General features: G+C 72.2%; 51 protein-coding genes (2 of these 51 running past the window's edge). 25 read left to right on the top strand and 26 right to left on the bottom strand.

The window, feature by feature from the left end:
* Positions 1-1,422: the 5' portion of a Na+/H+ antiporter gene (locus LDL48_RS10205; protein ID WP_225254781.1), read on the bottom strand. It extends 228 nt beyond the left edge of the window; the window shows 1,422 of its 1,650 coding nt (coding positions 1-1,422); its start codon is at positions 1,420-1,422; its stop codon lies off the left edge, out of view.
* A gap of 34 nt (positions 1,423-1,456) precedes the next feature.
* Positions 1,457-2,752: a neutral zinc metallopeptidase gene (locus LDL48_RS10200; RefSeq protein ID WP_225254780.1), complete on the bottom strand. Its 1,296-nt coding sequence runs from the start codon at positions 2,750-2,752 to the stop codon at positions 1,457-1,459.
* A gap of 61 nt (positions 2,753-2,813) precedes the next feature.
* Between LDL48_RS10200 and LDL48_RS44440 the strand changes: the two genes are divergently transcribed.
* Entirely contained in the window at positions 2,814-4,037 is a 1,224-nt protein-coding gene (locus LDL48_RS44440; RefSeq protein WP_225254779.1) for a PP2C family protein-serine/threonine phosphatase, read from the top strand.
* The gene (locus LDL48_RS10190; protein WP_225254778.1) at positions 4,034-4,381 is read left to right on the top strand and encodes an STAS domain-containing protein; all 348 of its coding nucleotides are present in this window, start codon (positions 4,034-4,036) and stop codon (positions 4,379-4,381) included. Before LDL48_RS44440 ends, LDL48_RS10190 begins: the two co-directional genes overlap by 4 nt.
* Here LDL48_RS10190 and LDL48_RS10185 read toward each other — a convergent pair.
* On the bottom strand, positions 4,370-4,675 hold the full coding sequence (locus LDL48_RS10185) for an STAS domain-containing protein (protein ID WP_225254777.1): 306 nt from the start codon (positions 4,673-4,675) through the stop codon (positions 4,370-4,372). The genes LDL48_RS10190 and LDL48_RS10185 overlap by 12 nt on opposite strands.
* Before the next feature lie 121 nt (positions 4,676-4,796).
* Positions 4,797-6,278: an adenosylhomocysteinase gene (ahcY, locus tag LDL48_RS10180; protein WP_372472084.1), complete on the bottom strand. Its 1,482-nt coding sequence runs from the start codon at positions 6,276-6,278 to the stop codon at positions 4,797-4,799.
* 172 nt (positions 6,279-6,450) lie between these two features.
* Here ahcY and LDL48_RS10175 point away from each other — a divergent pair, with 172 nt between their 5' ends.
* The 3 genes from LDL48_RS10175 to LDL48_RS44435 all read left to right on the top strand — a co-directional run bounded on the left by LDL48_RS10175 (position 6,451) and on the right by LDL48_RS44435 (position 9,704).
* Positions 6,451-6,798, top strand: a complete 348-nt coding sequence (locus tag LDL48_RS10175) for a YciI family protein (RefSeq protein ID WP_225254775.1) — start codon at positions 6,451-6,453, stop codon at positions 6,796-6,798.
* Positions 6,791-8,017 carry an RNA polymerase sigma factor gene (locus LDL48_RS10170; RefSeq protein ID WP_225254774.1) on the top strand — a complete coding sequence of 409 codons (1,227 nt, stop codon included), beginning with the start codon at positions 6,791-6,793 and terminating at the stop codon, positions 8,015-8,017. The genes LDL48_RS10175 and LDL48_RS10170 overlap by 8 nt, the downstream gene beginning before the upstream one ends.
* Before the next feature lie 88 nt (positions 8,018-8,105).
* Complete coding sequence (locus LDL48_RS44435; RefSeq protein WP_225254773.1) at positions 8,106-9,704, top strand: serine/threonine-protein kinase; 1,599 nt, start codon at positions 8,106-8,108, stop codon at positions 9,702-9,704.
* Positions 9,705-9,708: 4 nt separating this feature from the next.
* Here the strand turns inward: LDL48_RS44435 and LDL48_RS10160 are convergent, their stop codons facing one another.
* The 4 genes from LDL48_RS10160 to LDL48_RS10140 form a co-directional block, all read right to left on the bottom strand.
* Entirely contained in the window at positions 9,709-10,953 is a 1,245-nt protein-coding gene (locus LDL48_RS10160) for an EAL and HDOD domain-containing protein (RefSeq protein WP_225254772.1), read from the bottom strand.
* Positions 10,954-10,983: 30 nt separating this feature from the next.
* Positions 10,984-12,219: a CehA/McbA family metallohydrolase gene (locus LDL48_RS10155; protein ID WP_225254771.1), complete on the bottom strand. Its 1,236-nt coding sequence runs from the start codon at positions 12,217-12,219 to the stop codon at positions 10,984-10,986.
* A gap of 25 nt (positions 12,220-12,244) precedes the next feature.
* On the bottom strand, positions 12,245-12,448 hold the full coding sequence (locus LDL48_RS10150; protein WP_225254770.1) for a hypothetical protein: 204 nt from the start codon (positions 12,446-12,448) through the stop codon (positions 12,245-12,247).
* A gap of 235 nt (positions 12,449-12,683) precedes the next feature.
* The gene (locus tag LDL48_RS10140; RefSeq protein WP_272493024.1) at positions 12,684-13,340 is read right to left on the bottom strand and encodes a sensor histidine kinase; all 657 of its coding nucleotides are present in this window, start codon (positions 13,338-13,340) and stop codon (positions 12,684-12,686) included.
* A 42-nt stretch (positions 13,341-13,382) separates the two neighbouring features.
* Between LDL48_RS10140 and LDL48_RS10135 the strand changes: the two genes are divergently transcribed.
* Positions 13,383-14,009 (top strand): response regulator, encoded by a 627-nt coding sequence (locus tag LDL48_RS10135; RefSeq protein ID WP_225254769.1) that lies wholly within the window; start codon positions 13,383-13,385, stop codon positions 14,007-14,009.
* Positions 14,010-14,048: 39 nt separating this feature from the next.
* Here the strand turns inward: LDL48_RS10135 and LDL48_RS10130 are convergent, their stop codons facing one another.
* The 3 genes from LDL48_RS10130 to LDL48_RS10120 all read right to left on the bottom strand — a co-directional run bounded on the left by LDL48_RS10130 (position 14,049) and on the right by LDL48_RS10120 (position 16,854).
* On the bottom strand, positions 14,049-15,299 hold the full coding sequence (locus LDL48_RS10130) for an Nramp family divalent metal transporter (RefSeq protein ID WP_225254768.1): 1,251 nt from the start codon (positions 15,297-15,299) through the stop codon (positions 14,049-14,051).
* Positions 15,300-15,460: 161 nt separating this feature from the next.
* Positions 15,461-16,240: a cytochrome c oxidase assembly protein gene (locus LDL48_RS10125; RefSeq protein ID WP_225254767.1), complete on the bottom strand. Its 780-nt coding sequence runs from the start codon at positions 16,238-16,240 to the stop codon at positions 15,461-15,463.
* Positions 16,237-16,854: a DUF2243 domain-containing protein gene (locus tag LDL48_RS10120; RefSeq protein ID WP_225254766.1), complete on the bottom strand. Its 618-nt coding sequence runs from the start codon at positions 16,852-16,854 to the stop codon at positions 16,237-16,239. Before LDL48_RS10120 ends, LDL48_RS10125 begins: the two co-directional genes overlap by 4 nt.
* On the opposite strand from LDL48_RS10120, the gene LDL48_RS10115 reads away from it, so the two are divergent.
* Entirely contained in the window at positions 16,847-17,761 is a 915-nt protein-coding gene (locus LDL48_RS10115) for a manganese catalase (protein WP_225254765.1), read from the top strand. The genes LDL48_RS10120 and LDL48_RS10115 overlap by 8 nt on opposite strands.
* Positions 17,762-18,210: 449 nt before the next feature.
* Here LDL48_RS10115 and LDL48_RS10110 read toward each other — a convergent pair whose 3' ends face one another.
* Together LDL48_RS10110 and LDL48_RS10105 are read right to left on the bottom strand one after the other, a co-directional pair.
* A complete protein-coding gene (locus tag LDL48_RS10110; protein ID WP_225254764.1) occupies positions 18,211-18,660 on the bottom strand; it encodes a DUF4383 domain-containing protein in 450 nt (149 codons plus the stop codon).
* A gap of 49 nt (positions 18,661-18,709) precedes the next feature.
* A complete protein-coding gene (locus LDL48_RS10105) occupies positions 18,710-19,897 on the bottom strand; it encodes an MFS transporter (RefSeq protein WP_225254763.1) in 1,188 nt (395 codons plus the stop codon).
* Positions 19,898-20,032: 135 nt separating this feature from the next.
* On the opposite strand from LDL48_RS10105, the gene LDL48_RS10100 reads away from it, so the two are divergent.
* The 4 genes from LDL48_RS10100 (at position 20,033) to LDL48_RS10085 (ending at position 26,747) form a co-directional block, all read left to right on the top strand.
* Positions 20,033-22,681 carry a hypothetical protein gene (locus LDL48_RS10100; protein ID WP_225254762.1) on the top strand — a complete coding sequence of 883 codons (2,649 nt, stop codon included), beginning with the start codon at positions 20,033-20,035 and terminating at the stop codon, positions 22,679-22,681.
* Between the two features lie 186 nt (positions 22,682-22,867).
* The gene (locus tag LDL48_RS10095; protein WP_225254828.1) at positions 22,868-23,581 is read left to right on the top strand and encodes a SigB/SigF/SigG family RNA polymerase sigma factor; all 714 of its coding nucleotides are present in this window, start codon (positions 22,868-22,870) and stop codon (positions 23,579-23,581) included.
* Positions 23,582-23,613: 32 nt separating this feature from the next.
* Positions 23,614-24,786: a Gfo/Idh/MocA family protein gene (locus LDL48_RS10090; RefSeq protein WP_225254761.1), complete on the top strand. Its 1,173-nt coding sequence runs from the start codon at positions 23,614-23,616 to the stop codon at positions 24,784-24,786.
* Positions 24,787-24,824: 38 nt separating this feature from the next.
* Positions 24,825-26,747 carry a zinc metalloprotease gene (locus LDL48_RS10085; protein ID WP_225254760.1) on the top strand — a complete coding sequence of 641 codons (1,923 nt, stop codon included), beginning with the start codon at positions 24,825-24,827 and terminating at the stop codon, positions 26,745-26,747.
* Here the strand turns inward: LDL48_RS10085 and LDL48_RS10080 are convergent.
* Positions 26,704-27,087, bottom strand: coding sequence for a winged helix-turn-helix transcriptional regulator (locus LDL48_RS10080; protein WP_225254759.1), 384 nt, complete (start codon positions 27,085-27,087; stop codon positions 26,704-26,706). The genes LDL48_RS10085 and LDL48_RS10080 overlap by 44 nt on opposite strands.
* Before the next feature lie 64 nt (positions 27,088-27,151).
* Between LDL48_RS10080 and LDL48_RS10075 the strand changes: the two genes are divergently transcribed.
* Positions 27,152-28,003, top strand: a complete 852-nt coding sequence (locus LDL48_RS10075) for an NAD(P)-dependent oxidoreductase (RefSeq protein WP_225254758.1) — start codon at positions 27,152-27,154, stop codon at positions 28,001-28,003.
* On the opposite strand, the gene LDL48_RS10070 is transcribed toward LDL48_RS10075, so the two are convergent.
* Positions 28,004-29,872 (bottom strand): ABC transporter ATP-binding protein, encoded by a 1,869-nt coding sequence (locus LDL48_RS10070; RefSeq protein ID WP_225254757.1) that lies wholly within the window; start codon positions 29,870-29,872, stop codon positions 28,004-28,006.
* Positions 29,873-30,064: 192 nt separating this feature from the next.
* On the opposite strand from LDL48_RS10070, the gene LDL48_RS10065 reads away from it, so the two are divergent.
* The 7 genes from LDL48_RS10065 (at position 30,065) to LDL48_RS10035 (ending at position 38,450) form a co-directional block, all read left to right on the top strand.
* Complete coding sequence (locus tag LDL48_RS10065; RefSeq protein ID WP_225254756.1) at positions 30,065-31,183, top strand: uroporphyrinogen-III synthase; 1,119 nt, start codon at positions 30,065-30,067, stop codon at positions 31,181-31,183.
* A complete protein-coding gene (locus LDL48_RS10060; RefSeq protein WP_225254827.1) occupies positions 31,183-31,818 on the top strand; it encodes a sirohydrochlorin chelatase in 636 nt (211 codons plus the stop codon). Before LDL48_RS10065 ends, LDL48_RS10060 begins: the two co-directional genes overlap by 1 nt.
* Positions 31,819-31,885: 67 nt before the next feature.
* On the top strand, positions 31,886-33,973 hold the full coding sequence (locus tag LDL48_RS10055) for a molybdopterin oxidoreductase family protein (RefSeq protein WP_225254755.1): 2,088 nt from the start codon (positions 31,886-31,888) through the stop codon (positions 33,971-33,973).
* Positions 33,973-34,320 (top strand): molybdopterin oxidoreductase, encoded by a 348-nt coding sequence (locus LDL48_RS10050; protein ID WP_225254754.1) that lies wholly within the window; start codon positions 33,973-33,975, stop codon positions 34,318-34,320. The genes LDL48_RS10055 and LDL48_RS10050 overlap by 1 nt, the downstream gene beginning before the upstream one ends.
* Entirely contained in the window at positions 34,320-36,797 is a 2,478-nt protein-coding gene (gene nirB, locus LDL48_RS10045) for a nitrite reductase large subunit NirB (RefSeq protein WP_225254753.1), read from the top strand. Before LDL48_RS10050 ends, nirB begins: the two co-directional genes overlap by 1 nt.
* Positions 36,794-37,108, top strand: coding sequence for a Rieske (2Fe-2S) protein (locus LDL48_RS10040; RefSeq protein WP_225254752.1), 315 nt, complete (start codon positions 36,794-36,796; stop codon positions 37,106-37,108). Before nirB ends, LDL48_RS10040 begins: the two co-directional genes overlap by 4 nt.
* 1 nt (position 37,109) lies before the next feature.
* Positions 37,110-38,450: a nitrate/nitrite transporter gene (locus LDL48_RS10035; protein WP_225254751.1), complete on the top strand. Its 1,341-nt coding sequence runs from the start codon at positions 37,110-37,112 to the stop codon at positions 38,448-38,450.
* Between the two features lie 108 nt (positions 38,451-38,558).
* On the opposite strand, the gene LDL48_RS10030 is transcribed toward LDL48_RS10035, so the two are convergent.
* The 4 genes from LDL48_RS10030 to LDL48_RS10015 all read right to left on the bottom strand — a co-directional run bounded on the left by LDL48_RS10030 (position 38,559) and on the right by LDL48_RS10015 (position 42,834).
* Positions 38,559-39,017, bottom strand: a complete 459-nt coding sequence (locus LDL48_RS10030) for an alpha/beta hydrolase family protein (protein WP_255627779.1) — start codon at positions 39,015-39,017, stop codon at positions 38,559-38,561.
* Complete coding sequence (locus tag LDL48_RS10025) at positions 39,017-39,295, bottom strand: hypothetical protein (RefSeq protein WP_225254829.1); 279 nt, start codon at positions 39,293-39,295, stop codon at positions 39,017-39,019. The genes LDL48_RS10030 and LDL48_RS10025 overlap by 1 nt, the downstream gene beginning before the upstream one ends.
* 74 nt (positions 39,296-39,369) lie before the next feature.
* Positions 39,370-41,493: a M1 family metallopeptidase gene (locus LDL48_RS10020; RefSeq protein ID WP_225254750.1), complete on the bottom strand. Its 2,124-nt coding sequence runs from the start codon at positions 41,491-41,493 to the stop codon at positions 39,370-39,372.
* 72 nt (positions 41,494-41,565) lie between these two features.
* Complete coding sequence (locus LDL48_RS10015; RefSeq protein WP_225254749.1) at positions 41,566-42,834, bottom strand: S8 family peptidase; 1,269 nt, start codon at positions 42,832-42,834, stop codon at positions 41,566-41,568.
* 46 nt (positions 42,835-42,880) lie between these two features.
* Between LDL48_RS10015 and LDL48_RS44430 the strand changes: the two genes are divergently transcribed.
* Positions 42,881-45,463 carry a CHAT domain-containing protein gene (locus tag LDL48_RS44430; RefSeq protein WP_225254748.1) on the top strand — a complete coding sequence of 861 codons (2,583 nt, stop codon included), beginning with the start codon at positions 42,881-42,883 and terminating at the stop codon, positions 45,461-45,463.
* 4 nt (positions 45,464-45,467) lie between these two features.
* Here LDL48_RS44430 and LDL48_RS10005 read toward each other — a convergent pair whose 3' ends face one another.
* The 7 genes from LDL48_RS10005 to LDL48_RS09975 all read right to left on the bottom strand — a co-directional run bounded on the left by LDL48_RS10005 (position 45,468) and on the right by LDL48_RS09975 (position 51,742).
* Positions 45,468-45,968: a hypothetical protein gene (locus LDL48_RS10005; protein WP_225254747.1), complete on the bottom strand. Its 501-nt coding sequence runs from the start codon at positions 45,966-45,968 to the stop codon at positions 45,468-45,470.
* The gene (locus LDL48_RS10000) at positions 45,955-46,593 is read right to left on the bottom strand and encodes an RNA polymerase sigma factor (protein WP_225254746.1); all 639 of its coding nucleotides are present in this window, start codon (positions 46,591-46,593) and stop codon (positions 45,955-45,957) included. The genes LDL48_RS10005 and LDL48_RS10000 overlap by 14 nt, the downstream gene beginning before the upstream one ends.
* 109 nt (positions 46,594-46,702) lie before the next feature.
* Entirely contained in the window at positions 46,703-47,716 is a 1,014-nt protein-coding gene (locus LDL48_RS09995) for a TerC/Alx family metal homeostasis membrane protein (protein ID WP_225254745.1), read from the bottom strand.
* A gap of 286 nt (positions 47,717-48,002) precedes the next feature.
* Positions 48,003-48,800: a hypothetical protein gene (locus LDL48_RS09990; protein WP_225254744.1), complete on the bottom strand. Its 798-nt coding sequence runs from the start codon at positions 48,798-48,800 to the stop codon at positions 48,003-48,005.
* Between the two features lie 76 nt (positions 48,801-48,876).
* Positions 48,877-49,176: a hypothetical protein gene (locus LDL48_RS09985; protein WP_225254743.1), complete on the bottom strand. Its 300-nt coding sequence runs from the start codon at positions 49,174-49,176 to the stop codon at positions 48,877-48,879.
* A 95-nt stretch (positions 49,177-49,271) separates the two neighbouring features.
* Positions 49,272-51,005 (bottom strand): alkaline phosphatase family protein, encoded by a 1,734-nt coding sequence (locus LDL48_RS09980; RefSeq protein WP_225254742.1) that lies wholly within the window; start codon positions 51,003-51,005, stop codon positions 49,272-49,274.
* Positions 51,006-51,076: 71 nt separating this feature from the next.
* On the bottom strand, positions 51,077-51,742 hold the full coding sequence (locus LDL48_RS09975; RefSeq protein WP_225254741.1) for a DUF305 domain-containing protein: 666 nt from the start codon (positions 51,740-51,742) through the stop codon (positions 51,077-51,079).
* A gap of 132 nt (positions 51,743-51,874) precedes the next feature.
* On the opposite strand from LDL48_RS09975, the gene LDL48_RS09970 reads away from it, so the two are divergent.
* From LDL48_RS09970 to LDL48_RS09950, 5 genes are all read left to right on the top strand, one after another.
* Positions 51,875-53,314, top strand: a complete 1,440-nt coding sequence (locus LDL48_RS09970) for an LVIVD repeat-containing protein (RefSeq protein WP_225254740.1) — start codon at positions 51,875-51,877, stop codon at positions 53,312-53,314.
* A 100-nt stretch (positions 53,315-53,414) separates the two neighbouring features.
* Complete coding sequence (locus tag LDL48_RS09965) at positions 53,415-54,125, top strand: class I SAM-dependent methyltransferase (protein ID WP_225254739.1); 711 nt, start codon at positions 53,415-53,417, stop codon at positions 54,123-54,125.
* A 93-nt stretch (positions 54,126-54,218) separates the two neighbouring features.
* Positions 54,219-54,425 (top strand): heavy-metal-associated domain-containing protein, encoded by a 207-nt coding sequence (locus tag LDL48_RS09960; protein ID WP_225254738.1) that lies wholly within the window; start codon positions 54,219-54,221, stop codon positions 54,423-54,425.
* A 2-nt stretch (positions 54,426-54,427) separates the two neighbouring features.
* Entirely contained in the window at positions 54,428-55,369 is a 942-nt protein-coding gene (locus LDL48_RS09955; RefSeq protein ID WP_225254737.1) for a DUF8832 domain-containing protein, read from the top strand.
* Positions 55,362-56,997: the 5' portion of a heavy metal translocating P-type ATPase gene (locus tag LDL48_RS09950; protein ID WP_372472079.1), read on the top strand. The gene runs 605 nt beyond the window's last position; only the first 1,636 of its 2,241 coding nucleotides appear in the window; the start codon lies at positions 55,362-55,364; its stop codon lies off the right edge, out of view. The genes LDL48_RS09955 and LDL48_RS09950 overlap by 8 nt, the downstream gene beginning before the upstream one ends.

Raw genomic sequence — 56,997 nt, 5'->3', positions numbered from 1 at the left:
CTCCATCCGCTGGCCGAGCAGCCGGCGCATGTTCTCGATCGCCTCGTCCTCGACGTGGTCGTGCTGCTCCTGCTGGATCTCGTCGAGCCGGTCCAGGGCGGCCCGCACCGACGCGGACCGGGCCTCGTTCCGGGCCCGGACCTTATCCGCCGCGTTGGCCCGCAGCCCCAGCCGGCGCACCAGCGGTCCGAACGTCAGACCCTGCCCGATCAGGGTCACCAGCACCACCACGAACGCGCAGAAGTGCAGCAGCTCGCGGTCCGGGAACCCGGCCGGCAGCGTGAAGATCGCCGCGAGGCTGATCACGCCGCGGGTCCCGGCCCAGCTCAGCACGATCACCTCCCGGCCGCTCAGCGGTTCCTCCCGTTGCCGGCCGCGGTCCATGCTGCCGGTGGGGCCGTCGGCGGCCTCGCCGCCCAGCCGGGCGTGCAGCGACCGGGGCAGCAACTGGGTCAGCAGCAGCCACAGCGGGCGCACCACCAGCACCACGCCGACCGAGATGGCCACCCCGATGACGATGGTGGAGGTCTCGTAGGCGGCCAGTTCGTCCACCACGGCCGGGAGTTGCTGGCCGATCAGCAGGAAGACGAAGCCCTCCAGCAGGAACTCCACGAACCGCCAGACCGCGGTGGTCTGCAGCCGGCTCGCACCGGTCGCGCTGCGCGGGGCGTCGTGCCCGATGATCAGACCGGCGACCACCACGGCGAGCACCCCGGAGACGTGGATGTGCTCGGCGGCCAGGTAGGCCACGAACGGGATGGCCAGCGAGACCGCGTTCGCACTCAGCGGGTCGTTGCGCAGCGTGCGGAGCAGCCGGACCACCCGGGCGATGACGACGCCCACGATCACGCCGCCCGCCGCCGAGATGACGAACTGTCCCACCGCCTCGGGGAACGAGAAGACGTCGCCGGTGGCCGCGGCGACCGCGACGCTGAGGATGGTCAGCGCGGTGGCGTCGTTCAGCAGGCCCTCGCCCTGCACCAGGGTCACCAGGTTGTTCGGCAGGCCGGCCCGTCGCCCCACGGCCAGCGCGGCGACCGGATCGGGCGGCGCCACCGCGGCCCCCAGCGCGACCCCGGCGGCGAGGGTCGCACCGGCCACCCAGAGCGAGAACCCGAGCCCGATCAGCAGCGCGTTGATGAGCACCAGCAGCACCGAGAGGCTGATCACGGTGCGCAGGTTCCGGCGGATGTCGATCAGCGACGAGTCCAGCGCGGCCGAGTACAGCAGCGGCGGGATGACCAGGGTGAGCACGAGTTCGGGGTCGAGGGAGACGTTCGGGCCGGGCAGGACGGCGTAGACGATGCCGGCGACGGTCAACAGGGCGGCGGCGGGCAGACCGGTGCGGGCGGCGATCCACCGCACGGCGACCACCACGACGACCGCGGCCAGGGCGAAAAACACGATTTCCTCGACATGCACCCGGCTATTCTCCAGGTCGCAGATGCCGGTCGTGTCACGTGCAGGCGGACAGCCCCTCCAGGACGCCACCACGGTAGGCGGCGATCCGGTCGAACGCGCTCACCGACGGGTCCCGCGCGGCCCGGTCGAACGCCACCAGCGCGGTCACCGCCTCGTCCAGGTCGCCGGGCGAGAGCCGGATCGGTGCGTCCTGGCCGCGGGTCAGCAGGTCGTTCGCCCACGTGCCGGAGAGGCAGTCCACCGCCAGCTGGCCGGCCCGGCCGTCCGTGGTGGCGCCCCGGCGGTCCTGCACCGCGCGGGCGAACAGGTCGCCGATCAGCACGCCGACCGCGTTGTCGCCGATGCGTTCGTACAGGGCGGGAGCCAGCCGGCCGGCGTCGAACGCGGCGAAGTCCGCGGCCGGGCAGTAGAACGCGCCCTCGGTGGTGGGGTCCGGGTCGGTACAGTCCGGCGGCGCGGCGTCGAACGCCACCACCCGCAGCGGCTGCCACGACCGGTCGGCCAGCTGCGGGAAGGCTCGCTGCCAGTACGCCTGGGCGTCCTCGCCGAGCGTGTTGATCGCCTGCGGGTACGGCAGGTTGCCCCCGGTGGCGGCCTCCTCCTCGTCGCGGAACGGCACCTCGGTGACCGGCAGGTTCCCGGCCCGGTAGGTGGCGCACCGGTCCGCGCCCTGCTCGACCCCCTCCTGGTACGCCCGGATCCGGTCGAACGCATTGCCGTGCGCCTGCGGTGCCAGGGCCGGGGTGCCGGGCTCGTCGCGCAACAGCAGCAGGCCGCCGACCGTGTTGTCCAGCTGGGCGGTGGTGATGTTCCGGAACGCGGTGGACCGGCCGGCCAGCGCGTCGCCGACCCACGCCCCGGCGTAACAGTCCGCCTGCTGCTCCAGCACCACGGTGGGCTGGCCGGTGACGCGGAGCCGGGCCTGGACGGCGTGCCCGTACTCGTGTGCCATCACGACGCCGACCAGCAGCGGGCCGAACTCGTCGTGGAGCCGCGGGATCAGCGTCTCGGCGTCCCACGCGATGAAGTCGCCGGCCGGGCAGTAGAACGCGTTCGGCTGGTACTGGGTCGGCTCGTCGCCGCACGCGGGCGGCGGGTTCCGGCGGGTGTACGGGTGGTATCCGCCACGCACCGGCTGGAAACGCTCGCCGTCGCTGAGCGCCGGAAACGCCGTGGCCCAGAACCGCTCGACGTCCCGCAGCGCCTGCGGCACCAGGTCGGCGGAGACCGACGACGGCGGGGACTGGCCGGGGTCCGGGAACACCCGGGAGACGTCGCAGCCGGTCAGCAGGACGAGCAGCACCGCGGCGACGAGGGGGTGGGCGCGCATGCCGGGCGGGTACCCGGAAGACGCCGGTTTTAACGAGGGGCGCCCGGGCAACTCATCGACCGTGGAGCAGGAACCGGACCTGGCGGAGGAACTGCGCTGGGACGCCGCGGTGGTCGACCTGATCCGCCGTACCCAGCTGGCGCAGCCCGACGAACTCGTGGCCGAGCTGAACGCGGCCGTGCGGCCACTCGGCATCGCCGTCACGGTGTATCTCGTCGATCATGAGCAGGAACAGCTCTGGCCGTTGCCGGAGCGCGGCAAGCCGACCCCGCCGGCGCTGAGCATCGACGGCAGCCTGGCCGGCCGGTGCTTCACCGGCGTACGCACCTACGCCTCGCGCGACGACATCGAGCCGTACCGCCTCTGGGTGCCGATGGTCGACGGCAGCGAGCGGCTGGGCATCGCCGAGGTCGTCGCCCAGCGGCCGCCGGCCGACGCCGAGAGCTTCCGGCGCCGGTGCGAGACGCTGATGGGCCTGCTCGGGCACCTCGTCGCGGTGAAGTCCCCGTACGGGGACTCACTCCACCGGGTGCGGCGTACCCGGCCGATGTCGCCGGCCGCCGAACTGATGCTGCACCTGTTGCCGCCGCTGACCTTCAGCTGTCACCGCATGGTGATCAGCGCCGTGCTCGAGCCCTGTTACGACGTGGGCGGCGACGCCTACGACTACGCGGTGGACGACCAGATTGCCCGGTTCATGGTGTTCGACGCCATGGGCCGGGGCCTGAAGGCCGGACTGACCTGTACGGCGGCGCTGGCGGCGACCCGGGCGGCGCGGCGCGACGGAAGGGATCTGTCCGCGATGGCCCGCGCGGCCGACGCCGCTCTGCAGGAGCAGTTCGCGGATCTGCGCTTCGTCACCGGCGTGCTGGCCGAACTGGACCTCGACACCGGCGTCCTGCGCTACCTCAACGCCGGTCACCCGCCGCCCATCCTGCTGCGTCAGGGCAAGGCGGTGCGGGCGCTCCGTGGCGGGCGGCGGCTCCCGCTCGGCATCGAGGACGACGGCTTCGAGGTCGGTGCGGAGGTTCTGGAGCCGGGTGACCGGCTGCTGCTGTACACCGACGGCATCACCGAGGCGTACGACCGCAGCGGCGAGCGCTTCGGGCTGGACCGGCTCACCGATCTGGCCACGCAGGGCATGAACGCGCTGCTGCCGGCGCCGGAGACGCTGCGCCGGCTCGCCCACACGGTGCTGGAGCACCAGGGTGGCCGGCCCTCCGACGACGCCACCCTGATGATCGTCGAATGGTCGGCCGACGCGGCGGAACGGACGCAGCCATGAGTGAACTCGCCGTGGACGTCGCCGAACGCGACGACGTCGTGATCATCACGGCCTCCGGTGTGCTCGACCTGGGCAGCGCCGCCGGCCTGCGGGCGGCGCTGGACGCCGCGGTGGCACACGACCGGCCGCGCGTGGTGGTGGCACTGGACGCGGTCACCTTCGTCGACTCCACCGGCCTCGCGCTGCTGGTGACCGGCGACCGGTGCGCGCGGGACGGCGGCGGCTGGATGCGGATCGCCGGTCCCGGCGCTCAGCTGCGGCGAATGCTGGACATCACGAACCTGGACCGGCGGCTGGCGGTGTACGACGACGTGGCCGCGGCCGTGCAGGGCTCAGGACAGTAGGTTCCAGACGTTCGTGATGTCGAGCACCGTGCGGACCGCCGGCACCGGGTCCCGGACCTGGAACGTGGCACCGTTCGTGCCGGCCAGCCGGTACGCCGAGAGCAGCGCGCCGACCCCGGACGAGTCGATGAACCCGACGTGCCGCAGGTCGACCTCCACGCGGCCGCCGTCCGCACCTCGTACCGCCTGTTCCAGCGCGGCCTGCAACCGCGGGGCGGTGTCGCGGTCGACCTCGCCGTTCGGCGTCACCACGACGGCGTCGCCCACTCGCTCGCTTATGCAGTCGAAGTGCATCATTCCTCCTCGCGGGCCAGCCTGACACCACACCCGCCGACGTGCAACGAACCGCCCGCACGGCGAACGCCGAGTGACCTCCGGCATACCGGAGGTCACTCGGCGTCGTGGTGCGTGCCGGTCAGTACCGGTAGTGATCCGGCTTGTACGGCCCTTCGATGTCCACGCCCAGGTACTCGGCCTGCTTCTTGGTGAGCGTGGTGAGGCGCACGCCGAGCGCGTCCAGGTGCAGCCGCGCCACCTTCTCGTCCAGGTGCTTGGGCAGCACGTACACCTCCTTGGCGTACTCGCCGGGCTTGGTGAACAGCTCGATCTGGGCCATCACCTGGTTGGTGAACGAGTTCGACATGACGAAGCTGGGGTGGCCGGTGGCGTTGCCCAGGTTCATCAGCCGGCCCTCGGAGAGCACGATGACGGAGTGGCCGTCCGGGAAGCGCCACTCGTGCACCTGCGGCTTGATCTCGATCTTCTCGACGCCCGGCACCTTGGCGAGGCCGGCCATGTCGATCTCGTCGTCGAAGTGACCGACGTTGCCCACGATGGCGTTGTGCTTCATCGCGGCCAGGTGGTCGGCGGTGATGATGTCGGTGCCGCCGGTGGTGGTGATGAAGATGTCGGCCTCGGAGATCACGTCTTCGATCCGGACCACCTGCATGCCGTCCATCGCCGCCTGCAGAGCGCAGATCGGGTCGATCTCGGTGACCACCACGCGGGCGCCCTGGCCGCGCAGCGTCTCCGCCGAACCCTTGCCGACGTCGCCGTAGCCGCAGACCACGGCCAGCTTGCCGCCGAGCATCACGTCGGTCGCCCGGTTCAGGCCGTCGACCAGCGAGTGCCGGATGCCGTACTTGTTGTCGAACTTGCTCTTGGTGACCGCGTCGTTGACGTTGATCGCCGGGAAGAGCAGCTCACCGGTCTTGGCGAACTTGTAGAGCCGGGCCACGCCGGTCGTGGTCTCCTCGGTGACGCCCTTGATGTCGGCGGCGATCCGGGTGAACCGCTGCGGGTCCGACTCGATGCTGCGACGCAGGGTGTCGAGGATGATCGTGTATTCGTGGTTGTCCTCGGCGGTGGTCGCGGGGACCGCGCCGGCCAGTTCGAACTCCCGGCCCTTGTGCACCAGCAGGGTGGCGTCGCCGCCGTCGTCCAGGATCATGTTCGGACCCTGGCCGTCACCGAAGTCGAAGAGCTTCATGGTGCACCACCAGTACTCCTCGAGCGTCTCGCCCTTCCAGGCGAAGACCGGCGTGCCGGCCGGCTGCTCGGCGGTGCCGGAGCCCACCACGACGGCCGCGGCGGCCTCGTCCTGGGTCGAGAAGATGTTGCAGGAGACCCAGCGCACGTCGGCGCCGAGCGCGACCAGCGTCTCGATCAGCACGGCGGTCTGCACGGTCATGTGCAGCGACCCGGCGATCCGGGCCCCGCGCAGCGGCTGGGCGTCGGCGTACTCGGCGCGGATCGACATCAGGCCGGGCATCTCGTGCTCGGCGAGACGGATCTGGTGGCGACCGGCCTCAGCCAGGGACAGGTCGGCAACGGCGAAATCGACGCCGTTGAGTTGCTGGAACTTATCGGACATGGAGAAGGGCACCCCCTTCGACAGGAGGCGCCCTTGCGAGTATCAACGCGGGCCGAGCGTGGCGGATCGTGGATCCGTCGCAGCGCCTCTCGACCGACGTCCCTACACAATAACCGAACTTTTCCGGGTTGTGCTGTCCGGTTCCGGGCCGGCCGTTCGTCACCGGAGTGAAATCACAGATCAGAGGGGGTACGACATGAAGTACATGATGTTCGTCTGCACCGACATCGAGCCGGAGACCGACGAGTCCCGCGTGCCCGACATCCACGCCTGGGTGGCCGACACCGACGCCCGCGGCCAGCGGGTCGAGGGCAGCGTGCTGGCGTCGCCGGCGGCCGCCACCACGGTCCGCGTGCGCGGCGGCGAACTGCTGGTCTCGGACGGCCCGTTCGCCGAGACCAAGGAGGTGATCGTGGGCTTCGACATCCTCGAGTGCGCCGACCTGGACGAGGCCATCGCGGTGGCCCGGGCGCACCCGATGGCCTGGACCGGCCGGCTGGAACTGCGCCCGTTCGCGGACCTCGACGACGGCCCGCGTGACTGACCGGGCCGTCGCCGAGGCGGTCGCCGCGGCCGGCGCGGACGGGTACGCGCGCATCGTCGCCGCACTCATCCGCGTCACCGGCGACTGGACGCTGGCCGAGGACAGCGCGCAGGAGGCACTCGCCTCGGCGCTGGAACGGTGGCCGGCGGACGGCGTGCCCGCGAACCCGGGCGGCTGGCTCATGACGGTGGCCCGGAACCGGGCGATCGATGTGCTCCGCCGCGCCTCGGTGGAGCGGCGCAAGTTACGCCAGGTCGCGATGCTGGCCGAGCCGGCGTCCGGGGACGAGCCGGAAGCGGAGGACGAGGTGGTGGACGACCGGTTGCGGCTGATCTTCACGTGCTGCCACCCGGCGCTGGCGATCGAGGCGCGGGTGGCGCTCACCCTGCGTACCGTGGTGGGGGTCCCGACCGGGGAGATCGCCCGGGCGTTCCTGGTCAGCGAGGCGACCATGACGCGCCGGCTGACCCGGGCCAAAACCAAGATCGCGCAGGCCCGGATCCCGTACCGGGTGCCCACCGGGCCGGCGCTGACCGAGCGGCTGCCGGGTGTGCTGGGAGTGCTGTACCTGCTGTTCACCCGCGGTTACGACGCCGACGGCGAGCCGGCGTTCGCGGACGAGGCGGTCCGCCTGGCCGGGCTGCTGGAGCGGCTCATGCCGGCCCAGCCGGAGGTGTCCGGCCTGCTGGCGTTGTTCCTGTTCCAGCACTCCCGGCGGGACGCCCGCCGGGACGCCGAGGGCAACCTGCTGACCCTGGACCGGCAGGACCGGTGCCGGTGGGACGGCGCCGCGATCGCGGCCGGGCGGGCGGCGCTGGGCCGGGCGCACGGCGACGGCCCGTACGTGTTGCAGGCCCGGATCGCCGCCGCCCATGCCACCGCCGAGTCGTCCGCGGACACCGACTGGTCCGCGATCGCCGACTGCTACGACCGCCTGGTCCGGGTGCAGCCCACGCCGGTGGTCGCGCTGAACCGCGCGGTGGCGCACGGCTTCGCCGACGGCCCGACCGCCGGGTTGCGGCTGCTGGCCGAGGCGCGGGCCGGCGGCGGGCTGGCGGACTATCCGCTGGCGGTGGCCGCGGAGGCGGAGCTGATCGCGCGCGGCGGTGACCCGGACCGGGCCGCCGACCTGTTCCGCCAGGCCGCCGCGCTGGTCCGGTCCGAGCCGGAACGCCGGGCGCTGAACGCCCGCGCCGACGAGCTGGACACCGGCGGGTGACTGGTTAGTCACCCGGGGTGGCGACTCGCCGATCACGGTTTGGCGTGGCCTCCACGGGGCAACGCCAGGGTTCGTGGAAGCTGGGCATGTGATCGACGGCCGGTACCGGCTCGCGAGTCGTCTCGGCGCGGGCGGCATGTCCGTGGTGTGGCGCGCCCACGACGAGGTGCTCGGCCGGGACGTCGCGGTCAAGGTGCTCTCCCCGGACCTGGCCGCGAACCCGGACACGCTGCGCCGCATCCGGCTCGAGGCGCGCGCCGCGGCCCAGTTGCGCCACCCGCACGTGGTGGAGGTGCACGACTACGGCGAGACCACGGACGGCGACGGCAAGCCCCTGCCGTACGTGGTGATGGAGTTGGTCGAGGGGCGTTCGCTGGCCCAGCTGCTGACCGCCGGCGCGCTGCCGTGGCGTCTCGCCGTGCTGGTCGGCGCGCAGGTCGCCGCGGCCCTGGCGGCGGCGCACGCCCGCGGCATCGTGCACCGCGACGTCACGCCGAACAACGTCATGGTCACCGCGTCCGGCGTCAAGCTGGTCGACTTCGGCATCTCGGCCACCGTGGGCGAGGCGGACAGTTCGGCGGAGGGCATCCTCGGCACTCCCGCCTACCTGGCGCCGGAGCGGCTGGACGCCGGCCAGGTCCGGCCCGCCACCGACGTGTACGCGCTCGGCCTGCTGCTCTACCGGATGCTCGCCGGGCGCCTGCCGTGGGCGGCCGGCACCACCACCCAGATGCTCATCGCCCACCGCTACACCGAGCCGGAGCCGCTGCCCACCGTCGCGGAGCTGCCGGAGGCGGTGGTCGACCTGTGCCGGCGTTGCCTGACCAAGAAACCGGGTGGCCGGCCGGCCGCCGGGGAGGCCGCGGACCTGCTCGGCGAGGCGGTCGGGCTGGGCACCGTGCCGACCCTGTCCGGCGCGCTGGACTCCGCCCCGGCACCGGCCGGGCTCGACCTCTCCACCGTGCTCCACCCGCTCACCGTGCCCACCGAGGCCACCCCGGCGGTGCAGTCGGCCGTGCCGGCGCGGCGGGTGGCCGCCTCGGCGCTGGCCTTCGGGCGGCGCCGGCGGGTCCTGGTCGCGGCCGGCACGTTCACCGCCGTCACGGCCACCGCCGCGGTGGTCTGGGCCGGCAGCCTGTCCGGACCGGAACCGGGCGACACCGCGGTGGCCGCCGCCGCGGGCCCGGTGGCGGACCTGCGCTGCACGGTCCGGTACGCGGTCCGCAGCGCCACCGCCGGGCGCTCCGCCACGGCGGTCACCGTGCTCAACACCGGTGCCGCACCGGCCGGCGCGTGGACACTGAGGTTCGCGCTGGCCGAAGGGCAGCGGCTGACCCGTGGCTGGTCCGCGGACTGGCGCCAGGACGGCCGTACCGTGCAGGTGAGCGGGACCGGGCTGACCCCGGGACGCGAGGTGCGCACCGGCTTCGACGCCGACTACCGCGGGGTCAACGCGCTGCCCGCGCAGTTCCGGGTCAACGGCACGCTGTGCACGGCCGAGCTGTCCATGGCCGGCGTGACCACGCCGTCCGCCCGGCCGGTGGTCAGGCGGGTGACGCCGCCCCGGACCGGCGGGCAGGCCGCCGCCGACCAGAAGGCCGAGCGGGTGGTCAAGGAGGTCGCGAAGAAGGCGAAGGCCAAGCCCGGCAAGGCCAAGGGGAAGCACAAGGGCCCGGGTAAGGGCTGAGGCGTCAGCGCGCGGCGAGCTGGGACGTCGCGTGCACGGTCCGGGCCGACCAGCGCATCGCGTCCAGGTAGCTGCCCACCAACCGGTCGGTGTCGCCCATCCGGGCCACCGCACGCAGGTTGCCGGCCTCGTACGCGTCCACCACCTGCAGCACCCGGCCCAGCGACCCGCCGCGCTCGGCCAGCGCGATCTTGAGTTCGGCGGCCAGCGGCAGCTGGTCCGCCAGCGCGGCGTTCGACAGCCCGAGCAGGTCGGCGACGCCGCTGATCAGCCCGGCCATGAACGCGGAGTCGGCCGGCGCGCTCAGCATCGGCGCCACGTTCTCGCTCAGCCGGGCCCGGGTCAGCGCCGCGATCATCTGGTCGTCGGTCGCCTCGGCGACGTCGTCGATGACCATCAGCATGGACCACTGCCGGATCTGGGCCAGGCCGACCAGCACCACCGCCTGGCGGACCGAGGAGATCCGGCTGTTGCCGCCGGCCGCCGCCGAGTTGCAGGCGCGCAGCACCCGCAGCGACAGCGCCGGATCGCTCGCCACGATCGACAGGATGGTCTCCAGGTTGGCGTCCGGGGAACTCAGCGCGCCGAGCAGTTCCAGCCGGCGCAGCCGGGACGGGGTGAGGCTGGCCGCGGAGAGCACCTGTGGCCGGCTCAGCGCGTACCCCTGGCGCAGTTCGAGGTCGTACCGGTCGGCCAGGGCCAGCTGCGCGGCGGTCTCCAGCCGTTCCGCGACGATCTGCACCCCCGGGTACCGGCGGATTCCCGCCACCACCTCGCCGAGGCCGCTCAGGTCGCCGTCGAGAAGATCGAGTTTGACGTACGAGGCCAGCCCGAGCAGCTGTTCGTGACCGGAACCCCAGACGAAGTCGTCCAGGGCGATCCGGTATCCGTTCGCGGCCAGCGCCGTGACGCCGGCGATCACCGCGTCGTCGACCTGGACCGTCTCCAGCACCTCCAGCACCATCCGGTCCGGCCCGAACGGCACGGTCAGTTCGCCGGTGAGGAACTCCCGGGTGAGGTTGATGAAGCACAACCGGTCACCGGCCACCTCGCCGATGCCGAACTCGGTGAACGCGTTCACGATGACCTGGCTGGTCGCATAGGTGTCCTGGCGCCCCGCCTCGACCGCGTCGACGCTGCCCCGGAACAGCAGTTCGTACGCGACCACGTCGCCGCTCCGATCGAAGATCGGCTGCCGTCCGACGTGCACGAGATGGGCGCCCGGCGCATTGGTCACCGAGGAGTTCACGCGCTCCCCATCGGCACCCGGGGTAGGCACTTAAGAGTTCGGTGCGAGCCACCACGGGCTGGAGTAGGCGATGCCCCAGTGGTTGCCGGGATGCCCGTCCGGACCCGGCACCGGGTTGGCCTGGGCCGGGTCGGCGATCCGCAGCACCACCCAGTCGCCGTCCGCGACGTCGAGCGGCACGGTGAACCGGGTGACCCGGCCGGCCACGATCTCCACCACGTCGGCGACCTCGGGCGCCTTCCGGCCCGGCCGTAGCACCTGCGCGTGCAGTGGCTTGTCCCGCCACTCCGGGCCGCGGTCCAGGTCCAGCGCGAAGCGGACGTCACCGCGGGCGAGCGGCAGCAGGCCACCCATCCGTACGCCGTTCGCCTGCGCGTCCAGCCGCAGGCCGGACACCCGGGTGGCGAAGAACCGCCGCGCCCGCATCGCCTCCAGCACCCCGGCGCGGGTGTGCTGCGCGACCCAGAGGCCGGTGCGGCCCTTGCCCTCCGGGAACCCCCAGTCCGGCCCGTGCTCGTCGGTCACCCCGGTCAGGCCGGTGCGCCAGCCCGCGTTCAGACAGGTCACCAGCGGTGAGGCGTCGCCGTCGGCCCACCCCTCGAACAGGTAGTCGTCGCCCCGGTTGAACATCTCCAGCCCGACCATCTGGTCCCGCACCGCGGCGTCGTACGCGAAGTCGCGGAACCGCAACCACTCCCGGCCCGGATGGTTGAAGCCACCGATCCCGCCGGTCCGGCCGATCCACTCGTAGAGGCCGCCCAGGCTCGTGGAGTCGTCCAGCGCGGTGTAGTCGCCGGTGAACCAGACGTTGACGTGGCCGAGCAGCGGATGCGACCACTCGAAGCCGCGGATCGCGGTGAACGCGCCCGGTTCGTCGGCCGCGTCGGCCAGCTCGCCGGTCAGGTCCCAGTCGGCGCGGTTCAGCCCGCCGACGGAGAACAGCGTGGCGTGGTCGGTCAGCGCCGCCACGTCCAGCCCGGCCGAGCGCATCGACTCGTACGCCGCCGCCGGATCACCGCCGCCGTCCGACAGCAGCGTGTGGTTGTGCAGGTCGGCGTGCACCAGCGTGGTGCCCCGGCCCAGCGCCGACGCCCGGGCCGCCCCGGCGGTGCGGGCCGGGCGCGGGCCGGTGGCCAGCCGGGTGATCCCGGTCGGCGTGGTCTCCGGAGCGGCGGCCAGCAGGAGCAGACCACCCGCGCCGGCCCCGAGCACGGCACGACGGCTCGTTCCCCGGCGGGCCGGGCGAGCGTGGTCGTGAGCGGACATCACGATCCACGGTACGCGGGACCGGTCAGTGCGCCGGGTGCCGGGCCATCGCCTCGCCGTCCGCACACAGGTGCCGGCGGCACCAGGCGTCGCGGAGCAGCGGCGCCGCCCAGACGAGGGCCACTCCGCACGCCAGCACCGCCACCACCGCGTCGAAGCGGCCGTTCAGCAGCATCGCGACCAGATAGCCGCCGGCGACGACGGTGCGGGCGAGGAACGCGAAGCTCATGACCGGTCCTTTCCGGAGCAGTACAGGCGGGGATCGCCGGGTGGCAGCACCGGCGGCTCGGCGCGGGGCCGGGCGCGTGGTCGTACCGGAACGGGTCCCGGGCCCAGCGGCCGTCCGCCGCCAGTCGCAGCCGGCTCTGCGCCTCGGCCTGGCTGAACATGACGCTGAGATGCCCCGCACGGCGACCTGCCGGGGCCACCAGCTGGCCCGGGCGGGTCAAAGGTGCCGGCCGGGCTCACTTCGGCCGCCGGGGCAGGGACACCTCGACCGCCAGGCCGGACGGCGACAGCGCCCGGGCCCGCACCGAGCCGCCGTGCCGGGCGGCCAGGTGGCGGACCACCCACAGGCCCAGGCCGTTGCTGTCCGGCGGTGGCGTGCGCCGGTTCAGGGCCACGGTGAGGTCCCGGTTCGGGCGCCCGGCGTCGGCCACGGTGAGGCGCAGCCGGCACAGGTCGGTCCGGGCCCGCAGCCGGATCGGGGTGCCGGACGGCGCGTACGCGGCGGCGTTCGTCAACAGGTTGATCAGGATCTGCCGGAGGTGCTGCGGCGGAACCAGGCACCGGCCGGCGGACTGGGTGACCGCCACGGTCAACCGGTCGCCCGGCACCACCGCGGTGGCCGCCGGCAGCACCCGGTGCAACGGAACCGGATGCTCGGCCCCCGCGTCCAGGCCCTGCGCCGCCGCGGCGGCCTGCCGCAGCACCGCCTCCGCGTGCGACGCGTGCTCGGCGGCGAGCCGGGCCAGTTCGCTGTGCCGGGGCTCGGACCGGGTCGTCTCCAGCGCCCGGACCAGCGACGCCAGCGTGGCCATCGGCGGCCGGAGCTCGTGGCAGACACTGCGCAGCAACAGCAGCGCCGGATCCGGCGAGCGCCGGCGCCTCAACCCACGCATGACCGGGCCCGATCGGGGCAAGCCGCCCACATGGAGAAGGGGATGCGGATCGTGCTGGTCGACGACCATCCGTTGTTCGCCCGGGGACTGGAACTGCTGCTGCCCGAGGTGAGCGAGGGCCGGGCCACCGTGGCGGCGTCCACCGGGGACGCCGCCGCGGCCGCCGGGCTGGTCCGCCGTACCGTGCCGGATCTGGTCCTGGTCGATCTGCACATGCCGGCGCCGGGCGGCGTGCGGGCGATCGCGGCCATCCGGCGGACCACGCCGCGGGTGCGGATCGTGGCGATGTCCGGCGACGACGATCCGGCGCCGGCGCTGGATGCGCTGCGCGCGGGTGCCGAGGGCTTCCTGCCCAAGAGCAGCGAGGCCGCCGATCTGCTGCATCCGCTGCTGGCCGTCCTGGAAGGGTGGGCGGTGCTGCCGGCCGGGTTGCTGAGCGCGCTGCTGGCACCGTCCCGCGGCATCCGGCCGGCGCCCGCCGACCTCGACCCGGGCGAGCGCCAACTGCTGCAACTGATCGCGGCCGGGGCCACCACCACGGAGATCGCCCTGCAACTGCACGTCTCGGAACGCACCGTGAAACGGCTGACCGCGACGCTGCTGCGGAAGTTGCGGGTGTCCAGTCGCACCGAGGCAGCCGCGCTGGCCGGCAGTGCGGGCATCCTCTGACTCCACGACATGGCGGCGGAGTGCCCCGCGAATCCATCATCAAACGGCGAATGTCCGGACCAGAAGGAAGACGTTCAGCGCGATGATCAGTGCGGCTACCACACCCGCCGCCACGGTGGTCGCCCGGTGGTTGACGTGCGCGCCCATGATGTCCCGGCGGCGGGTCAGCCAGACCAGCGGGACCAGCGCGAACGGCACACCGAACGACAACACCACCTGCGACCACACCAGCGCCGCCGTCGGGTCCACGCCGAGCAGCAGCACCGCCATCGCCGGCGCCATGGTGAGCAGCCGGCGCAGGGTGAGCGGGATGGTCCGGTTGATGAAGCCCTGCATGACCACCTGACCAGCGTGGGTGCCCACACTGGACGACGCGAAGCCGGACGCCAGCAGGGCGATCGCGAACGCCAGGGCGGCGTGCGAGTCCATGGTGGCGCCCAGCCCCGCGTGGATGCCCTCCAGACTGTCCGTACCCGGGATGCCGGACCCGAAGAAGAGCCGGGCCGCGATGATCAGCATGGCCAGGTTGATCAGCCCGGCCAGCCCCAGTGCCAGCAGCGTGTCGGCGCGCTGGCAGCGCAACGCCAGCCGCAGGTCGCCGGCGTCCCGGCCGGATCGGGTCTTGGTGAGCGCCGAGTGCAGGTAGATGACGTGCGGCATGACGGTGGCACCCAGGATGCCGGTGGCGAGCAGAACGCTGTCCACCCCGGCGAACGAGGGCACCATCCCACCGGCCACCGCGCCCGCGTCGGCCCCGGCGCGCAGGGTGTTGTAGAGGAACCCGAGCAGGATCACCCCGAGCAGGCCGGCGATCACCGACTCGTACCGCCGCACGCCCCGCCGTTGCAGGCCGAGCAGCGCGAACGCCACCACGCAGGTGATCAGGCCGCCGATCGGCAGCGGAACGCCGAACAGCAGGTACAGCGCCAGCGCCCCACCGATGATCTCGGCGAGGTCGGTGGCCATGGCGACCAGTTCGGCCTGCACCCACAGGCCCCGGGACACCCGCCGGGGCAGATGGCGGCGGCACAGTTCCGGCAGGTCGTTGCCGGTGACCAGGCCCAGCTTGGCGGAGAGCGACTGGATCAGCATCGCCATCAGGTTGGCCGCCACGATCACCCAGACCAGCAGGTGCCCGTACGTGGCCCCGCCGGTGAAGTTGGTGGCGAAGTTCCCCGGGTCGGCGTAGGCGATGGCCGCCACGAAGGCGGGACCGAACCAGGGCGCGACCCGGGCGACGCGGCGTCGCAGCGGCAGGGCTACCGATTGGGCAACATCGAGGACGACCATGGACTGCCCGTTCCCTGGGCCGGTGACACGCCCGGGCCATCCGCTGACCCGGCCGGGCCAGGTTCGGCCGGACGTATCGGTCACGTACCCCACGTGGCCCGGCGTCAACGACCGGCAACCGCGGCGCCCGTCATGCGCGGCTCCGTACCCGCCCGGCCGGATCACCTCGCCGGCGCGCCTGGGCGGGATGTTGCCGCGGCCGTGTTCCACCGGAGCGCTCCAGTGGAACGCGGGCGTCCGCGGGACTGCAGGAGCGCGAACGCCAGCGCCAGCTCGGCCAGGTCGCCGCCGTAGTACATCAGCGTGGCCGCGGCCTGCCGGTCCGCGGCGGTGACCGGCACCTGCACGAACACGCCGGCATACAGCAGTTGGGAGAGCGCGGCGTGTGCGCCGATGGCGACGCCCAGCAGGATCAGCCGCGCCGGCACCGACGGCCGGTGCGGTGCCGGGTCGGGCCCGGCGATCACCCAGGCGAACAGGATCCCCGAGAGTACGAAGTGGAGCGTCACCAGGTCGTGCAGCGCCGGCTCGGTGAGCGTGCGGGCGTACAGCGGGGTCAGGTAGAGCGTGCCCGGGCCGCCGACCGTCAGCATCAGCGCGGTCAGCGGATGCGTGCCGCACCGTATCGGCCGGCTGCGCAGCACCCGGGTCAGCCGCCGGGCCGCGGTCACCGGCAGCGTCCGCAACAGCAGCGTCACCGGCGCGCCCAGCACCAGCCCGAGCGGCGCGACCATGGCCACCAGCAGATGGTGCGCCGTGTGACCGGTGAGATCGTGCACCGGCCAGGCCAGCCCGGCGACCAGCACCGCGCAGCCGGCCAGGAACGCGGCGGCACGCCATCGGCTCCAGCCGGGGGCGCGCAGGCTCAGCAGGTCGTACCCCAGCGCCAGCAGCAGGATCACCGCGGGCCCGGCGGCGCCGGTGGATCCGTGTCCGGTCACGACCGGGCCGCGGGCACCTCGCGGGCGCCACGCCGGATCGCCCAGCCGGCCGCCACCAGCAGTGCGCCGAACGCCAGGAAGGCGAGGTCCCAGGCCAGCTGGCCCGGTCCGGTACGCACGTGGTGCACGCCCAGGATCTGGTGGTCGATCAGCCCCTCCACCAGGTTGAACAGTCCCCACCCGACGAGCATCCAGCCGTACAGTGCCCGGGACGTCCACACCTGGCGCCGGCCGGACGTGACACGGGCGTACAGCGAGGCGATCCCGGCCAGCACGAACAGCCAGGCGACCAGGTGGAACAGGCCGTCCCACAGGGTGTTCATCCGCAGCCCCGGCACCGTTTCGGGGGAGTAGTACGGCACTCCGATCCGGTCGGTGTCGGTGCTGGTGAGCAGGTGATGCCACTGCAGCAGCTGGTGCAGGACGATGCCGTCGACGAAGGCGCCCAGCCCGGCCCCGAGCAGGATTCCGGGCGTACGCAAGAGGTGAGCCATGCCGGCGTCATGCCCGGCGAACGTGTCACGCCCGGGCCACCGGGTGACCCGGACGGGCCAGGTGGCCGGGTAGCCCAGTGGACGTGCCGTACCGATCATCTTGGAGGTCTTGATGTTCAAGCACGTGGATCACCTGCAGTTCCAGGCCAAGCCGGAAAAGCCGGACGCGCTGCTGGCTGCGAAGATGCAAGAACTCGTCGGTGGCCAGTTCGGCGAGATGACCGTGATGATGCAGTACCTCTGGCAGGGCTGGAACTGCCGCGTCCCGGGCAAGTACAAGGACATGATCATGGACATCGCGACCGAGGAGATCGGTCACGTGGAAATGCTCACCACCATGCTGGCGCGACTGCTCGAAGGCGCGCCGAGCGAGACCACCGAGAAGGCGGTGGCCGCCAACCCGGTGCTGGCCGCGGTGATCGGTGGGATGAACCCGCAGCACGCGATCGTCACCGGCGGCGGCGCGCTGCCCCGGGACGCGGCCGGCGTGCCGTGGAACACCGGCTACATCATCGCCAGTGGCAACCTGCTGACCGACTTCCGGTCCAACGTCGCCGCCGAGGCGCAGAGCCGGCTGATGACCAGCCGCGTCTACAACATGACGGACGACCGTGGCGTGAAGGACATGCTGCAGTTCAACCTGGCCCGGGACACGTACCACCAGCAGCAGTGGCTGCTCGGCATCGAGCAGCTGATCGCGGACGGTCTGGTGGACAGCGGCATCGAGCAGTCGAACGCCGACGAGGAGAAGGACTTCGCCCGCCGGACGTTCTACAGCTTCGACCCGGCGAGCACCGCCGGCGAAGGCCGCTGGGCGCAGGGCACGTCGCTGCTGGGCGAGGAGATCGAGTACGTGCCCGACGCGCAGCCGCTCACCGACGACCGGCCGCTGGGCCCGGCGCCGGACCCGAAGCTGTACGCCACGTACGACGGCTCGATGGGCAAGGGCAAGCCCGGCACCGGCGGGGCCGCCCACGCCCAGGGCGTCGCCAACGTGGTGAACAAGATCAAGGGTGCGCTCGACTGAGCGGTGCAACAACGAGGAACCGGGTCGCCCCTTCGCGGCAACCCGGTTCCTTCTGCGTCGGTAGCGGTAGGCCGTCGCCGGCGACTTCGGAGTCTCTCCCGGCCATGGTGTGCGGAGTTGCGGCGCGCTGGGTGCCGCAACTCCACGCATCCCTGGTGCCCGAGGGCAGCGTGCAGAGTTATGGCGCGCTGTGCACCGAGAAACCACACGCGGCGGCACCCGCCTCGCCCTCCAAGATCCGCGGGCATGGCTACCCGGAGCCGATGATCGTCCGTCGAGGCGACCCGCTCCGAGACCACAGGATCCCGAGGCGGCCCTGTCGCTCGGGTGCCCTTGCTGAGTCCACTGGCGGTGATCAACAGGCGGCGAGTCCGCGCCCGGTCCCCGAGGGCATACACACGAGTGCGCCCTCCCGGGGGTGGGAGGGCGCACTCGGAAACAGCGTTCGGTCAGGCGCGGACGGCCCGGCGGGTGGTGAGCAGGCCGAGGGCGATCATGCCCAGGCCGAGGAACAGGTGCAGCCAGTCGTCCGCGGTGTTGACCGGGACGAAGTTGGCCGAACTGTTGTCGCCGACGACCAGGCCGTACAGCCACAGCACGAGGTAGACCGCGCCGCCGCCGATCAGGTAGTTCCGGGCACCGGAGACCGTCCGGGCCAGGGCGAACCCGGCGAGGCCGAAGAGCAGGTGGACGATGTTGTGCAGGATGGACACCTGGAAGACGCCGAGGAGCAGAGCGTCGGAGTGGTGCCCGGCGAACGTCATGTCGCCGTAGTTCGTGGTGATGCCGGGGATGAAGCCGAGCACGCCGACGAGCGCGAACACGGCGGCGACGGCGAGTGCCGCCTTCTGGACTGCGGTGCGGGCGACCGAATCGCCCGCGGTGGATCTGGTGACCATGTTTCCCTCACCTCCATTGGGGACAGCCGCATTCCCCGCTTGACGCCGGTCAAACGCCGCTTTCTCGAGCGGCCGCGGACCTTCGCAGATTGAGGTAGAGCGGTATTGCGGTGAGGAGGGTGCCGACACCGGCGAGGAGGTACGCCGGTCGCAGTCCGAGCCCTTCAACGGCCACTCCGGCGAGCAGGACACCGAACACGAAGGCGGATGCGCCGACTGCTTCAAAGAACGCGAAGACGGTGCTGCGGATGCGTTCCGGGGAGTGTCTCTGCAATTGAGAGTGCATGGCCACCAGTACCACTCCGCTGCCGAAGCCCCCGACCATCATCAGGGCCGGCACGGCGGAGAACCAGGGCGCCAGTGGCACCGTTGCTATCCCGACGCCCATGACCACGCGCCCGAGCAAGAGCGCCCGGGGCTCGGTCGCGGACTTCAGATTCCGGCCGCCGAACCATCCGCCCAGCACGAGGCCGAGGCCCCAACCGGCGCCCATCAGGTTGTAACCAATCACGCCGACGTCGAAATCGTCGGCGAGAATCGGCTCCGCCACCATGGCGAAGCTCGTCGAAATGTAGGCGGTCAGTGATGAGATGAGAATGAGGTACACCGCAGGCGTCGCTCTGATGAAGCGCGCCGCGCTGCGCATCCCGATCGGACTGCCGGGCTCCCTGGAGGGCGGTGAAATGGTGACGGAGAAGACGAGAGCGGCGGATATCAGAAAAGTCACTGCGTTGCAGAGATAGACGAGCTGCGGTCCGTCCAGAGCGAGCAGGGGAATGGCGAGTACTGGTCCGGCGGTACGACCCAGACTGGTCGCGGAGCTCAGCGTGCCGTTGGCCCGGGAGATGTGTTCACCGGCGACGATGTCCGGCACTGCGGCCGCCGAGGCGGGCAGGAACGGTGCCTCGGCGATCGCGGCCAGTCCCGCCAGTACGACAAGTTGAGTGGCCGAGAGATCCCGGGCCAGCACCACGAATATCGCGGCCGCGACGACGTCCGAAACGATCATCACTCGGCGTCTGCCCAGGTGGTCCGCCCACTTTCCGGCGAACGGCAACACGATGCTCTGCAGGCCGGTGGTGGCCAGCATGACCGCGACGACTGCGAACGTGTCCCCGGTCTTCTCCAGCACCTGGAAGACAATTGCGGCGTAAGCGGCGGCGCCGCCACCCACCGAGGCCATGCGTGCGGCGGCTAAGCGGCGAATCGTGCCGGCCGGGTACACGGCACTCGTCATTCAGCCACCGCGCGATGTCCGATCACCCGAGCACTATACCGCCGAAAGGCGAGAAAACGGCCGGTGGCCAGGCGAAATGCCAGGGGACGGCAGGGTGTCGCCGGTCCGCTAAGCTAGTCGAAAAGGGGAGGCATTGTGGACTTGGAGCGACTGTTCGCCGTTTCGTCCACGCCCGCCATCACGTCAAACACGATCTTCACCAATCGGGTGGACGAGATGGTCGCCTTCGAGTCGGCGATACGCGGGCTGCAGGTGCAGCGGAGAGAACACCCGCGCCTGACCGAGGACCTGCGAACGGGGCGGGACAACGTTCTCGTGTTCTACGGGATGGGCGGGATCGGCAAGAGCACGTTGTCCCGGGAGCTGCAGCGGCGATTCGACGCGGGCGAGGTTCCGGTGCCGGAGCGACGCGTCTCGGCCCGGATCGACTTCGCCAATCTGTCGACGTTCGACCCGGAGGTGATGCTGCTCCGGCTGCGTCGTTGTCTGGGGCAGCTGACTGGGGAACTGCACGCCTTCGACCTGGCCTTCTCGACGTACTGGGAACGCAAGCATCCAGGGCAACCGTTGGCCGAGTTCCTCGATCGTAGGTCCACGTTGAACTCGATCAACGAGAGGACTGGCATGTCCGAGCACATCCAGTCCGGGCTCGACGCCTTCCTGGGCGGCGCCGGGCTGGTCGGGGCGGCCTGGCGGCTGGGCACGCTGATCAAGGACGGTCTGGTGGCCAAGGTCGAGAAGGCGGCGGTGCTTCGCGACTGCCCGTACTTCGAGCCGCTGCTCAACGAGCCGTCCCCGGATCTGGCCCGGTTGTTCCTGCCGGTGCTGCTGGCCTGGGATCTGGAGCGCTATCAGCGCGAGCACGACGCCGCGGTGGTGATCTTCCTCGACACCTGGGAGATGGTGCAGGCGCACCGTCGGGAGCCGCACGGTGTCGAAGACGCGCTGAGCCGCCTCGTCTATCTGATGCCCAACGTGCTGTTCGTCATCACCGGCCGGTCACAGGTGACCTGGGCGGAGCCCGAACGCGCGGTCGACCTGAAGTACGCCGGACCGGAGTGCTGGCCGGGACTGGATTTGTCCGGGGCGCTCCGCCGGCAGTGGCTGCTGGGGGCGCTCTCGGAGGAAGACTGTGAGCGTTATCTGACACAGCGGCTGCAGATCGATGGCGCTCCGGCGATCCCCGCGGCGATTCGCCGCCGCATCGTGGCGGGATCGGAAGGGCTCCCGCTCTACCTGGATCTTTCCGCGGAGCATTTCGACGGTCTGGCCGGTCGCGGCGAGCCCCGAGCGGAAGACTTCGGCACGACCCTGCCGCATCTGGTGACGCGGGTGGTCCGGGATCTCGATTCGGCGGAGCGGCAGCTCCTGCGGGCTGCGGCACTGGTCTCCGCGTTCAACCGGGACCTGTTGCACGCCGCTGTGCCGGACTACCGGGACGCCACCATCCACCGGTTCATGGCCAGGCACTTCGTGAAGCAGGACCGGTCCGGGTGGCTGGAGTACTCGATGCACGACACCCTGCGGTCGTCCATCCGCGAGCACGATGCGGTCTCCGGTGATCCCTGGTCGGACCAGGAGTGGAACGACGCGGCGACGCGGACGGTGGAGTTCCTGCGGACGGAGATCGCCGACGACGTCGGGCAGGGCGCGCACGCGTACCGGAGCCGTCTGGTCGAGGCATTTCTGGACGCCGCGTGCCTCAGCCTGGAATTCTCCATCCCGGCGGACTGGCTGCTCGACGTCGGAAAGGCCATGTGCGATCTCGGCCAGTGGCAGGTGCTCCAGAGATTGGAGACGTTGTCCGGTCCCGAGGGTTCGGTGGGTCGTCCCATCGTGCTCGGCTGCATGGCGGCGTACTCGCGCGATGCCGCCAGCCTGCCGCGTGCGCTGGAACTGCTCGACGCCGCGTCGGCCGAACCGGGACTGAGCGAGTACGTCACGGTCTGGCTGGAACTGGAGCGGGCCGAGGTACTGGTCCGTCTAGACCGCAATGACGACGCGAGCCCGCTGCTCGTCCGGCTGGCCCGTCGCTCCGACACCTTCGGCGATCGCGCCCGGCGGTGGCTCGCCATTCTCGACGAACGCGCCGGGCGCTTCCCGGCCGTGCTGGGGTGGGCGTCCGGCCTGTCGTCACAGCATCCCCGGCTTCGGCGAGCGGCGGCGACGCTCACCGGTTTCACCCTGCTCGCCAACGCGGATCTGGACCGTGCCGTGGAGCAGTTCCGACTCGCGGTGGACATCTCCGAGCCCGGCCGTTCGCTGGTCGAAGATGCCCTGGTGCGTGAACATCTGGCCTGGTGCAGAGCGTGGCGAGGCGGGGCCGAAGCCCGGGCGCTGGCTGCCGAGGCGCTCGAGGTCAACCGGCGGATGGGCAGCCCCATCGGGGTCGGGCGGGCGCTCGCTGCCTGCGCGCTGGCCGATATCGGTGCGGCGGAGCCCGCAGAGGTTTTCACCCGGACGCGGGAGAGCCTGGCGGTCATCCGGCGAACCGGATATCAGTCCGACGGCCTGCATCCGTTGCTGGCGGAACTCCTTCTGCACTGTCTGCTGGGTGACGTGCCGGCCGCGACGGACGTGCACGGGCAGATTCTGGCGCTGATCACGACGAACCGGACGCACTTCAGCTACACGTACGTCGCCACCTGGTGGCTGAGCACGATCGCGCCGTCCGGGCACGTCTCCACCGCGGGGTTCGAGCCGGTGGCCTGGCTGGACGGCGAGGACAACGCCAGGCGGCGCTGGCTGGCCGTGCTGGCCCGACGTAGGGAGATCGCCGCCTAGGCGGCAACACGACCGGTCGAGCCGGCGGTCACCCGTCCGGCGACGGACACGCGTTGAATTCGTCTCACAAGTTGCGTCGCTTACTGCGTCGTTCTAGCCTCGGAGGTCGAACACATAACCGAGGGGGCACGCGTGACTACCGTGACGCAACGAGCGCCGAGCGCCGCTGACGAGGCGATCCGGGCGATGACCGCGGTGCCGGTCGACCACCCCGACCGCGCCGCGCTGCGCGAGCGGGCCATCGAGGCCTGGCTGCCGCTGGCGCGGCACCTGGCCGCCCGCTACAACGGCCGCGGCGAGCCGGCCGACGACCTCCTGCAGACCGCGACGGTCGGGCTGATCAAGGCGATCGACCGGTACGACGCGGACCGCGGCGTCGAGTTCTCCAGCTTCGCCATCCCCACCGTGCTCGGTGAGGTGAAGCGGCACTTCCGGGACCGTACCTGGTCGGTCCGGGTGCCCCGGCGCACCCAGGAACTGCGGATGGCGATCAGCGAGGCGAACAACACGCTCCTGCAGACGCTGGAGCGCTCGCCCACGGTGGCGGACGTCGCGGCGCACCTCGGGATCACCGAGGAGGAGGTGCTGGAGGGGCTGGAGGGTGCCCGGGCGTACTCGGCGACCAGCCTGTCGACGCCGGTGTCCGAGGACCAGTCCATGTCGCTCGGCGACACCCTCGGGACCGAGGACCACGAGTACGAACTGACCGAGCTGCGGATGGTGCTCGGGACCGCGATGGCGTCGCTGGACGAGCGGGAGCAGAAGATCCTGTCGCTCCGCTTCTACGGCAACCTGACCCAGTCCGACATCGCCGACCAGATCGGCGTGTCCCAGATGCACGTGTCACGGCTGATCATGCGGGCCCTGGCCAAGTTGCGCAGGCACCTCACCGAGGACTGAGCCGGGTCCGTCCGGAGTGACAGACTCGGTACATGACGGACGTGCTGGGCGTGGGGGTCGCCGGCTTCGGCTGGATGGGACGGGTGCACACCCAGGCGTACCTGCGGGTGCCGCACCATTTTCCGGCGGCGCCCCGGCGACCGCGGCTGGTCGCGGTGGCCGACGAGGTGCCCGGCCGGGCGGCGGACGCCGCGGCGCGGTACGGCTTCCAGACCGCCACCCCGGACTGGCGTGACCTGCTGACCGATCCGCGGGTCGCGGCGGTCAGCATCGCGGCACCGAACTTCCTGCACCGGGAGATGGGTGTCGCGCTGGCCGCGGCCGGCAAGCACATCTGGATCGAGAAGCCGGTGGGGCTGACCGTCGACGACGCCCGGGCGGTGGCCCGGGCGGTCGACGAGGCGGGTGTGACGGGGGCGGTCGGCTTCAACTACCGGTACGCCCCGGCCGTGCGGGCCGCCCGCGCACTGATCGCGGACGGCGCGCTGGGCACCGTCACGCACGCGCGGTTCCGCCTGTTCAGCGACTATGCCGCCCATCCCGACGGCGCGCTCACCTGGCGGTACGAGCGGGCCCGGGGCGGCAGCGGGGTCCTCGGCGACCTGGCCTCGCACGGTGTCGACCTGGTGCGGCACCTGCTCGGTGACATCGAGACGCTGGTCGCGGACACGGCGATCTTCGTGCCGCGGCGCCCCCGGCCGACCGCCGCCACGGCGGGACACAGCCGGGCCGCCGGCGGCGAACCCGGCGCGGTGGAGAACGAGGACTATGTGTCCAGTCAGATGCGGCTCGTCTCCGGCGCCCGGGTGGTGCTGGAGGCCAGCCGGGTCGCGGTGGGCGAGCAGAACAGCTACGGCTTCGAGGTGCACGGCACCACCGGCGCGGTGTTCTGGGACTTCCGGCGGATGGGCGAACTCGGGGTCAGCGTGGGCACCGCGTACCAGGATCAGGCGGTGAGCACGGTCCAGGTGGGACCGGGGCACGGCGACTACGCGGCGTTCCAGCCGGGGGCGGGCATCGCGATGAGCTACGACGACCTCAAGGTGATCGAGGCGTACGAGTTCGTGCGGGCGATCGCGGGCGGCCCGGCGGCCGGGGCCACGCTCGCCGACGCGGTCGCCAGTGCGGCCGTGCTGGACGCGATGGCGCACTCGGCGCGGGTGCGCGGATGGGCTGACGTTACAGTTCCGAATATTTGCATGTAGCCATTTACTGCGTGCGGCCGGAATGGCAGCGTGGCCGCATGAGACGAAGTGCTGCGCTGGTCATAGCGCTGACGGCGGCCGTGGTGGGTGCGTCGGCAACCCCGGCGAGCGCCGCGGCGCCGGTGCCGAAATTTGAGGTACTGAACCCCGGGCAACCGCCGGTGCTGACCGAGAAGGTTCCGGTCAACGTGGTGTTCCTCGGCTACGAACCGGCCCAGGTCGGCAAGAGTGCGTTCCTGTCCGGGCTGCCCCGGACGTACGAGCCGGTGGACCGTTACCCGGAGTTCTACGGGCGGGACGCGAAGCTCGGCATCAAGTACACCTACGACTACAAGATCACATACGGCGGCAGCGCGTACGAGAACAGGTTCTTCCGGCGCCTCGGCGCGCTGGCGAAGCCGGCGCCGCTGACCACGTTCCAGCAGCAGTACAACGACCAGCAGAAGAACGTTCTGGACGTCACCTCGAACCATGAGATCGACGGGCCCAGCGTGGAGAAGTGGCTGGCGCTGAACCCGCCGGCGGGCGTGGACACCCGGCGCAACACGGTCTACTTCATCAACTGGTACGGCCGGAGCGACTTCAAGTTCCACGTGTACACGAAGAAGGGCGAGGCGGACCCGGACACCGGCTACGACTTCGGCTCGGAACGGCAGAGCCGCCGGATGATGGCCTGGGGCGGCACCACCGCGGACGACGAGGAGACCGGCCTGGGCAGCACCCGCCGGGTCTGGTTCCACGATCTGTCCGCCGGCCCCGAGGTGTGGACCGAGAACTGGAACGTCGACGAGCCCGACCTGGACGGCAACGGCGTCGAGGACTACCGGATGCCGTCGATCTGGGAGTACGCGGCGAACGGCTACCGGGCTCCGTCCGCGCTGACCGGTGACCTCTCCAAGATCACCCGGTACGTGGCGCTGAACCTGCTGATGACCACGTCGCCGCTGTACCCGGTGGAGCTCCCGGCGGACCTGCCGAAAACCATCAACATCGACAGCAACACGTACGAGGGCTGGGCCACGGTCGACGCCTCGAAGGAGTTCATCACCCCGAAACTGCTCACCGCGGAACTCGCCGAACTGCGGTGGCGCAACCGGCTCGACTACGACAACCAGGACCTGCCGTTCACCGGCAAGGCGCTGGAGTGCTTCCACGGGCAGTACGTCACCGCGACGAGCTGCTACCCCGACCAGGACCTGCCGTCGGACGCGAACCTGTACCTCTACAACGACGAGAACCTGGCCCGCACGAAGGACGACGGCGACCGGGTCGACTACGAGCTGCCGGTGTTCAGCTACGCGACCGGGGCGGACTTCGACACCCCGCTCGGGTACGCCGACGACAACTGGGTCGACGGCACCCAGTCGTACGTCTTCGCGTTCGTCTCGCCGCAGATCGTCGAGTCGGGGTACGGCCTGACCACCACGCTGATCCACGAGGTCGGTCACCACCTGGGCATGAGCCACCCGCACGACGGCTACGACAGCGAGACCGGCGTGGACTACGGCCCGGCCGACGAGTTCCTGTTCGCCAACGCCGGCGACCAGAGCAACTCGATGATGAGCTACATCGACGTCAACTGGGACTTCAGCCAGTTCGACCGGGACAACAGCGACCGGTTCCTGACCGCCGCCTACCACGAGGCGTCGAACGCGCTGGCCGCGGACATCCTGGCCGACCCGGACGGGCGGAAGGTGTACGGCGCCCTGCGCGCCGCCGACGGCCTGCTGGCACTGTCCAAGGCGGCGTTCGCGGCGCACGAGTACCGGACTGCGTACCGGTTGGCGGAGCTGGCGTACGACCGGCTGACCGGCGCGGCGGACCTGATCGGCGTCGACTCCGGCGCCCCGGCCCGGGCCATGAAGGCCGCGGCCGACACCGCCCGGACCAACCACCAGGACGACGAACCGCACGAGTTCATCGACACGCTGGCGCCGGACAGCCCGCGCGCGCAGCCGTAACCCCGGAGACGCAGCGGCCGAGCACGTGCCGGCTGCCCCAGGCGCCCAGCGGTGCCAGTGCCGCGTTGAGCGAGACCCCCAGCGGGGTCAGCGAGTAGACCACCTTCGGCGGCACCTCGTCGTGCACGTCGCGGTGCACGATGCCGTCCGCCTCCAGCTCGCGCAGGTGGTCGGTGAGCACCTTCTCGGTCACCCCGGGCAGCTCCCGGCGCAGCTCGCCGAAGCGGCTCGGGCGCACCGACAGCGCCCACAGGATCAGCACCTTCCACTTGCCACCGACGACGTCCATCGCGGCGTCGATGCCGCAGACGTACCGGCCTGCGCGTGGTGTCGTCGCCACCGTGCCCCACCCACTTCAAAGTGCGTACTGGTCCTTCCTTTCTACCCGGACCAGGCTGGCGGTCATGACCGACAAGGAACCGATCGCCCTCCTCGGGCTCGGCGCCATGGGCACCGCCCTGGCCCGGGCCTGGCTCGCCGCCGGACACCCGCTCACCGTGTGGAACCGCACTCCGGGCCGCGCCGAGGCCCTGGCCGGCGCCACCGTGGCGGCCACCCCGGCGGAGGCTGTCGCCGCCGCCGGCCTGGTGGTGACCTGCCTGCTCGACGGCGCCTCGGTGGACGCCACGCTGGCCGGGGCGGACCTGACCGGCAAGGATCTGGTCGACCTCACCACCGGCACACCGGCGGACGCGCGGGACCGGGCCCGGCGGGTTCCGGGCCGCTTCCTGGACGGCGGGATCATGGCGGTGCCGCCGATGATCGGATCGCCGGACGCGTACGTCTTCTACAGCGGCGACCGCGACCTCTTCGACGCGCACCGCGGCGCGCTCGGGGTGCCGGCCGCGGCCCGCTATGTCGGCACCGACCCCGGGCTCGCCGCACTGCACGACGTGGCGCTGCTCAGCGCGATGGACGGCATGTTCGCCGGCGTGGCGCACGCGTTCGCGCTGATCCGTTCGGCGCGGCTGCCGGCCGGTGACGTCGCGCCGCTGCTGGCGGAGTGGCTGACCGCGATGGTGCCGTCGGTGTACCGCACGGCCGAGCAGTTGGACCGCGGCGACTACACCACCGGGGTGGCCTCCAGCCTGGCCATGCAGGTGGCGGGGAACGCCACGCTGCTGCGTACCGCGGCCGAGCAGGGTGTCAGCGACGAGTTGCTGCGGCCGTGGGCGGACCTGATGGCCCGGCGGCTGGCCGGCGGCCACGGCGCCGAGGACACCACCGGAGTGGTGGACGAGCTGCTCATCGGCTAGCTAGGCCGGGACCGGCTGCTCGAACTGGGTGCGGTACAGCTCGGCGTACCGGCCGCCGGCGGCGAGCAGGTCGGTGTGCCTGCCGCGCTCGACGATCCGGCCGTCCTCGACCACCAGGATCTGGTCGGCGGCCCGGACCGTGGACAGCCGGTGCGCGATCACCACACTGGTCCGGCCGGTCAGCGCCTCGCCCAGTGCCGCCTGCACGGCCGCCTCCGAGGTCGAGTCCAGGTGGGCGGTGGCCTCGTCCAGCACCACCACCCGTGGGCGGGAGAGCAGCAGCCGGGCGATGGTGAGTCGCTGCCGTTCGCCGCCGGAGAGACGGTAGCCGCGTTCGCCGACCACCGTGTCCAGCCCGTCCGGCAGCGACGCGACCAGGTCGGCGAGCCGGGCCCGGCGCAGCACGTCCCAGAGTTCGTCCTCGGTCGCGTCCGGGCGGGCGTACCGCAGGTTCGCCCGGATGCTGTCGTGCAGCAGGTGCCCGTCCTGGGTGACCACGCCCAGGGCGTCCCGGACCGACGCGCCTTCCAGGTCGCGGACGTCGACGCCGGAGAGTCGCACCGCGCCGGTGTCCACGTCGTAGAGCCGGGGCAGCAACTGGGCGATGGTCGACTTGCCGGCGCCGGACGAGCCGACCAGCGCCACCATCTGTCCCGGCTCGGCCCGGAACGACACCCCGTGCAGCACCTCCTCGCCGCCGCGGTCGTCCAGCTTCACCACGTCCTCCAGCGAGGCCAGCGACACCTTGTCGGCCGAGGGGTAGGCGAAGCGGACGTCGTCGAACTCGACCGCCACCGGCCCGTCCGGCAGTTCCGCGGCGTCCGGCTTGTCGACGATCATCGGCTTCAGGTCGAGGATCTCGAACACCCGGTCGAAGCTGACCAGCGCGCTCATCACCTCGACCCGGGCGCTGGCCAGCGCGGTGAGCGGCGCGTACAGGCGGGACAGCAGCAGCGCCAGCGCGACCACGGTGCCCGGCTCGAGCCGGCCGCGCAGCGCGAACACGCCGCCCACGCCGTACACCAGGGCCAGGGCCAGGGCGCCGACCACGGTGAGCGCGGTGATGAAGACCCATTGCAGCATCGCGGTGCGCACGCCGATGTCGCGCACGCGCATCGCGCGGGCGGCGAACTCGGCCGACTCCTCGGCGGGCCGGCCGTACAGCTTGACCAGGATCGCGCCGGGCGCGGAGAACTTCTCCGTCATCCGGTTGCTCATCGCGGCGTTGTGCTCGGCCGCCTCCCGTTCCAGCAGGGCCAGCCGGCGGCCCATCCGGCGCGCCGGCCACACGAAGACCGGCAGGAGCAGCAGCGTGAGCAGTGTGATCTGCCAGGAGAAGGTGAGCATCACGGCCAGCGTGAGCAGCAGCGTGACGGTGTTGCCGACCACCCCGGAGAGGGTGTCGCTGAACGCCCGCTGCGCCCCGATCACGTCGTTGTTCAGCCGGCTGACCAGTGCGCCGGTGCGGGTCCGGGTGAAGAACGCCACCGGCATCCGCTGCACGTGGTCGAAGACCGCGGTGCGCAGGTCGACGATCAGGCCTTCGCCGATGCGGGCGGACTGGTGCCGGGTGAGCAGGCCCAGCCCGGCCTCGGCGAGCGCGATGACCGCGATCGCCAGGGCCAGCCGGACCACCACGCCGGAGTCGGAGCCGCTCACGATGGCGTTGATGACCCGGCCGGCCAGCACGGGAGCCGCTACGGTGAGTACTGCACCGACAACACTCAGCGCGAGGAACGTACCGATCAGGCGACGGTGCGGACGGGCGAACGTGATGATCCGTCTCAGGGTGGCACGGGAGAGCGGCCTCCGGTCCTGGGCGTTCATCGCGTGGTGCAGGGACATCCAGGCGGTGACTTCCATGCTCATGCAGTGACGCTAGAACCTGCAGGCTGGTTGAGGTCAAGGGGATTTGCTCTCCCGGCGATGTCCGGGAAGTGACGTGGCCTTGACATCCCCGAAACACGACCTTCCCGCAAGCGTCATCGTTGCTGGTCAGCATGGTCACCAGGACGTCACCGACGACGCAGAGCTAAAAATCGACGACGCAGGGTGGTGACGGTGCGCCAATCGGACGACGCTGTCGGTGTGCTGGCCGGGTTCACCGTGGCGGTCACCGCGGAACGCCGCCGCGACGAGATGGCCGCGCTGCTGCACCGGCGAGGGGCCCGGGTGGTGACCGCGTCCGCGATCACCATCGTGCCGCTTTCCGACGACGAGGCGCTGCACGCCGCCACGGTCGCCTGCATCGGGCTCGCGCCGGATCTGGTCATCGTCACCACCGGCTTCGGCTTCCGCGGCTGGCTGGAGGCCGCCGAGGGCTGGGGCCTGGGCGACGACCTGCGCAAGGCGCTGGGCGACGCCCGGCTCATCGCCCGGGGTCCCAAGCCGTGCGGCGCGATCCGGGCGGCCGGCCTCAGCGAGGAGTGGGCGGCCCGGACCGAGGCGTCCGAGGAGGTCCTCAGCCGGCTGCTGGAGCTGGGCGTGTCCGGCCGCCGCATCGTGGTGCAGGAGCACGGCGAGCCGCAGGCCGAGTTCGTCGCGGCGCTGCGCTCGGCCGGCGCGGCCGTGGTCGAGGTGCCGGTCTACCGGTGGACGCTGCCGCCCGACGTGACGCCGGTGCGCCGGCTCGTCGACTCGGTGCTGGCCGGGCAGGTCGACGCGGTCACCTTCACCAGTGCCCCGGCGGTCCGGGCGTTCCTGCAGATCGCCGGTGACTCCGCGGACGGCGTGCTGGAGCGGTTCCGGTCGTCCACCATGGCGGCCTGCGTCGGGCCGGTCACCGCGAGCCCGCTGCTCGACCACGGCGTGCCGGTGGTGTCGCCGGAGCGGTTCCGGCTGGGTGCGCTGATCAAGACGATCACCGACGAGTTGCCGCGGCGGGCGGTCCGGATGCGGGTGGCCGGTTCGCTGCTCGAGGTGCGCGGCCACGCCGCGCTCATCGACGGCGAGCTGCACACGCTGGCACCGGCCTCGATGGCGATCCTCGGCGCGCTGGCCGCCCGGCCCGGTGCGGTGGTGTCCAAGGAACAGCTGGCCGCGTCGCTGCCCCGGGGCAACGACGGTCACGCGGTGGACGTGGCGGTGGCCCGGCTGCGGACCGCGCTCGGCTCCGGCAAGCACATCGAGACCGTGATCAAACGTGGTTACCGGCTACGAGTGGATGAGGCGGCAGCGTGATGACGACATTGGTGGCGGTGGCACACGGCACCCGGTCGCGGGTCGGCCAGCAGCAGATCCGGGACCTGGTGGACCGGGTCGCGCTGCGCCGGCCGGACCTGGACGTCCGGCTCTGTTACGTGGACGTGCAGCAGCCGCACGTCGCAGACACCATGCTGGGCGTGACCGACGCGGTGATCGTGCCGTTGTTCCTCGCCACCGGTTACCACGTACGGGTCGACATCGCCCGGGCCGCGGCCGGCAACCCGGTCACCGCGCCGCTCGGGCCGGACCCGGTGCTGACCGAGAGCATGGCCCGGCGGATCGGGGCCGGCGACGCCGTGGTGCTGGCCGCGGCCGGTTCGTCCGACCCGGGGTGGCGGGCCGGGGTGGCCGGGATCGCCGCCGAACTGGGCGCGCACGTCGGCTACACCTCGGGCACCGAGCGGCGGGTCCCGGACGTGGTGGCCGACCTGCGGCGCCAGGGCGCGGAACGGATCACCGTGGCCGCGTACTTCCTGGCCGACGGCCTGTTCTACCGGTCCCTGCACGCGGCCGGCGCGAACCGGGTGACGCCGCCGCTCTGCCACGACCCCGCGGTGACCGATCTGGTGCTGCGCCGATGCGACCTCACAATCGGCGCACACGCGTTGTAGGGAATTGCGTACCCCGTCGCAACGGCGGAGGTGACCGGGGGAAACCTGGCGTCGCAAGTATGACGACATGCCAGCGACCGAGACGCACTGTCCGTACTGCGCCTTGCAGTGCGGGATCAGGCTGACCCCGGAGAAGGCCTCAATTCGCCTGGAGCCCACGGACTTCACCGTCAACAAGGGCGGGCTCTGCGCCAAGGGCTGGACCGCCGCGGAACTGCTCGACCATCGCGACCGCCTGCTCACCCCGCTGGTCCGCAAGGACGCCGGGGACCGCACCAGCCCGCTGCGTGAGGCCAGCTGGGACGAGGCGCTGGACCGGATCGTCACGGCGATCAAGGAGAGCCAGCAGCGGTACGGGCCGGACAGCGTGGGCGCGTTCGGCGGCGGTGGGCTGACCAACGAGAAGGCGTACACGCTCGGCAAGTTCGTCCGGGTGGCGCTGCGCTCGGCGTCCATCGACTACAACGGCCGGTTCTGCATGTCGTCCGCGGCCACCGCGTCGAACCGCTCGTTCGGGGTGGACCGCGGCCTGCCGTTCCCGGTGGCGGACATCGCCGAGGCGCGGACCGTGCTGCTGGTCGGCGCCAACCCGGCGGACGCGATGCCCCCGTCCATGCAGTACCTGGACGCCGGCCGGGCCCAGGGCGCCCGGCACATCGTGGTCGACCCGCGCCGGACCACCACGGCCGCCGGCTCCCACCTGCACCTGCAGCCGCTGCCCGGCACCGACCTGGCGCTGGCCAACGGCATGCTGCACATCGCGCTGCGGGAGGGCCTGGTCGACGAGGAGTACATCCGGGAACGCACCACCGGCTTCGACGCGGTCCGGGCCGCCACCGCGTCGTACTGGCCGGACCGGGTGGAGCGGATGACCGGGGTGAGCGCCGCCGACCTGCGCCGCACCGTGCACATGCTGGCCACCGAGAAGCCGTCGATGATCCTCACCGCGCGCGGCGCCGAGCAGCACAGCAACGGCACCGACACCGCGCAGGCGTACCTCAACCTGGCGCTGGCGCTGGGCCTGGTGGGCCGGCCGTACTCCGGCTACGGCACGATCACCGGCCAGGGCAACGGGCAGGGCGGCCGGGAGCACGGACAGAAGGCCGACCAGCTGCCCGGCTACCGGCGCATCGACGACCCCGCGGCGCGCGCGCACGTGGCCGGGGTGTGGGGGATCGACCCGGACGAGCTGCCCAAGCCCGGCCGGTCCGCGTACGAAATGCTCGACCGCCTCGGCACCGACGAGGGCGTCCGCGTCCTGCTCGTGCTGGCCAGCAACATCGTGGTCTCGGCACCGAACGCCAACCGGGTGATGAACCGGCTGCGCGCGCTGGACCTGCTGGTGGTGTCCGACATCTTCCTCTCCGAGACCGCGGCGATGGCGGACGTGGTGCTGCCCACCGCGCAGTTCGCCGAGGAGGAGGGCACGATGACCAACCTCGAGGGCCGGGTCATCCGCCGCCGGCGCGCCTTCCCGCCGCCGCCGGACGTCCGCACCGACCTGGAGCTCTTCAAGAGCCTGGCGGAGCGGCTGGGACGGGGACAGTTCTTCAGCGACGACCCGCGGACCGTCTTCGACGAGCTGCGCCGGGCCAGCGCCGGCGGGATCGCCGACTACGCCGGAATCACCTACGAGCGCATCGACGCGGAGGAGGGCGTGTTCTGGCCGTGCCCGGCCGAGGACCACCCGGGTACGCCGCGACTGTTCGCCGACACGTTCCCCACCGCGGACGGCCGGGCCCGGTTCGTCCGGGTCGAGCACCGCGACCCCACCGAAGTGCCGGACCGCGAGTACCCCTATGTGCTGACCACCGGCCGCAACATGCAGCAGTACCAGAGCGGCAACCAGACCCGGCGGGTCGCCGCCCTGACCGTCGCCCTGCCCGAGCCCCGCGCCGAACTGCACCCGGACCTGGCCCGGCGGCACGGCATCGCGGACAGCGACATGGTCGAGCTGCGCAGCCGCCGCGGCCGGGCCGTGTTCCGGGCCCGGCTCAACCCGGGCATCCGGCCGGACACCATCTTCGCCCCGTTCCACTGGGTCGGCGCGAACCTGCTGACGAACCCGTCGCTCGACCCGCACTCCAAGATGCCCGCCTTCAAGGCCTGCGCAGTCGCCATCGCGCCGGCCCCCGAGCACGAAGGGACGACCTAGTGCACTCCACACCCCGTTTCCTGCAAGGCGTCTTCGCCTTCGAGGGCAAGGGACTCGACCAGCCGGTGCCCCTGGACGGCGCACCCGGCTACGAGGTGCCCGCCGGCGTCGTGGCGCAGGCCGTCTACTTCCGCGGCGGCAACGCCACCGGCGAACTCGTCTGCCTCGTGCTGATGCGCGACGGCAAGCCGATGCGGTACTTCCCGATCGGCGCCAAGTCCGACGTGCACGTGCCGCTCCGGGTCGTCGAGGACCTGGACTCCGGCACCACCGTCGAGCTGTACCTGTCCGCGCCGGCCGGGCTCACCGGCGCGGTCATCGTCGACCTGGGCCTGGTGGAGGTCTGATGACGCAGCGACTCGTGGTCATCGGCAACGGCATGGCGGGCGCGCGTACCGTCGAAGAGATCCTCGCCCGCGGCGGCGGTGACCAGTTCACCATCACCATGTTCGGCGACGAACCGTACGGCAACTACAACCGGATCATGCTGTCCAACGTGCTGGCCGGCGTCGAGGACGAGGCGGGGATCTTCCTCAACGACCTGAGCTGGTACACCGACAACGGCATCACGTTGCACGCGGGCGTCCGGATCGAACGGATCGACCGGTTCGCCAAGATGGTGTACGCCACCGACGGCACCGCCACGCCGTACGACAAGCTGATCATCGCCACCGGCAGCTCGGCGTTCGTACCGCCGATCACCGGCATCCACCGCCCGGGCCGCGGCTACCACCAGGGCGTCTTCGTGTTCCGCACGCTCGACGACACCCGCGCGATGATCCGGTACGCCCGCGAGCACGAGCGCGCCGTGGTGATCGGCGGCGGGCTGCTCGGCCTGGAGGCGGCCCGCGGGCTGCAGAACCATCTGAGCCACGTGACCCTGCTGCACGCCATGGGCCACCTGATGAACACCCAGCTCAACGAGCGGGCCGGCCGCACGCTGCAGGCCACCGTCGAGGAGAAGCTCGGCATCGAGGTGGTGGTCGACGCGATGACCACCGAGATCCTCGGCAAGCACCAGGTCACCGGCGTGAAGCTGAAGGACGGCCGGGTGATCCCGTGCGACGTCGTGGTGGTGGCCGCCGGCATCCGGCCGAACACCCAGGTCGCCGCGGACAGCGGCCTGGTCGTCGAGCGCGGCATCGTGGTGGACGACCAGATGCGCGCCCAGGACGAGGACGACATCTACGTGGTCGGGGAGTGCGCCCAGCACCGCGGCGCCCTGTACGGCCTGGTCGCGCCGCTCTGGGACCAGGCCAAGGTGCTCGCCGACCACCTCACCGGCACCGACCCGCAGGCCGAGTACCACGGTTCGCAGATCGCCACCAAGCTGAAGGTGGCCGGCGTCGACGTGGCGTCGATGGGCCTGCAGGAGCCCGCCCACCCCGACGACGAACTGCTCGAGTTCGCCGAGCCGAAGAAGGGCGTCTACCAGAACGTCGTCATCCGCGACGGCCGGCTGGTCGGCGCCACCCTGGTCGGTGACGCGCGCAAGGCGGCGTTCCTGATGCAGGCGTTCGACCGCGGACTGGCCCTGCCGGAACAACGCGCCGAGCTGCTGTTCGACCTGGGCGGTCCGTCCGGCGAGGTCAGCGTCGAGGACATGCCGGACGACGAGCAGGTCTGCAACTGCAACGGCGTCAGCAAGGGTGCCATCTGCGCCACCGTGCAGTCCGGCTGCAAGACGGTCACCGGGGTGATGGACAAGACCCGGGCGGGCAAGGGCTGCGGCACCTGCAAGGGCCTGGTCCAGAAGATCGTCGAGTGGGCCGCCGACGGGCAGGTCGAGGAGGACCCGGCGGCCAGCTGGTACGTCCCCGGCGTACCGATGCCCAAGCCGGAGCTGATGGCCGCGATCCGGCAGTACGAGCTGAAGTCGGTGTCGTCCGTCTTCGCCATGCTGGTGCCGGGCGGCGCGGAGGACGCCAAGAGCAAGATGGGCCTGGCGTCGCTGCTGAAGATGATGTGGGGCGACGAGTACGTCGACGAGCGCGACGCCCGCTTCATCAACGACCGGGTGCACGCCAACATCCAGCGCGACGGCACGTTCTCGGTGGTGCCGCAGATGAAGGGCGGCGTCACCACCCCGGCCCAGCTCAAGCGGATCGCCGAGGTGGCCGAGAAGCACGACGTGCCGATGGTGAAGCTCACCGGCGGCCAGCGCATCGACCTGCTGGGCGTGCCCAAGGAGAAGCTGCCGCAGATCTGGGCCGAGCTGGACATGCCGTCCGGGTACGCGTACGGCAAGAGCTTCCGGACCGTGAAGACCTGCGTCGGCTCGGACTTCTGCCGGTTCGGCGTCGGTGACTCGACCGCGCTGGGCATCGCCATCGAGGAGCGGTACCAGGGCATCGAGGGCCCCGGGAAGATGAAGCTGGCGGTCACCGGGTGCCCGCGGAACTGCGCCGAGGCGTACGTCAAGGACCTGGGTGTGGTCGCCATCGACGGCGGCAAGTGGGAGATCTACATCGGCGGGGCGGCGGGCGCGCACGTCCGCAAGGGTGACCTGCTGGCCACCGTGGACTCGGCCGACGAGGTCATCACGCTCACCGGCCGTTTCCTGCAGTACTACCGGGAGAACGCCAACTGGCTGGAGCGGACGTACGCGTTCGTGCCCCGGATCGGCATCGACCGGGTCCGGGCGATCGTGGTCGACGACAGCGACGGCATCGCCGCCGACCTGGACGCGGCCATGGCGAAGTCCGTCGCCGCGTACCGGGACCCGTGGAAGGAACGCGCGGAACCGGCCACGCCCGGCCAGTTCCGTACCTCCCTGCCGCTGATCGTGCTGCCGCAGGTGCCCGTCCGAGAGGGAGTGTCATGAGGTTGGGTCCGGTTGACGAGATTCCCTTCGGGGAGGGCCGCGCGTACGCCGTCGGCGACGACATGGTCGCGGTGTTCCGGCTCCGCGACGGCAGCCTGCGCGCCGTGTCGGCGGTCTGCCCGCACGCCGGCGGACCGCTCGCCGACGGCCAGACCGACACCAAGGTCGTGATCTGCCCGCTGCACCTGCACGCCTTCGACCTGACCACCGGCTGCTCCACCACCGGTGCCTTCTCGCTGAACGTCTACGCGGTGCACGTCGACGACGACAACCACCTCGTGGTGTCCCCGCTTGTTCCCTCGGAGGTCTGACATGACTGCCACCCTTCCGCCCGCGACTCGGCCCGCGGTGACCGTTCGCGGCCACTGGATCGACGACTGGCGCCCCGAGGATCGCGAGTTCTGGAACTCGACCGGGGCACCGATCGCCCGGCGGAACCTGATCTTCTCGATCTTCTCCGAGCACATCGGCTTCTCGGTGTGGACCATGTGGTCGGTGCTGGTGCTGTTCCTCGGCCCGCAGTACGGCATCGACCCGGCCGGCAAGTTCCTGCTCACCGCCGTGCCCGCGCTGGTCGGCTCGGTGCTGCGGATCCCCTACACGTTCGCGGTGGCCCGGTTCGGCGGCCGCAACTGGACCATCATCAGCGCCAGCCTGCTGCTGATCCCGTCGTTCCTCGCCGCGTTCCTGATCCAGCCCGGCGTCTCGTACACCACGCTGTTGATCATCGCAGCGGTGGCCGGCGTCGGCGGCGGCAACTTCGCCTCCTCGATGGCGAACATCAACGCGTTCTACCCGGACCGGCTCAAGGGCTGGGCGCTCGGCATCAACGCCGGCGGCGGCAACCTCGGGGTGGCGGCCGTGCAACTGGTCGGCCTGTTCGTGCTCGCCACGTTCGGCGCCGGTAGCCCGGGCATCGTGGCCGGCATCTACATCCCGCTGATCGTGGTGGCGACCGCCGGCTCCGCGCTGTACATGGACAACCTGACCCAGGCCCGCAACGAGAAGCGCGGGATGCGGGACGCCACCCGGGACTCGCACACCTGGATCATGTCGTTCCTCTACATCGGCACGTTCGGCTCGTTCATCGGTTTCGGGTTCGCGTTCGGCCAGGTGCTGCAGGTGCAGTTCGCGGAGCAGTTCAACACCCCGGTGAAGGCGGCGTACCTGACGTTCCTCGGTCCGCTGCTGGGCTCGCTGATCCGCCCGGTCGGCGGCGCGCTGGCGGACCGGCTGGGCGGCGCCAAGGTGACCTTCTGGAACTTCGTGGCGATGGCGGGTGGTGCGAGCATCGTGCTGCTCGCCTCGCAACTGCGGTCGCTGCCGCTGTACCTGGTCGGGTTCATCTCGCTGTTCGTGTTCAGCGGCGTGGGCAACGGCTCGACGTACAAGATGATCCCGGCCATCTTCCGGGCCCGGAACCTGCACGACGACCACGAGGCCCGGCGGCTGTCCGGCGCGGTGATCGGTATCGCGGGGGCGATCGGCGCGTTCGGCGGCGTGCTGGTGAACCTGGCGTTCCGGCAGTCGTTCCTCACCTACCAGACGGCGGACGCGGCGTACCTGGCGTTCATCGCGTTCTACGCGGTCTGCGTGCTGGTGACCTGGACGGTGTACCTGCGGCCGTCCGAGCGGAGCCTGCCCGGCGTCTGACGCCGCGCGGCGCTGCGCTTGCGCTGGTGTACCACTGGAGCGCTCCAGTGGTACACCAGCGTTGTTTTGCGGGCGTTATGACGACGTTGGTGTACCACTGAGGTGAGCTCAGCGGGGGCCGAGCAGGTGGGTGGTGAACCACGCCGTCGCGAGCCGGTCCACCTCGGCGGCCCGCGGCAGTTGCGGGGCCGGCTCCAGTCCCGGCTCCTCCGCCAGCGCATGACCCATCCCGGCCACGGTCCGGCCCTCCGCGGTCCCGCCCCGGGCCCGCAGCCGCGACACCAGTTCGCGGGCCGGGCGCAGGATCGCCGCCTCGTCGTCGTCCGCGCCGGTGACGACGAGAACCGCGGCGCCGGTCAGTTCGTCGGCCCGGGCCAGGAAGTCGACCCGTTCGGCGAACGCGGTGGCCGGGCCGGACCAGGTGTACGTGACGCCGAACCGGGCGGACAGGCCGTCGATGGTGTCCTGTAGCCGGACCACCGGGTTGATCAGGACGGCGGCCCGCACGTCGGCGCCGGACTCGGCCAGCACCAGTTGCGCCACCGCGCCGCCCACCGAGCCGCCCATCACGCCGATCGGGCCGCCGTCGATGCCGAACCGTCGCGGACCTCGGCGAACGCGGCCGGGAACTCGGCCACCGCCCCGCCCGCGACCGGCCGGTGCACGTTGCCCACCGGTTCGGTGAACCCGAGTTCCCGCACCTCGGGCAGACCACCGGGAGGCAGCCGGGCGCCGCTCAGCGGCAGCCCGAGGTAGAGCCGCCACGCCTGCAGACCGTGCAGCGGTACGGCCGCCGCGAACGCCGCCTCGGTGCGCGGCGTGTCCAGCAGGTGCCAGGCCACCACGACCGGCGCGTCCGGGCGCTCGCGGCCGGCCGGTGGGAGCAGGACGTACGGGACGCCGGCGGCCGTACCCCGGATCAGCGCTTCACCGCCGGCTTCGCGGCCGGCAGGGCCGGGCCGGCCTGGCGTGCGGCGGCCGGGGCGGCGCCGGTGCCGGGCGGGGCCGGGGGCTTGGCCGGCGTGTACAGCCACGCGGTGAAGAAGTCGTCGAGCTGCTGTCCGGAGATCCGTTCGGCCAGCGCGACGAACTGCGGGGTGGTCACGTTGTCGCCGGACCGGGACGTCGCCCAGGTGCGCAGGATCCGGAAGAACGCCCGGTCGCCGACCGTCTTCCGCAGCGCGTGCATGGTCATCGCGCCGCGCTCGTAGACCGGGCCGTCGAACAGGTGCTCGGGACCGGGGTCGCCGATCCGCAACTGCCAGAATTCGGAGTCCGCGGGGATGCTCTGGTAGGAGGAGTTGAAGGCCTCCTGCGCGGTGCCGAGGCCGTCGTGCTCGCCCCACAGCCAGGACGCGTACGTCGCGAACGCCTCGTTCAGCCAGATGTCCTGCCAGCGCTGCAGGGCCAGGCTGTCGCCGTACCACTGGTGGGCCAGCTCGTGGACCACCACGCTGTCGCCGCTCTCCGGGCTGCTGAAGAAGCCCCGGGCGTAGATCGGTCGGGTCTGGTTCTCCAGGGCGAAACCGAACTGGTTGGTGTCGTCCACGATGCCGCCGGCGCTGGAGAACGGGTACGGCCCGAACACGCCGGACAGGAAGCGGATGATCTCGGGCTGCCGGGCCAGCGAACCGGCCGCGATGTCGCCCTCGGTGGCCGGCAGGTCGGCCCGCGTGCCGGAGATCCAGGTGTTCGGGTTCTCCGGGCTGCCGTCCGGCGCCCCGCCGGTGGCCCAGCCGTCCAGGGTGTCACCGTCCGCCTCGAACGACGTGCTCCCGGCGCCGGTGGACACGGTCACGTCGTCGACCACGACACCGGGCTGCGCGATGATCTCGTCGGTGAGGTAGGTCAGGGAGACCTCGACCCGCTTGCCGGCGTACCGGGCCAGGTCCACCGACCACTGTTCGTACCCGTCGCTCGCGCCGGAGGCCGCGGCCCACGTGCCGGTGGTGCCGGACGCCGTGCAGTTCTCGCCCGTGTCGGTCAGATAGTGGGTGAGGAACGGGTGCAGGCCGCGGGCGGACGCGCAGGCACCCTCGATGTCCGGCGAGGTGTGTCCGTTGGCGTCCGGCAGCGTGGTCCAGTCGTCGGCGCCCGCCGTGCGCGCCTCCACGAAGAAGAAGTCCCAGTCGGCCTCGGTGTCGCGGTCGGTCCAGAAGTCCAGTGTGGCGCCGCCGGCCGGCACGTCGATGGTGCGGGTCAGGCGCTTGTACGCCGAGTCGCCGCTCTGGCTGATCGCCATCCGGGATCCGGTCCGCGGTGCCGCCACCGGCTCGAACAGGTCCGGATCGATGGCGTCCCAGTAGCGGATGCCGCCGGCCCGGTACGACCGCAGGTCGAACTCGCCCACCGTGGCGGTCGCCAGGTAGGACGCCATCGGTTCGCGGGCGTCCCAGGTCCAGGTGGTCCAGCCGGCCCGGGTGGACCGGTCGGTCAGCACGCCGTTCGCCACCGCCTCGAGGCCCTTGGGGACGGTGACCCGGATGGTGTACGCCGCCTTGTCGATCGGGTGGTCGTTGACCGGGAACCAGGTCGCCGCCACGTCCGGCTGCCCGACGATGACCATGCCGTCGTCGGTGTGGAAGACGCCGGACGAGCCCAGGTTCGGGTCCTCGATGAGTTCCGGCACGCCGTCGTAGGTGACCCGGGTGAGGAACGTCTGTCCATCGCGGAGGGTGGCTCGCGGGGTCACGGTCAGCTCGCCGCCGCTGCGGCTCCAGGTCGCCGGCCGGCCGTCCACCGTGATCGACCGGATGGTCAGGCCCTGGAAGTCCAGATTGAACGCGGACAGGTGCTGGGTGGCCCGGGCCCGGATCGTCGCGGTCGCGGCCAGCACGTCGGTGGCCGGGGTGTAGCGCAGGTCCAGCCCGTAGTGCCGCACGTCGTAGCCGCCGTTGCCGTCCAGCGGGAAATACGGATCGCCCACTCCGGGCGCTCCGGGACCGGGTGGACCGCCCGGCTCGGCCGCGACGGCGGCGGCCGGGGCGGACGCGAGGGCGACGGCGAGGACGACGGAGGACGCGAGCGCGGCTCTGCACAGCATGTCGGCACGCTAACCCTCCGGCGCCCTCCCGGAACAGCGATTTGCTGGTTTGTCGACAACGGTGTGATGTCCTCAGGGGACCAGGACGGCGCCCACCCCGGTCACGGCGGCGGCCCGGGCCTCGGCCAGCAGCGCGGCGACGGCGGCCGGGCCGTTCTCCCCGGTGCGGGACATCCGGGCGGCGACCAGGCCGGCCACCACCGGTGCGGCGAACGACGTGCCGCTCCAGCTCGCCATGCCGGCGAACTGGACCTGGGTACCGGTCCGCGGCGGCTCCTGGTAGACGTACGGTCCACTGGGGAACGCGTTGATCAGGTGTTGTCCGGGTGCGTACACGTCGACCCAGCTTCCGTGGTTGCTGAACGGCGCCCGGCTCCGCCAGTCCGGGGCGAGCGCACCGACCCCGGTGGCCCACGACGCGGCGGCCGGCCAGAAGTGCCGCCGCGAGTTGTCGTTGCCGGCCGCGGCGATCAGGGCGACGCCCGGGTAACGGCGGAACACCCGCTCGTAGAACGCGTTCAGCAGGCTCGGTCCGCGGACGGACTCGACGTTGGTGCCGCCGGACAGGTTGATCACGTCGGGCTGGTCGTAGCGCAGGGTGCGTTCCAGCGCGGCCACCAGGTCGCTCTCCATCACCACACCGAGCGGGCCGAACGCCTGCCGCACGATCACCTCGGCGCGCGGCGCCATCGCCCGCACCACGCCGGCGATGAACGTGCCGTGCCCGGCGTACCGCGGCAGGACCGCGGCGCCGAGACCGGGATCCGGGTCACCCTGCACGTCCCGCATCCAGCTCAGCGTCGCGGCGGCGGGGTCGAAGCCGGTGTCCAGCACGACCACCCGGATGCCGGCGCCGGCGGTCCGGTCCGCGGACACCGGCGGATCCGGTGCGGCCCCGGGCGCCACCGGGGTCGGCTCGTCGGCCGGGCAGCATCCGCTGGCGATGTGCACGGCGTACTCGAGCCGGGCCACCTCGTCGCCGGCGGCGTCGTTGATGTCCGCCATGGCGCGGAAGGTGTCCGCGTCGCCGTGCAGCCGGATCCACCGGCGCCCGTCGATGCGCTGGCCGTCCCGCGGCCCGCCCTCCGGCGGTTCGTCGTCCGGGCCGGTCAGGCGTCCGGGGGTGAGCACGCGCCGCCCCTCGTCGTAGAAGGTCTCGTCGACCATGAGATAGCCGCGCCGGACGAAGTACTCGATTCCGGTCTCCCGCCAGCCCGGCGGTCCGGGTTCGAGGACGTCGCCGAGTTCGTTCAGGACGTACCGGACCTGGGACTCCTGCGCGCTCCGGGCGGGATCGGGGTAGGCGTCGTCAGGGCGGGGGTCTTCGGGTGGGGTCGACACGGGGAACCTCCTGGAGGGGGATCGGCTGGATTTCTAGACTGTCGATGTGCCTGACGGCGACGAGCTGCTCCGGCTTGCCCTCGCGCGACCGGCTGAGGCGGTCGCGGCGGCGGACCGCGTCCTGGCCGGCCGCCCGGACCCGCGGACGGCCTCGATCGCGCGGCAGACGCGGGCGATCGTGTTCCGGGACGCCGGCCGGTACGTCGAGGCCGTCCGAGAACTAAGACGCGCGTTGCGGCTCGCTGATACGTCCGGCGACCGGGAACGCCGGATCGATGTGCAGGCGACCCTGGGCGCGACGCTCGTCACGAGCGGGCGGACCACGACCGGACTGGCCACCCTGGACGCCGCGGTCGCGGAGAGCGCCGGTCACCTGGCCGGCCGGGTGCTGCTCCGGCGCGGCCACCAGCTGGTGACGCTCGGCCGTCCCGCGGCCGCGCTCGCCGACCTGAGCCGGGCCGTCCGCCTCCTGCACCGGGCCGGGGACGCGCTCTGGGAGGCGCGGGCGCTCAACAACCGCTTCGACGTGTACGCCATGACCGGCCAGACCGCCCGGGCGCACCGGGATCTGGAACGGGCGGAGCACCTGTTCCGGCGGATCGGCCAGGATCTGGAGGCGGCGATGGCGGTACACGGCCACGCCGAGATCGCCCTGCACGCCGGGGACGTCCCGGCCGCGTTGCGCCATCTCGACGAGGCGGCGGACCGGTACGACGCGCTCGGCTACTTCGCGCCCGACCTGGTCTTCGACCGGTCCCGGACGCTGCTCGCGGCCGGCCTCGCCGACGAGGCGTCGCAGGAGGCGGACGCGGGCGTCGAACGGCTCGCCGGTCGCTCCGCGGCCCGGGCCGAGTTGTTGTTCGCCGCGGCCCGGGCCGCCCAGGCCGCCGGCCGGCCACCGGACGCGGCGGTCCGGGCCACCGCGGCGCGCGACCTGTTCCGGGCCCAGCACCGCGACTGGTGGGCCGCGCGGGCGGAGTTCGTGCTGGTGCAGGCGCGCTACGACGCGGGGCGGCGGGACGGCCGGGTCCGGGCGGCCGCGGCCCGGATCGCGGACCGGCTGGCCGAACTGGGCGCCGAGGAGGCGCCGGCCGCGCACCTGCTGGCCGGGCGGATGGCGGCGGCGGCCGGCCGGACCGCGGAGGCCGACCGGCACCTGGCCCGCGCCGCCCGGTCGCGACGGCAGGGTCCGACGTTCGGGCACGCGGCCGGTTGGCTGGCCCAGGCGCTGCGGGCCGAGGCCCGCGGCTCCACCGCGGCCGCGTTGCACGCCTGCCGGCGCGGGCTGCTGGCGGCGGCCGACCATCAGCGCCGCCTCGGCGCGGTGGAACTGCGGGTGCACGCCGCCCGTTACGGCGTCGAGCTGGCCGCGATCGGGCAGCGGCACGCAGTCCGCCGGGGCGATGCCCGGATGCTGCTGGCCTGGAGCGAACGGTGGCGCGCCTCCGCCCTCGCGTCCCCCTATGCCCGGTCGGCGGAGGACGCCGAACTCGCCGCCGACCTGGCCGCGTTGCGCGGGGTGATGAGCCGGCTGGACACCGCGCGGGCCGCCCGGGCCCCGACCGACGGGCTGGAACGCGAGCGGCGGCGGCTGGAACAGGCCGTCCGGTCCCGCACCCGGCGCGCCGGCTCACCGGCACCGCGGGCGGCGGCCCGCACGGTCACGGAGGCGGCGCTCGACCGGCTCGGCGAGCACCTGCTGGTCGAACTGGTCGCGCTCGACGACCTGCTGTACGCGATCACCGCCCGGCGCGGCCGGACCCGGCTGCACGCGGTGGGGCCGGTGGCGAACGCCATCCGGGAGGTCGACCTGGCTCGGTTCATGCTGCGGCGGCTGGCGCGTGGCCGTCCGCCGCCCGGGTCGCTGGAGCGGCTGGCGATCGCCGGCGATCGGCTGCAGGCCGCCCTGCTCGGGCGCGCCGCGTCGGACATCGGGTCCCGGCCGGTCGTGATCGCACCGCCGGGACCGCTGCACGCGGTGCCGTGGGCGATGCTGCCGGCGCTGCACGGTGTGCCGTGGAGTGTGGTGCCGTCCGCGGCGACGTGGGTGCAGGCCGATCAGCGGGCGCGGCCCCGGCGGCGGCGCACCGTGGTGGTCGTCGGCCCGGACCTGCCGGGCACGCTGGCCGAGGCCGGACGGATCGCCGACCAGTACCCATCGCCGGTGGTGCTCTCGCACGGCGCGGCCACCGCGGTGCGGGTGCTGGCCGCCCTGGACGGGGCCGCCGTCGCGCACATCGCGACGCACGGGGTGTTCCGGGCGGACAATCCGTTGTTCTCCGCGCTGCAGATGCACGACGGCCCGCTCACCGGGTACGACCTGAGCCGGTTGCGCCGCAGCCCGCACCGCCTGGTCCTGTCCAGCTGCGAGTCCGGGGTCTCGGCGCCGGCCGCCGGGGACGAACTGCTCGGTCTGATCAGCGTGCTGGTGCCGCTGGGCACCGCCAGCCTGCTGGCCAGCGTGGTGCCGGTGAACGACGCGGCGACCGGCCCGCTGATGGTGGCGTTCCACGCCGCGCTGCGCGCCGGGGCGGCGTTCCCGGAGGCGCTGCGGGACGCGCGTGCCGCCACGTCTGGTGACCCGGTGGGTGTCGCGACCGGCCTGGCGTTCGTGGCGCTCGGCCGGTGAGCGGTCAGACCGTGACCCATGCGGTGGTGACCACCCGGCCGTCCACCGATCGGCAGCGCAGCCGGACCGGCCCGGGCGCGATGTCCGCCACGATGAACCGCCCGAGTTCGTCCACCTCGACGAGCCTCCGCCCACCCGCGGAGTCGAGGAAACAGTCGGCGTCGGACGAGCCCAGCAACTGACCGATCAGCCGGAGCCGGCCGTGATGCTCCTCCACCTCCATGTCGACCTGGACGCCGCCGCCGGAGAACGACAGCAGCCACCGGCCCTGGGCGGGTTCGATGTCGGACGCCCGCACCGGCTCGTAGTCCCGGTCGCCGGCCGCCCGGGAGTCGGCGATCAGAACGGCGAGTTCACCGTCCAGATCGCGGGCGAGGAACGCGGCGCGTGCCGCGGCCGCCACCGAGCCCGGCGGTGCATCCACCATGGACGCGATCCGCCGGAGATCGGCGAGCAGAGCGTCGTCGCCGATACCGGACGTTCCGGGCGCTTCATCGTGTCGCACGTCCCTCACCCCTCGAGTCTTCGGCCGGTGCGCGGTCCGCGGCCGGCGGCTGCTCACCGAGGAACGCGGCGTCCTGGGCGAGCAGCTCCCGGAGGCACTTGAGGCATCGTTGCCGGGTCGGTCCGATGCTGCCGACCGGGGTGTCCAGCGCGGCGGACACCTCGGCGTAACTGGGCGCCGGATCGGTGAGCAGCACGCGCAGCAGCCGCTGGCAGGACGGCCGGAGCGCGTGGAAGGCGCGCCAGAGCGCGGCGTCCCGTTCGTCCCGCAGCAGCGCCACGTCGAGCGGATCGACGGTGGTGGCCGCCAGGCCGTCCCAGCCGCCCGGCGTCTCCGGCTCGCCCGGCCGCACCCGCGCGGTACGGCGGCGGATGTCGAGACACTCCCGTCGCACCGTGGTGGCCAGCCAGCTGCCGATCCGCTTCGGCTCGCGGATGTCGTCCAGGTTCTCCACCAGGCGCAGCCAGGTCGTCTGCACCGCGTCGGCAGCGTCCGCGTCGTTCAGCCGCAGGCCGCGGGCGATGGACCACAACAGGTTGAGGTAGCGGTCGGTGAGCAGTTGCCAGGCGCCGGCATCTCCGCGACGGATCCGGTCGACGAGTTCCGTCACATCGGGCTCTGGCATGGCGGTCTCTTGCCGTGTCGAGTTCACCGTGGCTGCCGTCCATTCTCTCGCGAAAAGGTGGACGTTCCACAGTTAGAGGCGGCACGGCCGGGTTCTGATACATCGCCGGTCAGTGCGTGCCGACCGGCTCCCGCTCCCGCTCCCGGTCCGAGCGGTTGGCCAGCACGCTGGTCACGGTCACCGTGGTCAGCACCAGCAGGATCACCACCAGCGACAGCGGGGTCGGCACGTCGGGCACCCAGGACCACACCGTGTGCGCCCAGTGCAGCACCAGCTTGACGCCGATGAAGGCGAGGATCACCGCGAGGCCGTGGTTGAGGTGCCGCAGTCGGCTCAGCGCGTTGCGCAGCACGAAGTACAGCGCGCGCAGGCCGAGCAGGGCGAAGGCATTGGTCGCGAAGACGATGTACGGGTCGGAGGTGACGCCGTACACCGCCGGCACCGAGTCCACCGCGAATACCACGTCCGTCATGAACACCGCGGCCACCACCAGCGCCATCGGCGTCAGTGCCAGCCGGCCGGCCTCGCGGACCGTCAGCCGGGAGCCGTGGTAGCCGTCGGTCACCGGCATCAACCGGCGCAGCATCCGGACGCTGCGCATCCGGTCGATGGCGACCTCCTGGTCATGGCCGGACCGGGCGTCCCGCATCACCTTGGCCGCGGTGACCAGCAGGATCGCGCCGAACAGCAGGAACGCCCAGCTGCCCGCGCTGATCACCGCGGCACCCGCCGCGATGAAGATCGCCCGGAGCACCAGCGCGCCGACGATGCCGTACAGCAGCACGCGCTGCGCCAGCGCCGGTGGCACCGCGAACGCGGCCAGCAGCAGCATGAAGACGAACAGGTTGTCCACCGACAACGACTTCTCCACCACCCAGCCGGTGAAGAACTCGACCGAGACCTGGCTGCCGTACAGCGGAATGAGGGCGAATCCGAAGATCACCGGGAGGGCGAGGTAGAACACGGTCCAGCCGACGGCCTCGCGCATGGGCACGTCGTGCGGCCGGCGGGTGATCGCGAAGTCGACCGCCAGCAGGCCGAGCAGCACCAGCAGCGTGACGGTCCAGAGCAGCGGTGAGCCGATCGTCTGAATCGGGGCGGCCAGGATCGGATCAGGTGACACGGGAGCCTCCTCGAACGCATGCGTCGTCGTTCGAGGTCTCCCTCACCCGTACGCCGTGCGTCGGGCGACCGCCCGGGGCTCCTGTCCGAGGACCCGTACTGACCGGGACGATCTAGCGAGGTACTCCCCTCAACTGGGCACCATAGGAGCAGTTGCTGGGGAAATCCTGGGAATCAGCGCGTTCCGTTGACCGGTTCCGTCGCGGAGGCACATCGTGGGAAGGTCGGGAGGTTTCCCATGATCTGGAATGCGCTTCTTCTGGTGCTGCTGATCCTGGCAGCGATCATCAGCGGGATGGCCCTGATGTCAGGATCCGGCCATCCCCGGCGCCGGCCGCACTGAGCCGGCGCACGTGTGAACCGAGGCGGAACCGCAGCTGGCGGTAACCGCCGGGGACGGGCTCGTCCCGCGGCAGGGCGGCCCGGGCGGCCTCCGCCCGGGCTGTCGCGGCGGCCGCCTCGCGGCGCAGGCTGCGGACCGCGGCGGTGGCGATGTCGGACGCCCGCCAGGCCGCGTCCTCGGCGGTCAGGGCCGCGCGGTAGAGCGCCAGCCGGTGTGCGGCCGCGGCACGCGCCAGCAGGAGTTCCTGCTCGGCCGGGTGCAGGTGCGGGTCCCATCCGTTGCGGTGGGTGAGCGCGTCCAGCAGCTGCTCGTCGGAGAGATCACCGCGGCGGTACGCGGCCTGCGCGGCCCGGCGCAGTGCGTGCTCGCGGTCGGCGTGGTCGATCGACTCCCGGACCGGGTACGCGGCGGCCCGCCGGGCCCGCTGGAGGGCGGCGTCCGCGGTGCGGTAGGCGGCCCAGCACTCCTCGACCCGGGCCTGGGCCTGCTGGCACTCGGTGCGCCGGCGTTCCGCGGTGGTCTCGGCACCGTGGGCGGCGACCGCGATCTCCTCGGCGTACCGGACGCACTCGACCGCCTCGGCCGACCGCCGGTCCGCCTCCGCGCGCTTCTGCTCCGCGTTCTCCGCCAGCCAGGCGGAGATCTCCCGCGGCCGGCGGACGTCGCGCGGGAGCGCCAGGCCGGCCAGGGCCAGCACGCCCAGCAGGAGCAGCAGCAGCCAGATGACGATGACGATTTCCATGGAACAGGTTCCTCCCCCTCGGATGCCGATGACCGGGTACGACCCGGCACCCGCCGGTCGAACCGGCGGGGTCGGGTCAGCCGAGCGGTGGTGCCCGGGAGGCGCGGGGGGCGCGTGCCGCCGCGTCGAGCAGGACCGGTGCGTCCGGTACCGCGACGGGGGAGGAGGACGGGACGGACCGGGGTGACGCCGGTGCGTGCTCCGGGTCGGCCGTCTCCGTGCTGGTCGTCACCTGGGTGTGGACGGTGGTGATCACGGCGCGGGGCACCGGCACGGTTTCGGCCGGGGCCGCGGCGGCCGGTGCGGGCGCGCCCAGCAGCGCGGCGAGCAGGAAGGCGGCCCACGGCAAACGGGTACGCCGGACTGCCGCTCTCACCTCCACACCGGACAAGGTATCGGCGTCGATCAGACCGCGCACCCCCGCCCGTCCACAACGTGACCCACCCAACTGCGACCGCCGGGCGGGGCGGCTCAGCGCGGGCCGAGAGCCTGCTGCCGGCCGGCCGGGGCCGGGCCGCCGAACGCGGCGAGGAAGCGGTCGCGGAAGGCGTCCATCCGCCAGACCGGGGCCGTGGGTGCGGGTGCCAGACCGTCGGTCCAGTTCCAGCCGGCGATCCGGTCCAGCACGGTCCGGTCCCGGGACACGACGGTGATCGGCACGTCCCGGCTCCCGCTGTCCCCGGTGATGATCGGGGCGGGCTCGTGGTCGCCGAGGAACACCATCACCAGATCGTCGTCGCCGTACGTCCGGACGTAGGAGATGATGCTGTTCAGCGAGTACTCGATCGACTCGCGGTAGGCGGCCCGCACCCGCTTCGCGTCCTTCCACACCTCGCCGGCCGTCGGTCCGGCCGCCACCATCGGCGCGTACACCGAGCCGTCGCCGACCTCGTCCCAGTCCAGCAGCCGGGGTACCGGGGTCCACGGGGTGTGGCTGGACACCAGGGTGACCTCGGCCATCAGCGGTCCGCGGTCGGACCTGCCGCGTTCCAGCCGTTCGAAGGCGGACAGGGTGAACTGGTCCGGCATGGTGGCCCAGCTGAACGCCGGTCCCCGGTAGCCGAGCGTGTGCGAGTCGTAGACCTGGTCGAAGCCGTAGAACTCGCCCTCCGGCCAGGCGTACGTGATGCCGGGCTCGATGCCGACGGTGCGCACGGCGGCCCGGTGGAACGCCCCGGTCAGGGTCAGCCGCTCGCCCGAGACCAGGGTCCGGTACCGCTGCTCGTTGTTGATCCAGAGTCCGGACTGGAACGTGGCGTGCGCCAGCCAGCTGCCGCCGCCCGCCGTGGAGGAGGTGAGGTATCCGCTCCGGGCCGAATAGCCGGCCCTGGTCAGCTCCTGGTGGCCGGACCGGAGCACCGCGCCCACCTCGGCGGCGTACTTCGGGTCCTCCAGAGCGGTGCGCCCGTAGCTCTCGACGAAGGTGAACACCACGTCCTTGCCGCGCAGCCCGGTCAGCAGCCGGTCGCCGGCGGTGTCCCGGTACGCGTCCACGGCCGCCTCCCGGGCGAACGCGCGCCGGTCCTGCACGCCCTGCGGGACGGTCAGGGCGGTGGAGTAGGCGAGCGCGGCGGCGGTGTCCGAGGCGACGAAGACCCCGGGCACCAGACCGGTGCCGAGCAGCGCGAACGTCACCCAGGCGGCGGCGCCCGCGGTGGCCGTGCGGCGGGTGGCGGTGGGGTGCCCGGTCACCGTGCCGGCCAGCCGGCGTACCGCCAGCGGCATGCCGACCAGGAGTGCGACCGCGAGCAGCACCGCGCCGATCACCGCACCGGTGGCACCGGCGTCGCCGACCGAGTCGCGCAGGACGGTCAGCCCGTCGTCCAGCAGCGCCCAGTCCAGCACCGGGTTGAACTGCCGGGCCAGGACCGTGAAGAACCCCATGTTGAGGATCTTGACGATGGTCAGCAGGCCGAGCGCGGCGCCCAGCCCGACCGCGACCCGGCGCCGGGCGCGGACCGGCAGCGACAGCAGGATCGCCGCACCCAGGATGCCTTCGATCGGGATCCGGAGCAGGGCGGACGGCCAGGAGTGTCCCGGCGGCAGCCGGCTGATGTTGTCCGGGACGATCAGTGCGGCCAGCACCACGAGGCCGGCCAGCCCGGTCACCGCCCCGGACAGCACCCGGCGGCGACGCGACGCGCCGCGCTCGGCGGGCGGGCGGTCCGGCCCCGGCGGCCGGCGCAGGCGGTGGAAGAGCAGCACGGCGTCATGTCCTTCGGTACGTGGCGGCGAACGGCGGACGTCCGAGTACACGTCCGCTGCCGTGGTTCGGTTCAGCGCACCCCGAGTTGCCGCATGCGCCGGATCTCACTGCCCTGTTCGACCGCCATCTCGTTGGCGAGTTCCTGCACAGTCTGGTCGGTGCCGCCGGCCAGCGCATCACCCGCCATCCGGATGGCGCCCTGGTGGTGCGCGGTCATCATGGTGATGAAGCGACGGTCGAACTCGGTGCCGCGGGCCGCGGCGAGGGCCGCCAGATCCGCCTCGCTCTGCATCCCGGGCATCGTGGCGTGGTCGTGCCGGGGGTCGCTCGCGGCCAGCTTGCGGCTCTGCAGCCAGGCCCGGAGCACCTCGATCTCGGGCTTCTGAGCGGCGCTGATCCGGCTGGCCAGCGACCGGACGCCGGCGCTGCCGGCCCGCTCCGCGGCCAGGTCGGCCATCGTCACGGCCTGGCCGTGGTGCACGATCATCATCTGGACGAACGTGGTGTCGACCGCGTTGTACGTCGAACCCTCCGGCGCACCGAGCCGGTCCGAGTCGGTCACCACCGCGGACTCGCCCGGCCGGCCGGGCACCACCACCCGGACCGGGGGCGCCGCACTGGCCCGGGGCGCCGCCGCGCTGCCGGAGCCGCCGGAGCGCGCGGCGATCACCGCGCCGCCCGCCGCCAGCACCACGACCACGGCCGCGACCAGCGTCGATATGCGTTGCCGGGACATCTTTCCCCTTCGTACAGTGGATATTGAGCCCCCGCCGAAGGGCGTTCGCGTCTATCGTAACGACGTTGGTGTATCCAACCCGACGGCTACGTGGTCGTGACCGTCGGTGCTCTGGAAGCCGGAAGGAGCTCCATGAAGCACTCTGCCCCACGAGGGCGGCAGCTCAAGCGCCTGGCAGGTCTCAGTGCGGCGACACTCGCACTCAGCCTGTTGGTCGCGCCCGGAACGGGCGCGGCACAGGGCGTGACCTCGGCCGACGTGCCGGGTGTCGACGAGATCGTCAGCAGCCCGAACCTCACCCAGGTCGCCCACCTGGACAAGACCGGTCCCTTCGCGAACTCCACCAACAGCGACTGGGCCTTCCAAGGTAAATACGCGTACGGCGGCAACTACAACGGCTTCACGGTCTACGACATCAGTAAGCCGCGCCAGCCCAAGGTCGCCACCCAGGTGTCCTGCCCCGGTGCGCAGAACGACGTTTCGGTACACGGCAACCTGCTCTTCCTCGGCACCGACTCCCAGCGGTCCGACGATTCCTGCACCAGCACGGCGGCGGCACCCACCGCGCCGGAGGATGCCCGGTGGGAGGGCATCAAGATCTTCGACATCAGCGACCCGGTGAACCCGCAGTACATCGACGCGGTCAAGACCGACTGCGGTTCGCACACCCAGACGATGGTGCCCGGCAAGGGCGGCGACCGGTCGGTCTACCTGTACATCTCCTCGTACAACCTGACCACCCAGTCGCTGCCGAACTGCAAGTTGCCGCACGACAAGATCTCGATCATCAAGGTGCCGCTGAAGAACCCGACCGCCGCGGCCGTGGTGGCCACGCCGATCCTGTTCCCGGAGGGCGGCAACCCGGGTGGCGGCGGCGAGATCTCGGCGACCACCGGTTGCCACGACATCACCGCGTACCCGGCGCTGGACCTCGCGGCCGGCGCGTGCATGGGTGACGGTGCGCTGTTCGACATCAGTGACCGCACCAACCCCAAGGTCATCACGACCGTACGGGACACCGAGAACTTCGCCTTCTGGCACTCGGCGACGTTCAACAACGACGGCACCAAGGTGGTCTTCACCGACGAACTCGGTGGCGGCGGCGCCGCGACCTGCAACGAGAAGGTCGGCCCGACGCGGGGAGCCAACGCGGTCTACGCGGTCACCGGCGAGGGTGCCAAGCGGAAGCTCAAGTTCCGCAGCTACTTCAAGATCCCGCGGATGAACGCCGACACCGAGAACTGCGTGGCCCACAACGGCTCGCTGATCCCGGTGCCCGGCAAGGACATCATGGTGCAGGCGTGGTACCAGGGCGGCATCTCGGTCTGGGACTTCACCAACGCCCGCAAGCCCAAGGAGCTGGCGTTCTGGGAGCGGGGGCCGATCTCGACCACCGCACTCGTGTCCGGCGGCTCCTGGTCGGCGTACTGGTACAACGGCTTCATCTACTCCAACGACATCGCCAAGGGCATGGACGTCCTGGAGCTGGTGGACCCGCGTACCGACCCGGCGAAGTACAAGCGGACCCAGGTCTTCAACGCGCAGACCCAGTCCAACTACCGCGACTGGTGAGAACCCCGCACTAGTCGGTAACGTCAGGGCGCTCGGCCGGGTAACCCCCGGCCGAGCGTTTTGCGTACTCGCATGCTGACCCGAGAGGCAGAGACACCCCGTGGACGTTCTGGAGATCCGCAAGCTCGCCGCGCTGGAGGACCGCCACTGGTGGTACCGCGAGCGCCGGGCGCTGCTGGCACGGGAACTGCGCCGGCTGGCCAAGGCGGGCGTCGCGCCGGGCAGCGCCCTGGACATCGGGGCGGCCGCGGGCGGCAACTCGCGGGTGCTGCGCGCGCACGGCTGGCGGCCCCTGGCCCTCGAGTTCGACGCCGACGGTGCCGGGGTGGCCCGTGAACGGGGGCTGGACACGATTCGCGCGGACGCCCGCTACCTGCCGATGCGCTCGGGTGCGGCCGGCCTCGTGGTGGCGTTCGACATCCTCGAGCACATCACCGAGGACCACCTGGCGGCCGAGGAGATCGTCCGGGTGCTGCGCCCGGGTGGCACCGCGCTGATCGCGGTGCCGTGCGACATGCGGCTCTGGTCGGCGCACGACGAGGCGGTCGGGCACGTGCGCCGGTACGAACGGGACGAACTGCTCCGGCTGGTGGCGAAGAGTGGCCTGGTCGTCGACTCGATCGGCAGCTGGAACGTCCTGCTCCGCCCGGCCGCGGCGTGGCGCCGGCGCTCGTCCACCGGCAGCGATCTCACCGAACTGCCCGCCCTGGTCAACCTCGGGCTGTCCGGTGTCATCGCGGCCGAGCGGTACCTGCCGGTCAAGTCGCTGCCCGGCGTCTCACTGATGCTGCGCGCCCACCGGCCGGTCTGAGCGGGCCGGGGTGACGGCGGCCTCAGGCAGCTCCTCTTGATACCCCTGGGGGGTAAGGGTACGTTGGAGCGGTACACACGAGAGGGGATCGGCATGACCACGAAGACGTACTCGGTGACCGGGATGACCTGCGCGCACTGCGTCGCCTCGGTCGACGCGGAGGTCCGGCTCATTCCGGGCGTGACCGACGTGCGGGTCGACCTCGCCGCCGGCGCGGTCACCGTGCGCAGCGACCGGCCGCTGGACGACGACGCCGTGGTGGCCGCCGTCGACGAGGCCGGCTACCAGGTCGCGAGGTAGCCGTGCGTACCCCGATGCGGCTCGGCGCGTTCGCGCTCGGGCTGGCCGCGGTGTTCGCGGCGTCCGCCGGGCTGGGTCGCCTGACCGGCCCGGCGGCACCGCCCGCCGGGCACGAGCAGACCCCCGCCCATGGCACCGCGGCCGCCGGGCACGACGGGCCGGCCGCTGGGCCGGCCGCCGCCGCGCCGCTGCCGGCCGGTCTGCAGGTCACCGAGGACGGCTACCGGCTGGTCCCGCTCTCCGGCACGCTGGCGACCGGGACGCCGCACCCGTTCCGCTTCCGGGTCCTCGGGCCAGACGGCGCGCCGCTGACCCGCTACCAGCCCAGTCACGACAAGGACCTGCACCTCGTCGTGGTGCGCCGCGACCTGGCCGGCTTCCGGCACGTGCACCCCACGATGGCCGCGGACGGCACCTGGTCGGTCCCGCTCGCGGTGCCCGCACCGGGCACCTACCGGGTGTTCGCCGACTTCGTCCCGGCCGGCCGGGACGACGGCCTGACCCTCGGCGTCGACGTGCCCGCACCCGGCGACCACCGCCCGGTGCCGGTGCCGGCGCCGGCCCGCACCACCACCGTGGACGGCTACACCGTGACGCTGGCCGGCGAGCTCACGCCGGGCACCTCGTCACCGGTCACGCTGTCGGTCAGCCGCGCCGGCCGACCGGTCACCGACCTGCAGCCGTACCTCGGCGCGTACGGTCATCTGGTGGCCCTGCGCGACGGCGACCTGGCCTATCTGCACGTGCACCCGGACGGCGCCCCCGGCGACGGCCGCACCCCGCCCGGGCCGGCGGTCACCTTCCACGCCGAGGTGCCGTCCGCCGGCACCTACCGCCTCTACCTGGACTTCCGGCACGCCGGCACGGTACGCACCGCGGAGTTCACCGCGGTGGCGGGCAAGCCCGTGCCGCAGCCCGAGGCCCCGGACCACACCCATGGGTGAGGAGACCCGCATGGCGAACCGGATCGAACTCTCGATCGGCGGCATGACCTGCGCCTCCTGCGCTTCGCGGATCGAGAAGAAGCTGAACCGGATGGACGGCGTCACCGCCACGGTCAACTACGCCACGGAGAAGGCCAGCGTCCGGTACGCCGACGGGATCACCAGCGACGACCTGATCGCCACCGTGGAGAAGACCGGCTACACCGCCGTGCCGCCCGCGCCGCCGGCCACCGCCGCGGAGGCCGCCGAACCGGTCGACGAACTGCGCGGGTTGCGTACCCGGCTGTGGACCTCGATCGCGCTCAGCGTGCCGGTGGTGCTGCTGGCCATGGTGCCGGCCTGGCAGTTCGAGTACTGGCAGTGGCTGTCGCTGACGCTCGCCGCGCCGGTGGTGGTCTACGGCGGGCTGCCGTTCCACCGGGCGGCCTGGACCAACCTGCGGCACGGCGCCGCGACCATGGACACGCTGATCTCGCTGGGCACCGTCGCCGCGTTCGGGTGGTCGCTGTGGGCGCTGTTCTTCGGCACCGCCGGCACCCCGGGCATGACGCACCCGTTCACGTTCGACATCGCCCGCACCGACGGCGCCGGCGCCATCTATCTGGAGGCGGCCGCCGGGGTCACCACGTTCCTGCTGGCCGGGCGCTACTTCGAGGCCCGGTCCAAGCGCCGGGCCGGTGCCGCGCTGCGGGCGTTGCTGGAGTTGGGCGCCAAGGACGTGGCGGTGCTGCGGGACGGCGCCGAGGTGCGGATCGCGGTCGCCGAGCTGGCGGTGGGGGACCGGTTCGTGGTCCGCCCGGGCGAGAAGGTGGCGACCGACGGGGTCGTCGAGGACGGCAGTTCGGCGGTCGACGAGAGCATGCTGACCGGCGAGTCGGTGCCGGTCGAGGTGGGACCGGGAGACGCGGTGGTGGGCGCGACCGTGAACGCCGGCGGTCGCCTGATCGTCCGGGCCACCCGGATCGGCGGGGACACCCAACTGGCCCGGATGGCCGAGCTGGTGGAGCAGGCGCAGACCGGCAAGGCGGCAGTGCAGCGTCTCGCCGACCGGGTCTCCGGTGTCTTCGTCCCGGTGGTGATCGCGCTGGCCGTCGGCACGCTCGGCTGGTGGGTCGGCAGCGGCGGCGGGTGGACCGCCGCGTTCACCGCCGCGGTGGCCGTACTGATCATCGCCTGCCCGTGTGCCCTGGGCCTGGCCACCCCGACCGCGCTGCTGGTCGGCACGGGCCGCGGCGCGCAGCTCGGCATCCTGATCAAGGGGCCGGAGGTGCTCGAGTCGACGCGGCGGGTGGACACCGTCGTGCTGGACAAGACCGGCACCGTGACCACCGGCCGGATGGCCCTGGTCGAGGTGGTGCCGGCCGCCGGGCAGGACCGCGACGAACTGCTGCGGCTGGCCGGCGCGGTCGAAGCGGCCTCGGAGCATCCGATCGCCCGCGCCGTCGCCGAGGCGGCCGCCGAGCGGGTCGGTCCGCTGCCACCGGTGTCCGGGTTCGCCAGCACCGAGGGACTGGGCGTGCGCGGCACCGTCGCGGGCCGGGAGGTGCACGTCGGGCGGCCGGCCCTGCTGGAGCGGGCGGGACTCACCCGGCCGGCCGCGGTCGCGGAGGCGGTCACGGCGGCGCAGG

This window comes from Jidongwangia harbinensis (genome assembly GCF_020216025.1).
In the GTDB taxonomy this organism is placed as follows: domain Bacteria; phylum Actinomycetota; class Actinomycetes; order Mycobacteriales; family Micromonosporaceae; genus Actinoplanes; species Actinoplanes harbinensis.
This window is presented reverse-complemented; position numbering and strand designations above follow the sequence as displayed.

What these genes read in the sequence shown, in the direction of transcription:
- nirB (WP_225254753.1), top strand. Translation starts at nt 34,320, where the DNA reads ATGACGCAGCGACTCGTGGTCATCGGCAACGGCATGGCGGGCGCGCGT.
- LDL48_RS09990 (WP_225254744.1), bottom strand. Translation starts at nt 48,800, where the DNA reads ATGGAAATCGTCATCGTCATCTGGCTGCTGCTGCTCCTGCTGGGCGTG.
- LDL48_RS10190 (WP_225254778.1), top strand. Translation starts at nt 4,034, where the DNA reads ATGAGTGAACTCGCCGTGGACGTCGCCGAACGCGACGACGTCGTGATC.
- LDL48_RS10055 (WP_225254755.1), top strand. Translation starts at nt 31,886, where the DNA reads ATGCCAGCGACCGAGACGCACTGTCCGTACTGCGCCTTGCAGTGCGGG.
- LDL48_RS10060 (WP_225254827.1), top strand. Translation starts at nt 31,183, where the DNA reads ATGACGACATTGGTGGCGGTGGCACACGGCACCCGGTCGCGGGTCGGC.
- LDL48_RS10090 (WP_225254761.1), top strand. Translation starts at nt 23,614, where the DNA reads ATGACGGACGTGCTGGGCGTGGGGGTCGCCGGCTTCGGCTGGATGGGA.
- LDL48_RS10030 (WP_255627779.1), bottom strand. Translation starts at nt 39,017, where the DNA reads ATGGGCGGCTCGGTGGGCGGCGCGGTGGCGCAACTGGTGCTGGCCGAG.
- LDL48_RS10140 (WP_272493024.1), bottom strand. Translation starts at nt 13,340, where the DNA reads ATGCGTGGGTTGAGGCGCCGGCGCTCGCCGGATCCGGCGCTGCTGTTG.
- LDL48_RS10040 (WP_225254752.1), top strand. Translation starts at nt 36,794, where the DNA reads ATGAGGTTGGGTCCGGTTGACGAGATTCCCTTCGGGGAGGGCCGCGCG.
- LDL48_RS10115 (WP_225254765.1), top strand. Translation starts at nt 16,847, where the DNA reads ATGTTCAAGCACGTGGATCACCTGCAGTTCCAGGCCAAGCCGGAAAAG.
- LDL48_RS10110 (WP_225254764.1), bottom strand. Translation starts at nt 18,660, where the DNA reads ATGGTCACCAGATCCACCGCGGGCGATTCGGTCGCCCGCACCGCAGTC.
- LDL48_RS09960 (WP_225254738.1), top strand. Translation starts at nt 54,219, where the DNA reads ATGACCACGAAGACGTACTCGGTGACCGGGATGACCTGCGCGCACTGC.
- LDL48_RS10155 (WP_225254771.1), bottom strand. Translation starts at nt 12,219, where the DNA reads ATGTCCGCTCACGACCACGCTCGCCCGGCCCGCCGGGGAACGAGCCGT.
- LDL48_RS10150 (WP_225254770.1), bottom strand. Translation starts at nt 12,448, where the DNA reads ATGAGCTTCGCGTTCCTCGCCCGCACCGTCGTCGCCGGCGGCTATCTG.
- LDL48_RS09975 (WP_225254741.1), bottom strand. Translation starts at nt 51,742, where the DNA reads ATGTCCCGGCAACGCATATCGACGCTGGTCGCGGCCGTGGTCGTGGTG.
- LDL48_RS10020 (WP_225254750.1), bottom strand. Translation starts at nt 41,493, where the DNA reads ATGCTGTGCAGAGCCGCGCTCGCGTCCTCCGTCGTCCTCGCCGTCGCC.
- LDL48_RS10035 (WP_225254751.1), top strand. Translation starts at nt 37,110, where the DNA reads ATGACTGCCACCCTTCCGCCCGCGACTCGGCCCGCGGTGACCGTTCGC.
- LDL48_RS10095 (WP_225254828.1), top strand. Translation starts at nt 22,868, where the DNA reads ATGACCGCGGTGCCGGTCGACCACCCCGACCGCGCCGCGCTGCGCGAG.
- LDL48_RS10000 (WP_225254746.1), bottom strand. Translation starts at nt 46,593, where the DNA reads ATGCCAGAGCCCGATGTGACGGAACTCGTCGACCGGATCCGTCGCGGA.
- LDL48_RS10075 (WP_225254758.1), top strand. Translation starts at nt 27,152, where the DNA reads ATGACCGACAAGGAACCGATCGCCCTCCTCGGGCTCGGCGCCATGGGC.
- LDL48_RS10185 (WP_225254777.1), bottom strand. Translation starts at nt 4,675, where the DNA reads ATGCACTTCGACTGCATAAGCGAGCGAGTGGGCGACGCCGTCGTGGTG.
- LDL48_RS10105 (WP_225254763.1), bottom strand. Translation starts at nt 19,897, where the DNA reads ATGACGAGTGCCGTGTACCCGGCCGGCACGATTCGCCGCTTAGCCGCC.
- LDL48_RS10135 (WP_225254769.1), top strand. Translation starts at nt 13,383, where the DNA reads ATGCGGATCGTGCTGGTCGACGACCATCCGTTGTTCGCCCGGGGACTG.
- LDL48_RS10200 (WP_225254780.1), bottom strand. Translation starts at nt 2,752, where the DNA reads ATGCGCGCCCACCCCCTCGTCGCCGCGGTGCTGCTCGTCCTGCTGACC.
- LDL48_RS09970 (WP_225254740.1), top strand. Translation starts at nt 51,875, where the DNA reads ATGAAGCACTCTGCCCCACGAGGGCGGCAGCTCAAGCGCCTGGCAGGT.
- LDL48_RS10175 (WP_225254775.1), top strand. Translation starts at nt 6,451, where the DNA reads ATGAAGTACATGATGTTCGTCTGCACCGACATCGAGCCGGAGACCGAC.
- LDL48_RS10085 (WP_225254760.1), top strand. Translation starts at nt 24,825, where the DNA reads ATGAGACGAAGTGCTGCGCTGGTCATAGCGCTGACGGCGGCCGTGGTG.
- LDL48_RS10070 (WP_225254757.1), bottom strand. Translation starts at nt 29,872, where the DNA reads ATGAGCATGGAAGTCACCGCCTGGATGTCCCTGCACCACGCGATGAAC.
- LDL48_RS10130 (WP_225254768.1), bottom strand. Translation starts at nt 15,299, where the DNA reads ATGGTCGTCCTCGATGTTGCCCAATCGGTAGCCCTGCCGCTGCGACGC.